50 protein-coding genes and 3 pseudogenes (2 of these 53 running past the window's edge) are annotated in these 57671 nt (G+C 59.1%); 19 read left to right on the forward strand and 34 right to left on the reverse strand.

Translation table 11 applies throughout. From position 1 onward, the window contains the following. The 3 genes and pseudogenes from ACNANG_RS16825 to ACNANG_RS16835 form a co-directional block, all read left to right on the forward strand. Nucleotides 1-76: the end of an acyltransferase gene (locus tag ACNANG_RS16825; protein ID WP_420223945.1), read on the forward strand. It extends 581 nt beyond the left edge of the window; only the last 76 of its 657 coding nucleotides appear in the window; the start codon falls outside the window, past its left edge; the stop codon is at nt 74-76. Between the two features lie 69 nt (nt 77-145). Further along, nucleotides 146-1437: pseudogene (locus ACNANG_RS16830) on the forward strand (dihydroorotase). A gap of 5 nt (nt 1438-1442) precedes the next feature. Further along, a complete protein-coding gene (locus ACNANG_RS16835; RefSeq protein WP_420227571.1) occupies nt 1443-2213 on the forward strand; it encodes a lysophospholipid acyltransferase family protein in 771 nt (256 codons plus the stop codon). 185 nt (nt 2214-2398) lie between these two features. Here ACNANG_RS16835 and ACNANG_RS16840 read toward each other — a convergent pair whose 3' ends face one another. From ACNANG_RS16840 to galU, 4 genes and pseudogenes are all read right to left on the reverse strand, one after another. Continuing rightward, a complete protein-coding gene (locus ACNANG_RS16840; RefSeq protein ID WP_420223946.1) occupies nt 2399-3811 on the reverse strand; it encodes a mannose-1-phosphate guanylyltransferase/mannose-6-phosphate isomerase in 1413 nt (470 codons plus the stop codon). Nucleotides 3812-3863: 52 nt separating this feature from the next. Then, nucleotides 3864-4684: pseudogene (locus ACNANG_RS16845) on the reverse strand (symmetrical bis(5'-nucleosyl)-tetraphosphatase). Next, nucleotides 4681-5856 carry an LPS export ABC transporter permease LptG gene (lptG, locus tag ACNANG_RS16850; RefSeq protein ID WP_420223947.1) on the reverse strand — a complete coding sequence of 392 codons (1176 nt, stop codon included), beginning with the start codon at nt 5854-5856 and terminating at the stop codon, nt 4681-4683. Before lptG ends, ACNANG_RS16845 begins: the two are co-directional and overlap by 4 nt. A 56-nt stretch (nt 5857-5912) precedes the next feature. After that, nucleotides 5913-6749: a UTP--glucose-1-phosphate uridylyltransferase GalU gene (gene galU / locus ACNANG_RS16855; RefSeq protein ID WP_420223948.1), complete on the reverse strand. Its 837-nt coding sequence runs from the start codon at nt 6747-6749 to the stop codon at nt 5913-5915. Nucleotides 6750-7669: 920 nt separating this feature from the next. Here galU and ACNANG_RS16860 point away from each other — a divergent pair. The 5 genes from ACNANG_RS16860 to ACNANG_RS16880 all read left to right on the forward strand — a co-directional run bounded on the left by ACNANG_RS16860 (nt 7670) and on the right by ACNANG_RS16880 (nt 13365). After that, a complete protein-coding gene (locus tag ACNANG_RS16860; protein ID WP_420223949.1) occupies nt 7670-9547 on the forward strand; it encodes an SLBB domain-containing protein in 1878 nt (625 codons plus the stop codon). Then, the gene (locus ACNANG_RS16865) at nt 9541-9819 is read left to right on the forward strand and encodes a hypothetical protein (protein WP_420223950.1); all 279 of its coding nucleotides are present in this window, start codon (nt 9541-9543) and stop codon (nt 9817-9819) included. Before ACNANG_RS16860 ends, ACNANG_RS16865 begins: the two co-directional genes overlap by 7 nt. A 3-nt stretch (nt 9820-9822) precedes the next feature. Then, on the forward strand, nt 9823-11019 hold the full coding sequence (locus ACNANG_RS16870) for a Wzz/FepE/Etk N-terminal domain-containing protein (protein ID WP_420223951.1): 1197 nt from the start codon (nt 9823-9825) through the stop codon (nt 11017-11019). Between the two features lie 125 nt (nt 11020-11144). Continuing rightward, nucleotides 11145-12071 (forward strand): glycosyltransferase family 4 protein, encoded by a 927-nt coding sequence (locus ACNANG_RS16875; RefSeq protein ID WP_420223952.1) that lies wholly within the window; start codon nt 11145-11147, stop codon nt 12069-12071. Between the two features lie 487 nt (nt 12072-12558). After that, nucleotides 12559-13365: a hypothetical protein gene (locus ACNANG_RS16880; RefSeq protein ID WP_420223953.1), complete on the forward strand. Its 807-nt coding sequence runs from the start codon at nt 12559-12561 to the stop codon at nt 13363-13365. Nucleotides 13366-13387: 22 nt separating this feature from the next. On the opposite strand, the gene ACNANG_RS16885 is transcribed toward ACNANG_RS16880, so the two are convergent. From ACNANG_RS16885 to wbaP, 17 genes and pseudogenes are all read right to left on the reverse strand, one after another. Further along, nucleotides 13388-14287, reverse strand: a complete 900-nt coding sequence (locus ACNANG_RS16885; protein ID WP_420223954.1) for a glycosyltransferase family 2 protein — start codon at nt 14285-14287, stop codon at nt 13388-13390. 68 nt (nt 14288-14355) lie between these two features. Continuing rightward, the gene (locus tag ACNANG_RS16890; protein ID WP_420223955.1) at nt 14356-15273 is read right to left on the reverse strand and encodes a glycosyltransferase; all 918 of its coding nucleotides are present in this window, start codon (nt 15271-15273) and stop codon (nt 14356-14358) included. After that, nucleotides 15270-16421 (reverse strand): NAD-dependent epimerase/dehydratase family protein, encoded by a 1152-nt coding sequence (locus ACNANG_RS16895; protein ID WP_420223956.1) that lies wholly within the window; start codon nt 16419-16421, stop codon nt 15270-15272. The genes ACNANG_RS16890 and ACNANG_RS16895 overlap by 4 nt, the downstream gene beginning before the upstream one ends. A gap of 49 nt (nt 16422-16470) precedes the next feature. Next, nucleotides 16471-17109: an acyltransferase gene (locus ACNANG_RS16900; protein WP_420223957.1), complete on the reverse strand. Its 639-nt coding sequence runs from the start codon at nt 17107-17109 to the stop codon at nt 16471-16473. Beyond that, a complete protein-coding gene (locus ACNANG_RS16905; RefSeq protein WP_420223958.1) occupies nt 17106-17867 on the reverse strand; it encodes a glycosyltransferase in 762 nt (253 codons plus the stop codon). Before ACNANG_RS16905 ends, ACNANG_RS16900 begins: the two co-directional genes overlap by 4 nt. A 73-nt stretch (nt 17868-17940) precedes the next feature. Next, nucleotides 17941-19164, reverse strand: a complete 1224-nt coding sequence (locus ACNANG_RS16910) for a hypothetical protein (protein ID WP_420223959.1) — start codon at nt 19162-19164, stop codon at nt 17941-17943. Between the two features lie 29 nt (nt 19165-19193). After that, entirely contained in the window at nt 19194-20102 is a 909-nt protein-coding gene (locus tag ACNANG_RS16915; protein ID WP_420223960.1) for a transketolase family protein, read from the reverse strand. Next, nucleotides 20099-20905 carry a transketolase gene (locus tag ACNANG_RS16920; protein ID WP_420223961.1) on the reverse strand — a complete coding sequence of 269 codons (807 nt, stop codon included), beginning with the start codon at nt 20903-20905 and terminating at the stop codon, nt 20099-20101. Before ACNANG_RS16920 ends, ACNANG_RS16915 begins: the two co-directional genes overlap by 4 nt. Nucleotides 20906-20970: 65 nt before the next feature. Next, nucleotides 20971-22032 (reverse strand): NAD-dependent epimerase/dehydratase family protein, encoded by a 1062-nt coding sequence (locus ACNANG_RS16925; protein ID WP_420223962.1) that lies wholly within the window; start codon nt 22030-22032, stop codon nt 20971-20973. 52 nt (nt 22033-22084) lie between these two features. Beyond that, entirely contained in the window at nt 22085-23398 is a 1314-nt protein-coding gene (gene rfbH / locus ACNANG_RS16930; RefSeq protein ID WP_420223963.1) for a lipopolysaccharide biosynthesis protein RfbH, read from the reverse strand. Nucleotides 23399-23405: 7 nt separating this feature from the next. Then, entirely contained in the window at nt 23406-24485 is a 1080-nt protein-coding gene (rfbG, locus tag ACNANG_RS16935) for a CDP-glucose 4,6-dehydratase (protein WP_420223964.1), read from the reverse strand. Next, nucleotides 24485-25255, reverse strand: a complete 771-nt coding sequence (gene rfbF, locus ACNANG_RS16940) for a glucose-1-phosphate cytidylyltransferase (protein WP_420223965.1) — start codon at nt 25253-25255, stop codon at nt 24485-24487. Before rfbF ends, rfbG begins: the two co-directional genes overlap by 1 nt. Before the next feature lie 39 nt (nt 25256-25294). Continuing rightward, nucleotides 25295-25845 (reverse strand): annotated as a pseudogene (gene rfbC, locus ACNANG_RS16945) (dTDP-4-dehydrorhamnose 3,5-epimerase). 2 nt (nt 25846-25847) lie between these two features. Next, the gene (gene rfbA, locus ACNANG_RS16950) at nt 25848-26741 is read right to left on the reverse strand and encodes a glucose-1-phosphate thymidylyltransferase RfbA (protein WP_420223966.1); all 894 of its coding nucleotides are present in this window, start codon (nt 26739-26741) and stop codon (nt 25848-25850) included. Continuing rightward, nucleotides 26738-27667: a dTDP-4-dehydrorhamnose reductase gene (gene rfbD / locus ACNANG_RS16955; protein ID WP_420223967.1), complete on the reverse strand. Its 930-nt coding sequence runs from the start codon at nt 27665-27667 to the stop codon at nt 26738-26740. Before rfbD ends, rfbA begins: the two co-directional genes overlap by 4 nt. Continuing rightward, nucleotides 27657-28748 (reverse strand): dTDP-glucose 4,6-dehydratase, encoded by a 1092-nt coding sequence (rfbB, locus tag ACNANG_RS16960; RefSeq protein ID WP_420223968.1) that lies wholly within the window; start codon nt 28746-28748, stop codon nt 27657-27659. The genes rfbD and rfbB overlap by 11 nt, the downstream gene beginning before the upstream one ends. 114 nt (nt 28749-28862) lie before the next feature. Then, nucleotides 28863-30332, reverse strand: a complete 1470-nt coding sequence (gene wbaP / locus ACNANG_RS16965; protein ID WP_420223969.1) for an undecaprenyl-phosphate galactose phosphotransferase WbaP — start codon at nt 30330-30332, stop codon at nt 28863-28865. A 494-nt stretch (nt 30333-30826) separates the two neighbouring features. Here wbaP and galE point away from each other — a divergent pair, with 494 nt between their 5' ends. From galE to ACNANG_RS16985, 4 genes are all read left to right on the forward strand, one after another. After that, a complete protein-coding gene (galE, locus tag ACNANG_RS16970) occupies nt 30827-31876 on the forward strand; it encodes a UDP-glucose 4-epimerase GalE (RefSeq protein WP_420223970.1) in 1050 nt (349 codons plus the stop codon). 155 nt (nt 31877-32031) lie between these two features. After that, entirely contained in the window at nt 32032-32277 is a 246-nt protein-coding gene (locus ACNANG_RS16975) for a hypothetical protein (protein WP_420223971.1), read from the forward strand. A gap of 226 nt (nt 32278-32503) precedes the next feature. Continuing rightward, nucleotides 32504-34546 carry a YjbH domain-containing protein gene (locus ACNANG_RS16980; protein WP_420223972.1) on the forward strand — a complete coding sequence of 681 codons (2043 nt, stop codon included), beginning with the start codon at nt 32504-32506 and terminating at the stop codon, nt 34544-34546. Nucleotides 34547-34901: 355 nt separating this feature from the next. After that, nucleotides 34902-35498, forward strand: a complete 597-nt coding sequence (locus tag ACNANG_RS16985; RefSeq protein WP_420223973.1) for a hypothetical protein — start codon at nt 34902-34904, stop codon at nt 35496-35498. A 44-nt stretch (nt 35499-35542) separates the two neighbouring features. Here the strand turns inward: ACNANG_RS16985 and ACNANG_RS16990 are convergent, their stop codons facing one another. Next, entirely contained in the window at nt 35543-35911 is a 369-nt protein-coding gene (locus ACNANG_RS16990) for a VanZ family protein (protein WP_420223974.1), read from the reverse strand. Between the two features lie 202 nt (nt 35912-36113). Here ACNANG_RS16990 and ACNANG_RS16995 point away from each other — a divergent pair, with 202 nt between their 5' ends. Together ACNANG_RS16995 and pgi are read left to right on the forward strand one after the other, a co-directional pair. Continuing rightward, the gene (locus ACNANG_RS16995; RefSeq protein WP_420223975.1) at nt 36114-37520 is read left to right on the forward strand and encodes a phosphomannomutase/phosphoglucomutase; all 1407 of its coding nucleotides are present in this window, start codon (nt 36114-36116) and stop codon (nt 37518-37520) included. A gap of 35 nt (nt 37521-37555) precedes the next feature. After that, nucleotides 37556-39145 carry a glucose-6-phosphate isomerase gene (gene pgi / locus ACNANG_RS17000; RefSeq protein WP_420223976.1) on the forward strand — a complete coding sequence of 530 codons (1590 nt, stop codon included), beginning with the start codon at nt 37556-37558 and terminating at the stop codon, nt 39143-39145. Nucleotides 39146-39226: 81 nt separating this feature from the next. Here pgi and ACNANG_RS17005 read toward each other — a convergent pair whose 3' ends face one another. Continuing rightward, nucleotides 39227-39481, reverse strand: a complete 255-nt coding sequence (locus ACNANG_RS17005; protein WP_420223977.1) for a hypothetical protein — start codon at nt 39479-39481, stop codon at nt 39227-39229. Nucleotides 39482-39945: 464 nt separating this feature from the next. Here ACNANG_RS17005 and ACNANG_RS17010 point away from each other — a divergent pair, with 464 nt between their 5' ends. From ACNANG_RS17010 to ACNANG_RS17020, 3 genes are all read left to right on the forward strand, one after another. Then, complete coding sequence (locus ACNANG_RS17010; protein ID WP_420223978.1) at nt 39946-41409, forward strand: capsule assembly Wzi family protein; 1464 nt, start codon at nt 39946-39948, stop codon at nt 41407-41409. A gap of 176 nt (nt 41410-41585) precedes the next feature. Next, nucleotides 41586-42560 carry a lipopolysaccharide heptosyltransferase I gene (gene waaC, locus ACNANG_RS17015; RefSeq protein ID WP_420227572.1) on the forward strand — a complete coding sequence of 325 codons (975 nt, stop codon included), beginning with the start codon at nt 41586-41588 and terminating at the stop codon, nt 42558-42560. Further along, on the forward strand, nt 42560-43882 hold the full coding sequence (locus ACNANG_RS17020; protein WP_420223979.1) for a 3-deoxy-D-manno-octulosonic acid transferase: 1323 nt from the start codon (nt 42560-42562) through the stop codon (nt 43880-43882). The genes waaC and ACNANG_RS17020 overlap by 1 nt, the downstream gene beginning before the upstream one ends. 15 nt (nt 43883-43897) lie before the next feature. Here ACNANG_RS17020 and ACNANG_RS17025 read toward each other — a convergent pair whose 3' ends face one another. From ACNANG_RS17025 to ACNANG_RS17055, 7 genes are all read right to left on the reverse strand, one after another. Next, complete coding sequence (locus ACNANG_RS17025) at nt 43898-44989, reverse strand: glycosyltransferase family 9 protein (protein WP_420223980.1); 1092 nt, start codon at nt 44987-44989, stop codon at nt 43898-43900. A gap of 163 nt (nt 44990-45152) precedes the next feature. Next, nucleotides 45153-46055, reverse strand: coding sequence for a glycosyl transferase (locus ACNANG_RS17030; protein ID WP_420223981.1), 903 nt, complete (start codon nt 46053-46055; stop codon nt 45153-45155). 83 nt (nt 46056-46138) lie between these two features. Continuing rightward, nucleotides 46139-47083, reverse strand: coding sequence for a hypothetical protein (locus tag ACNANG_RS17035; RefSeq protein ID WP_420223982.1), 945 nt, complete (start codon nt 47081-47083; stop codon nt 46139-46141). A gap of 68 nt (nt 47084-47151) precedes the next feature. After that, a complete protein-coding gene (locus tag ACNANG_RS17040) occupies nt 47152-48462 on the reverse strand; it encodes a TolC family outer membrane protein (protein WP_420223983.1) in 1311 nt (436 codons plus the stop codon). A gap of 12 nt (nt 48463-48474) precedes the next feature. Beyond that, nucleotides 48475-49155, reverse strand: a complete 681-nt coding sequence (locus ACNANG_RS17045; RefSeq protein WP_179584825.1) for a protein-L-isoaspartate O-methyltransferase family protein — start codon at nt 49153-49155, stop codon at nt 48475-48477. Between the two features lie 197 nt (nt 49156-49352). After that, nucleotides 49353-49652: an antibiotic biosynthesis monooxygenase family protein gene (locus tag ACNANG_RS17050; RefSeq protein ID WP_420223984.1), complete on the reverse strand. Its 300-nt coding sequence runs from the start codon at nt 49650-49652 to the stop codon at nt 49353-49355. Between the two features lie 17 nt (nt 49653-49669). Then, nucleotides 49670-50644 carry a Bug family tripartite tricarboxylate transporter substrate binding protein gene (locus ACNANG_RS17055; RefSeq protein ID WP_420223985.1) on the reverse strand — a complete coding sequence of 325 codons (975 nt, stop codon included), beginning with the start codon at nt 50642-50644 and terminating at the stop codon, nt 49670-49672. 222 nt (nt 50645-50866) lie between these two features. Between ACNANG_RS17055 and thiD the strand changes: the two genes are divergently transcribed. Continuing rightward, nucleotides 50867-51709 (forward strand): bifunctional hydroxymethylpyrimidine kinase/phosphomethylpyrimidine kinase, encoded by an 843-nt coding sequence (gene thiD / locus ACNANG_RS17060; RefSeq protein ID WP_420223986.1) that lies wholly within the window; start codon nt 50867-50869, stop codon nt 51707-51709. Between the two features lie 88 nt (nt 51710-51797). Next, a complete protein-coding gene (locus ACNANG_RS17065) occupies nt 51798-52634 on the forward strand; it encodes a fumarylacetoacetate hydrolase family protein (RefSeq protein ID WP_420223987.1) in 837 nt (278 codons plus the stop codon). A gap of 93 nt (nt 52635-52727) precedes the next feature. Here the strand turns inward: ACNANG_RS17065 and ACNANG_RS17070 are convergent, their stop codons facing one another. The 4 genes from ACNANG_RS17070 to thiC all read right to left on the reverse strand — a co-directional run. Further along, nucleotides 52728-54317, reverse strand: a complete 1590-nt coding sequence (locus ACNANG_RS17070; protein ID WP_420223988.1) for a carboxylesterase/lipase family protein — start codon at nt 54315-54317, stop codon at nt 52728-52730. Beyond that, nucleotides 54310-55449 carry a serine hydrolase domain-containing protein gene (locus ACNANG_RS17075; protein WP_420223989.1) on the reverse strand — a complete coding sequence of 380 codons (1140 nt, stop codon included), beginning with the start codon at nt 55447-55449 and terminating at the stop codon, nt 54310-54312. Before ACNANG_RS17075 ends, ACNANG_RS17070 begins: the two co-directional genes overlap by 8 nt. Nucleotides 55450-55833: 384 nt before the next feature. After that, on the reverse strand, nt 55834-56631 hold the full coding sequence (locus tag ACNANG_RS17080; protein WP_189612614.1) for a thiazole synthase: 798 nt from the start codon (nt 56629-56631) through the stop codon (nt 55834-55836). Nucleotides 56632-56853: 222 nt separating this feature from the next. Beyond that, nucleotides 56854-57671, reverse strand: the 3' end of a protein-coding gene (gene thiC / locus ACNANG_RS17085) for a phosphomethylpyrimidine synthase ThiC (protein WP_420223990.1). It continues 1111 nt past the right edge of the window; 818 of the gene's 1929 nt are visible here — the last part of the coding sequence; its start codon lies beyond the right edge, outside the window; it ends in the stop codon at nt 56854-56856.

Here is a 57671-nt window from a genome sequence, read left to right on the forward strand (position 1 = left end):
GGTGGCGGGGGTGCCGCCGATTCGCAGCCTGTCCGTGCTGCGGGATGTCTCCGCGCCTGAACGACTGGCAAGCTGATCGCCTCATCACGAAAGTCCGGGCGGCTCGCCCTGTAGAATTCCGGGGTCACAGGCAATCACTGACCCCATGAATCTGCACATCAAAAGCGGCCGCCTTATCGATCCGGCCAATGGCGTCGACGCCGTGCAAGACCTTTACATTGCCGGTGGCCGCGTGGTCAGCATTGGCGCGGCACCGGGCGGCTTCGTGCCCAACCGGGTTATCGACGCCACCGGAATGGCGGTGTTACCGGGCCTCGTCGATCTGTCCGCCCGCCTGCGCGAACCCGGCTTCGAATACCGCGCCACCCTGGAATCGGAAATGAACGCCGCGCTGGCCGGCGGCGTCACCAGCCTCGTCCTGCCGCCCGACACCGACCCCGTCCTGGACGAACCTGGGCTGGTCGAAATGCTCAAGCACCGCGCGCGCCAGCTCAACCAAGCGCATGTCTATCCGCTGGGCGCCATCACCGTCGGGCTCAAGGGCCAGGTCCTGACCGAAATGGCCGAGCTGACCGAGGCTGGCTGCGTCGCCTTCTCCCAAGCCGACGTCGCCATTACCGACACCAACGTCCTGCTGCGCGCGATGCAGTACGCCCGCACCTTCGACTACGCACTGTGGCTGCGCCCGCAAGACCCCTGGCTTGCCGCTGATGGCGTCGCCGCCAGCGGCGCCATGGCCACCCGCCTGGGCCTCAACGGCATCCCGGAACAGGCCGAAACCCTGGCCCTGCAGACCATCTTCGAACTGCAACGCGCCACCGGCGCCCGGGTCCACCTGTGCCGTCTGTCCAGCGCGGCCGGCCTGAAACTGGTCCGTGCCGCTCGCGCAGAAGGCCTGCCCGTCACCTGCGACGTCAGCGCCCACCACGTACACCTGACCGACATCGACATTGGCTACTTCGACTCCAACTGTCGCCTGGACCCGCCCCTGCGCGGACAGCGTGATCGGGACGCCATCCGTACGGGTCTCGCCGACGGCACCATCGATGCCATATGCTCCGACCACACCCCGGTCGACGACGACTACAAAATGCTGCCCTTCGCCGAAGCCGAAGCCGGGGCCACCGGCCTGGAACTGCTGCTATCCCTGGCGTTGAAATGGGCCCGCGATTGTCGCCAGCCCCTGTCGCTTGCCATCGCCCGCGTCACCAGCGAACCCGCCAAACTCCTCGGCACCCGCGCCATCGCATCCTGCGGCCAACTAGGATTGGGCTCGCAAGCCGACCTGTGCCTGGTCGACCTGGACGAAGAATGGCGGGTCAGTGCCGACACCCTGCTCAGCCAGGGCAAACACACCCCTTCCTGGGCATGGAACTGCCCGGCAAGGTCATCACCACCATCGTAGGCGGCCTGATCGCCTATCAAACGGCGCGCTAAACGTGTTGCACCTGCTGCGTTTCCTGATCCGCATCGTTGGCGTCCTTACCTGGATACTGCTGGGCTTCGTCATTCTGCTCGGCTATTACCAATGGGCCTCCATCCCGCGCCGCGACGCTCTGTACAAATGGTGGTCCACGGTCTTGCTGCGCATCTGCGGGGTTCGCATCGACGTGATTGGCGAACCCCTGGCATTCGGCAGCGGCCTGATCGTCGCCAACCACGTCAGCTGGATCGACATATTCGTTCTATGCAGCCGCCGCGCCACGATATTCGTAGCCAAACGCGAAATCCGCCAGTGGCCCATATTGGGCTGGCTGGTTGCGCTGGTCGGCACCATATTCATCGAACGCGGCAATCGCAAAGCCGTGACGAATGTCGGGATCCAAATGGGCCGGCGGTTTGAAAAGAATCAACTGGTCGGGCTGTTTCCGGAAGGGACGACCTCGGACGGCATGGACGTCTTGCCCTTCCATGCGGGGTTATTCGAACCGGCATTGCAATCAGGTGTGGCAATCCAGCCAGTCGCGTTGCGATATCGGTTGCGGGGGCAGCGCAGCAGTTTCGCTGCCTACACAGGCACGGAAAGTCTGGTGGCAAATGCGTGGCGGGTGCTGGGGGAGAGCGGCGTATCAGTAGACGTGGTGTACCTGCAGCCGATTCGCCGGTCCGATAGCGAGTCGTTCTACGGATCGCGGCATGAACTGTCGGAAAAGACGCGGCGGATGATCCGGGAGCAGGTGGTGGAGGGGGAGTTTGTGCGGCAGAGCGCGTAAGTGGCGCGCTAGCCACGCCGATCTTCTCTCATTATCGCGTCTGCCATCTGACGTAACGGGCGTACCAGGGTGGCTGACGGCAGGACCTAGCCTGCGGATGCATCCCGCATCAAGCGATAAAAAACCCGGCACTACCATAGGCATGCCGGGTTCTTTATGACGCGCGATCGAGCTGGCTGTGCGACTTACGCGCGGCCGTACCGATCCTCGAACCGGACAATATCGTCCTCACCCAGATACGCACCCGACTGCACTTCGATCAGCTCGAGCGGGATCTTGCCCGGGTTCTCCAGCGCGTGCACCACACCCACCGGGATGTAGGTCGACTGGTTTTCCGTCAGCAGGATTTCCTTGTCGCCCAGTTGCACCTTGGCCGTACCCGACACAACGATCCAGTGCTCGGCACGGTGGTGATGCATCTGCACCGACAGTTTCTGGCCCGGCTTCACGGTAATCCGCTTCACCTGATACCGGCCGCCGTTATCGATCGAATCGTACGAACCCCAGGGACGGAACACTTCCCGGTGCGCCGTCACTTCCGACCGCTTCTTGGCCTTCAGCTGGTCGACCAGCTTCTTCACGTCCTGCACACGGTCCATCGGCGCGACCATCACGGCGTCCGACGTTTCCACGATCACCATGTTGTCCAGGCCCAAGCCGGCCACCAGGCGGTGTTCCGCGTGGATATAGCTATTGGTGACATTGGCGGTAATAACGTCGCCCTTGACCGCATTGTTCGATTCATTGCGGTCCAGCGTCGCCCACACCGAGCCCCAGGCGCCCACGTCGCTCCAGCCGGCGTCCATCGGCACGACCATGGCCTTGTCCGTCTTTTCCATCACGGCGTAGTCGATCGAATCGTCGGGCGAGGCCGAGAACTGGGCGTTGTCCAGGCGGACGAAGTCCAGATCGGTCTTGGCGGCGTCGAACGCTGCACGCGCCGCGGCCAGCACGGCGGGGCAGTGCTTTTCCAGTTCGGCCAGCATGACCGATGCCTTGAACATGAACATGCCGCTGTTCCACAGGTGGCGGCCGCCGGACACGTATTCCTGCGCCGTCTCGGAATTGGGCTTTTCAACGAAAGCTTCCACGGCAATCGGCTTCATCGTCGTCGTGGGTTCGCCCACGCGGATGTAGCCATAACCCGTTTCGGCCGCCGTCGGCACGATCCCGAAGGTCACCAGCTTGCCGGCTTCGGCAGCAGGTTGACCCGCACGGATCGACGCTTCGAAAGCGGGAATGTCCTTGATGGCGTGGTCAGCGGCCAGCACCAGAAGAATAGGGTCATCACCCTTGGCCGTCGCGGCGATTGCGGCAGCGGCGATCGCTGGCGCGGTATTGCGGCCTACCGGTTCCAGCAGGATGGCCTGCGGGTTGACGTCGATCGCGCGGCACTGTTCGGCCACGATGAAGCGATGCGCCTCGTTGCTCACGATGATGGGAGCCAGAGCCCCCGTCGACAGGCCGCGCAGGCGCTCGAGCGTGCCCTGGAACAGGCTGACATCATCCAGCAACTTGATGAATTGCTTGGGATGCAGCGCGCGAGACAGAGGCCAGAGGCGCGTACCGGAACCGCCTGACAGGATTACGGGGATCATGAAGCAAAGCTCCGCAAGAATATTTTTAAGAAAAGGTCGTCAGACCTTCGGATCAACCAGGAACTCGATACTGCGGACATTGAACCTGGACGAGCTGCCGGTCATCCAGCCGCACCGCCGTCAGTTGTCCCCCCACACGCAGCCAGTGTCCAGACCAAGGACCCCGGGCTGGCGCACCAGACCCAAGGTCGACCAGTGGCCGAACACAATGGTGACCGATGCCGTCGCCCGGCCCGGCACGTCAAACCACGGCACATGGCCGGACGGCGCATCACCCGCAGCGTCCTTGGCGTCGAAGTCCATCGTGCCGTCCAGCGTGCAATAGCGCATGCGCGTCAACGCATTCACGATCACCCGCAAACGATCCGGGCCCTGCAGGCTGTCCGACCAGGCTGACGGCGCATTGCCGTACATCCTGGCCAGGAATTCCCGCCACTTCGGTCCACGCAACGCGGATTCGACTTCCGACGCCAACCTGAGCGTCTGGGCCGCGGTCCACGCCGGCAGCACACCCGCATGCACCATCAGGTGCCCGCGTTCAAAGTGCGCCAAGGGCCGCGACCGTATCCACGCCAGCAACTGGTCCGCATCCGGCGCATCCAGGATTTCCTGCGTCGTATCCGACTTGCCCGGCTTCCGGATCCCGGCCGCCACGCCCAGCAGATGCAGGTCGTGATTGCCAAGGATGCTGACGGCCCGGTTGCCCAGCGCCATGACCGTGCGCAGCGTCCTGAGCGATGCCGGACCCCGATTCACCAGGTCACCTGCAAACCAGAAACGGGCTTGCGGATCATTGGCGATCTCCGGCCGCGCCAGCAAGGCGTCCAGCGAGTCGCAGCAGCCCTGCAGATCACCGATCGCCCAGATACTCATGCCCGCGACCCCCGCAGCGCCTTCCACCGCCGCGAAATCGTGCTGCCGTACTCGACGATCAGCACCGCCGTCATGGCCAGTACCAGGGCCAACGCATTCGGACCCACCGCCGTCAGCCACGCCGGCCACTTGTTCAGCATGCCAACGTTCAATGACAGCTGATTGAGCATGAAAAACCCGACGCCCAGCAGAATTCCCAGGAACACCTTTGCGCCCACGCCGCCGCGACGCGTTTGCATGAAGCCCAACGGCGCCGCGATCGTCACCATCACCAACAACGTGAAGGGGTAAATCAGCTTACGCCACACAGCTACGATCTGGCGCTCCGCCACAAGGTGATTTGTGCTCAGGTATCCGATGTAGTCAAAGAGGTCGATGAAAGACATCCGCTCCGGTGTTAGGACCCGGGCAAACAGCAATTCGGGCGTCAACGACGTGGGTACCGTACGCGTCGCCTCCTTGGTAACCACGACCGGAGGCGTTGTCGCGCGCGATCCTTTGGCCAGTGCCGACTCAGTCTCCGGACTGATCGTGTTGACCGTCACATCCTTCAGCGCGAGTTCGCCTGTACCAAATGCGCCACTGGCAGCCGTGACAGTCGACGTCAGCTGACGGGCAGCATTGAAGTCGTACAGGGTGATGGCCAGCGCCCCGCCACCAGACTGCAGCGCGCCCACATTGATGATCCGATCGCCCTCAGGCGTTGTTTCCTTGAACCAGTAGCCGCTGCGCAACACCCCGGCATTCTTGCCAGCGCTTCCTGTCAACGACAGGGTGGCCTCGCTCAGCTTCAGTTCCGCGGCTGGGGTCAGGAATTCGGCCAGGATCAGCGCAAAGATGACCACCGGGATCGTCACGATCCACAGCATCACCAGCATCCGCATCCCGCTAATGCCAGATACCCGCAGGATCACCAGCTCGTGCCGCTGCGCCAATCCTGCAAGCGCAAGAATGGACCCGATCAACAAGCCGATCGGCAGAATGTCGTACAGGCGGGTAGGGAGGGCCAGCAGCTCGAGAAAGAGCAGGTGGTACAGCTTGAAGTCGCCGCGGCCGACCTTGTCCAGGTCGTCCACAAGCGCAAAAAACGTGAACAAGCCCACCAGTGCGACAAGCACGACGGCGGACGAGCGGTAGATCTCGGTGGCGAGGTAGCGGCGGGCGGTTTTCACTTGGACAGCGCAGGTCTAGACAAGCTGCAGTGTAAAGGAAGCGCCCGCCGTAGCCCTCACTCGAAGCCGTGGTACTTGCGGCCCAATGCCAATGTTGCTTCGAACAGACCCGCCTTGTTGCCGCAGTCGTACCGCTTGCCTTCGTAGCGGTGAGCGAACACTTTGCGCTGGGCGTTCATCAGGGCAGCAATGCCGTCCGTCAACTGGATCTCGCCGCCGGCGCCTTTACCGATCTTGCGCAGATGTTCAAAGATCTCGCCTTCCAACACGTAGCGGCCGACGACCGCCAGGGTCGAAGGCGCTTCTTCAGGCTTGGGCTTTTCCACCATGCCGAAGACTTCAGCCGTCGCGCCCTTGGCCTCGTGCGTGTCAACAATGCCGTACTTGGACGTGTCCTTGCGTTCCACATCCTGCACAGCCAGGACGCTGCCATTGTTGGCGCGTGCAACGTCGACCAGTTGCTTCGTAACCGACACGTCAGCGTCGAGCAGGTCGTCTGGCAGCAGCACGGCGAAAGGCTCGTTGCCCACCGCGGGTTCGGCGCACAGAACAGCGTGACCCAGGCCCAGCGGGGCGGGTTGGCGGATAAAGATGCAGTTCACGCCTGCCGGCAGGATGCCACGAACGATCTCGAGCAGCTCATGCTTGCCCTTGGCGGCCAGCTCGGCTTCCAGATCGGGCATCGTGTCGAAGTGGTCTTCGATCGCGCGCTTGCTCCGGCCTGTTACGAAGATCAGGTCGGTGATGCCTGCTGCAACCGCTTCTTCCACAGCGTATTGGATCAATGGCTTGTCGACGACAGGCAGCATTTCCTTTGGAATTGCCTTGGTGGCAGGCAGGAAACGGGTGCCGAGGCCGGCAACGGGAAATACGGCTTTACGGACAGGATTCATTGGAGGGACTCTAATTTGTAGGACGGTATTCTGCGACGAACTGATGCGTACGCTGCTAAGACTTGTAAGAGTGAATGTGGCGCCCGTTCATTTGGAACATCCAGATACAAGATCGCAGCAGGACCAATTAAGCGTTGATTTGCACACAGGATATCAACATTGCTGCGAAAGACCCGCCGCTCATTTGGCTAGTGATCCATCTCAACCAAGTGTTCTACGCTAAGTGAAGCGCCTAATTCAACCGTTGGCATGGCCCCAATGCCCGGGTTGAACCGCGCGAAGTAGGCAGAGGCGCTTCATCGACGGACAGCCATCGGTGGTTGCGCCCCGGAGACGCTGCTAGCAGCGGGCCGTTCCAACAGGTCGCAGCCCTCTGATAAACTCTGCGGCGGCGAGCGTGAAGACTGAGTTCCTGCGAAGCTCGGCGCTCAAAGTGCGAGTTGCCAATCGGTAGTCAGCAGTAGAACAACAATGTTGCAGGTCAGCCCAGCAATTCTGCATTAAACGCTTGAGATTGCGTAAACAAGTCGTTTTTTTGATTCGCATCCTCCGTACTCTCCGCTTCTGTAATCCGAGGCGCATTTCAGCAAATCAATGACCCACACCCTACTGATTCGTCCTCTCCGCGGCACACTTGCTGCCCTGCTCGCTGCCTTCGTAACGACAGCGTCGTATGGCCAGATGGCTATACCAGGTTTTGGTAGCACTGCTCCAGCGTCAAACTCCAGTTCATACGTATCGCCGAATTCTGTACTTGGGGGGCGCCAACGGGAGTGGGCGGGAGCGCAGCAGCACCATCCAGTGCACCGTATGGCGACAGCGCCGGGTCCAACCCTGCCCTCGGTCAAGGCTCCAGCACCTTTGGCAATCGCTTGGACGTAGGACCTAATACTCTACGACAGTTGCCTCCGACAAGTGGGATGTCGCCCGGCGATCGAAGTGGGGACGTTGGGAGTGATGAGCGCCGACTAACTAATGACAAGATTCCTCTTGCTCGTCAGCGCCAGATGAGCCAGTTTCAGCAATTCGTTCAGCAGTCAACCGGTCGCGTTTTGCCGGTCTACGGACAAGATCTTTTCGAGCTTCCCCAACTTACTTACGCTGCTAATGGTGACGGTCCCGCGCGTGAAGACTACGTTCTTGGACCAGGGGATGAATTGCAGGTTCAGGTGTGGGGGTCGGTTGATTACGACGGACGAGTAGTTATCGACAGAAATGGTCAAGTTAATATCCCACGCGTTGGCGTCGTAAGTCTTGCTGGGACGCGTATGCGCGATGTCAGCGCCGTTCTCAGAGATCATATAAGCCGCAATTTCGCAAATTTTGACCTCAATGCAAACCTCGGAAAGCTGCGGTCCATTCAGGTGTACGTGGTAGGTCAAGCGCAGCAGCCAGGCACGTACACCCTTTCCAGCCTAGGGACACTGGTGAATGCCCTATTTGCGAGCGGAGGACCCAACGTCAACGGGAGCATGCGCAACATTCAACTGAAGCGCCACGGTGCAGTCGTTACAACCTTCGATTTGTACGACTTTATTGGGAAAGGCGAGAAAGGACGGGACGTGCCACTTGCGTCCGGAGATATTATTGTTATTCCGCCGGTCGGCCCGCGAGTAGCAATCACAGGCGCCCTAGATAACGCCGCGATTTACGAGCTAAAAAGTGGCGAAGGCGCCGCAACTTCATTGCAGGATATTTTGTCGTTGAGTGGCGGAGTTCCCGCCCTAGCCACATCTCAGAAGGCATTGATCGAGCGAGTCGTTGCAGACAAGACTCCTCCAAGGCAAGTGCAGGATCTGGTGTTGGATCAATCCGGTCTGGCGTTACCCCTTCGTGACGGCGACGTCATAACCTTGTTGGGCATTAGTCCCGCATTTGGTAACGCGGTCACGCTGCAAGGAAACGTTGCGGCGCCCCTACGGTATCGCTGGTTTCCCGGCATGAAAGTACGGGATTTAATTCCAGCTCGTGAGGCACTTGTAACGACCGATTACTATCTGCGAAAAAATCTCTTAGTACAGAATACCGAGACGGTAACCAACTCATTTAGAGCTGGCAACCAACTCGACAGTCGCGTCCGAGGAATGGTGGACGAAATCAACTGGGATTACGCGGTAATTGAGCGCTTGGACAAAGAGCGACTGCGTACTCAACTTATACCTTTTAATTTGGGCCGAGCGGTAATTTCGGGAGACGAAAGTCAAAATCTTCCATTGGAAGCCGGTGACGTCGTAACCGTTTTGAGCCAAAACGACCTACGTCTGCCTGCGCAGAAAAGAACTAGGCTGGTTCGGGTAGAAGGAGAGGTGGCAGCCCCTGGCATCTACGAAGTAATGCCTGGCGAAACAATGCGTCAATTTATACAACGATTGGGCGGAGTTACGTCCGAGGCGTACGTCTTCGGCATCGAACTCGACCGTGAATCGGTTCGACTCAAACAACAACAAAACCTTGACGTTTTAATTCGACGACTCGAGTCTCAACAGCAAAGCCAAATACTTTATATTTTGGCTAATCGAACTACAGCGGACGCAGCAGCGCAAGCGGCAGTCGCCCAGCAGCAACAGGCTATAGCGCGTAATCAGCTTGAAGCCTTGCGAAAGCTGCGAAGTAATGGACGCATTGCCTTGGAGCTTAGCGCCGAGACAAATGCCATTGCGGCGCTTCCAGACCTACCACTCGAAGACGGCGATCGACTGATGGTTCCCCCGGTGCCTGGTTTTGTGTCCGCCGTCGGCGCAGTGAACAACGAGAACGTATTTATATTTAAGGGGGCCGCACGGTTGAGGACGTGCTGAAGTCTGCGGGGCTCAGGGAGGAGGCGGATCTAAAGCAATTGTTCGTGCTGCGTGCGGATGGAAGCATACTGGCGGCACGTGATACGTCAAGCATCTTTGGCGGTGGTATCCATTCGCTTCGCTTGATGCCAGGCGACACAATTATTGTGCCGGAGAAGCTGGACCGCGAGACAACCGGCAACTTCATTGCACGTCAGTTCAAAGACTGGACGCAAATCTTCTCGCAGTTGGGTTTAGGTGTGGCCGCACTTAGCGTGATCAAGGATCTGTAAATCATGTCAGGTATTGGACCGGGTGATTCTCCGTTACAACAGGGGGAGGCTTTGCATAAAACGGATGATGAGATAAGCCTGATTGGCATCTTACAAGTGCTAGCGGATAACTTAAAATCACTAGTTTTTATCCCTCTTGCAGTCGGTGTAATAGTATTACTTGGCAGTTTCGCTATTACTCCTACGTTCACCGCAACTGCTACATTCTTACCGCCGCAGCAACAGCAAAGCAGTGCTTTTGGTATGCTTCAGTCGCTGGGGGCGCTTAGTGGATTAGCGGGAGCTGCCGCAGGCATTAAGAACCCTACAGATCAGTATATAGGCTTTTTGCGGTCCAATACTGTACAAGGAGCGGTGGTTACTAGGTTTGATCTGAAGACAAGGTATGAAGTCAAATACTTGCAGAAAGCCCGAGACATATTGAAAGCCAAGAGTCGCATTTCGGCCGGAAAGGAAGGGCTAATAAATGTTGAGTTCGACGACAAGGACCCGATATTTGCAGCAGAAGTGGCCAATGGTTACGTCGAGGAACTTGGCGAGTTACTCAATCGGCTAGCTATTACCGAGGCCCAACAACGCCGGGTTTTCTTCGAGAAGCAATTAGGCACCGCCAAGGATAATCTTATACGAGCGGAGCAGTCCCTAGCTGCTAGTGGAGTGAGTGCGGCTGCCCTCAATGCGAGTCCATCTGTTGCATTGGAGGGGCCAGCTAAACTACGAGCGTTAGTAACCGCGCAGGAAGTAAAGTTGGCTTCCATGCGTGCGTACCTTACTCCTGCAGCACCAGAGTTTCGGCAGGCCCAGTTGGAACTCTCTGCGCTCAGGAATCAGCTTCTTAAAGCGGAACAGGAACAGCCTGCAGGGAAGGCTGGCAGCAATGACTACATTGCTAAGTATAGAGAATTCAAATATCAAGAAACACTGTTTGAACTGTTCGCCAAGCAGTATGAACTGGCCAGAATCGACGAAAGCCGCGAAGGTGCGACCATTCAAGTTATTGATCGCGCGTCTGCCCCAGAACTAAAGTCGAGTCCGAAAAGAGGATTTTTGGCCGTCGGGGCTACCGTCGCGGCTGGCATGATAATGCTTATCGTCGCATTTGCTCGTTATGCTCTAAACAACGTTAGCGCGCATGCCGCTGGCGCGGAACAATTACTGCGCCTGAAGGCGTCTCTCCGACAAACGTTTCGCCGTCGCTGATTTCTGAACTGACGATTACGGCCTGGAATACCAGTGACTATTTTTTTGACAATAGATGGCCCGCTGGAAGTGGCATCGGAATTGTTGCAGTTGAACTAGCAAAGCGACTAGAAAATCGTTTTAACATGGTAGACCTATCGGTTACGGGGCCCATCGGAAGTCCTTTGTCGCCAGTTCGGGTCCAATGCGCGATTTCCAGATCGTCAGCAAATAACGAAGACATATTTTGGAACCCCGGTTTTATACCTGCCATCAACACTCGGCTGAAGTCGGTAGTCACAGTCCATGATTTGACGCATCTGCGCTTTTATTCTGCTAAGCATCGACTCTATTACGATTGGGTATTGAAACATCTGTATAGACGTTGTGAGAGAATAGTGTGCGTGTCTGAATATACGAAGGCTGAGTTTTGTGCTTGGTCACGCTTCCCGCACAGTCGAGTTAACGTTGTGTACAACGGGATAAGTGAGCGTTTTTTGACTAACAAGGTAGAAGCAGACCTTGGCTTTCCGTATGTGCTATACCCTGGAAACTACCGACCTTATAAAAATCTAGATAGACTTTTTCAAGCATATTCGGGTTCGCGTCTTCCCGGGGAAGGGGTGAAATTGGTATTGACCGGCAGCGGCTCCGAAAGTCTGCTTGCGACGGCAAAACGCCTGAGAATCAGCGACCACGTAGTGTTTGCGGGCTTTGTACCAGAGGAAAGACTAGCAGAATTGTATAGGGGCAGTCTAGCAGTCGCCTTCGTGTCCTTATACGAAGGGTTCGGTCTGCCTCTTCTAGAAGCCATGGCCAGCGACGTGCCTGCTGTGACGTCGAATGTGTCTGCGATGCCAGAAATAGCAGGCGATGCCGCGATCATTGTAGATCCGTATGCCGCCGACGAGATAATTCACGGCTTACACGAAGCGGTCTTCAACTCAGAACGTCGTCACCAAATTTCAGAAAGAGCAAAGGAGCGTCTGCGTAAGTTCTCATGGGATAGCAGCGCCGTTAAGATGGCGAATATTTTCGACGATTTGTCTTGTTTAGATGTTCGAGCGATATAGTATAAATTTTGTGATGCTTTATTCACCTATGCCGTAAAGAGCAGACATAGCTAATCATGCGCGAATTTATTGTTTCGACCGCTCTATGTAGTGTGCTGATTGCATACGCATACTTGTCGGCAAGGGAAAAGAGCTGGTTTAATATATTGACGCCGCAACTGGTTCTGACGATACCCGCGATGTACCTGGCCCAACTTGTCAGACTGCAAACGGTCGACGAGTTTTTCAGTGTAGAACTGTATGCCTACATGTATGTTTGCTACGCAGTACCGGTTGTCATTTTCGCTATGACGTTGATCCATGTGAGGCTTCCGAGTTGGTTGGCCGTGCAATCCCGCCCTGCAGTCACAGTACGCTATAGCCCGTACGTTTTCCTTGGTATTGGCGTGACTCTGTTTGCACCCATACTGCTCGAATTTGGGGATCAGATTCTTAGTCCACGAGCTATATATGAGAAGACTCGTACGGGCTATGGCTTGAACTTTTTTTGTCGACCACCTTCGCCGTGCTGGGAATGGCGCTTTACATGTTCAAAGAGAACAGAAAGACGTGGGAGCTAGTCGCCGTTTTCGTCTTCTGTTGTGCTTTCGGCATGGCGCATGGCAGCAAGGGCCAGTTGTTCATTTTTATGCTTGTCCCGATGCTGTATTGGCGATATGTGGCAGGAAAGCGCGTCCCTCTTAGTCAAATGATTTTTCTAATGATGTTGTTTGGCGGGTTTATGGGCTTTCTGTTTTACTTCTTCGCCGTTGGTGTCGAACTCAGCAATTTAGTTGAAATGATTGCAGGGTACGCCGACTACACAAGCAACGGGCTTATGGTAATGGCGGATAACCGTCCCGCGTTGCTTGGGCGAATTTTTTTCGAAGACAATGTGTTTTCGAGAGTGCCCCGACTTATTTTTCCCGACAAGCCTAAAGATTTCGGTTCATTTTATTTAGCGCAGACCTATTTTCCCGCCGCTTTCGAGCTAGATCAAGGCGTACCAGCATTCGGGATTGGAGTTCAATTCGCAGATTTTAAGTGGTTGACGTTACCAGTTCTCTGCGTCGCAGCTTTTATGATGGCGCTAATAACTAAGCGCTATATATTGGCTCTTAAAAAATTCCGACATCCGAGCGATTTTATTGTTCTTTTGTTCTTGAGTGGAGTGTCATTGCTACCGCTTGGGGTTGGATTTTTTCTACCAGAGCATATCGTTATTGCGTGGTTAGTAAGCTTTTGCCTTCGATTGAGACTCGTCGGCAGCCCAACTAGTGGCGTCGGGCTGGGATCGGTGCGTTCCGTATCTTAATTGTTAGGTAAATCTACTTAGCTCAGCGTGCCCTTGTAGAGGCTTCGAATTCTGCCTTTAGGCCATCGACCAGCGCCTTATACACACGCGACCTTTGCATTTTGTCGAACTTAAAACTCTTAATACCCATCGCCCCTATCGTGTAGCAAACAGCGATCCATCTATATGGGATCGGGAGATTCTTGCGAGCAAAGAACAGTCGGTTTCGCGTAACGTAGTAAAGACTGAATAAACTCTCATTTCCCCCGGTGGAGAAGCTCACCTTGTGAAAAAGTTCAAAACGGGGGACATATAAAATTGGCGTATTGCACTTATTCATACGCCATACGAAATCGGTGTCATCGTAATAGACGAAATAGTCCTCGTCCATAAGTCCGACGTCTTGAAAAACGTCTCGCCTGAGGATCATAAAGCACGTCGGTGCATATTCAGTAAACTCGCTGACGTCATATTGACCCACATCATCCTCAAGGTCGCCTCTATGAGGCGAGCCCGAGCGGAGCTTAGATATGGAACCGCCTGCGCACCAAATTTTCCGGGTGCCGTAATAAAGCATCTTAGGTACCGCCGCGCGGGCGCCAACCAACGACATGTCGGCAATCATCCCGTTGATCATAGCCGGGTTGCTGAACTCAATGTCATTATTCGAAAGTACAACATAATCGACATTGTCTGCAAGAGCCAGTTCAATACCTTGGTTATTCCCCTTTGCGACTCCGAGGTTGCCATTATTATAAACAAGCGTGGTATCGATCCCGTGCTGCTTGGCTAAATGTCGCGACAGTTGAAATCCCTCGTCTGTCGGACTATTGTCGATAACGTATAATTTGATTGTGACATCAACTTGTTGGCTCAGGCTACTGAAAAAGCCCTCGAGCACGTCAGTGCTGTTGTATAGCACGGTCACCACACCGACTTTCATCTTAACCCGTCCTTGTTGTTTCCCAGCCGATTAATTAAACGCCTCCGGCGTCATAACTTGTTTTCGTGCTAGGCAAGCCCTGCTACGAAAAGAGCTGCCATAACGACTGACTGCGCTCTAAATCGCCGAAATAGGAATAAGTGTTTTAGTGCGAAAGCAGCTCGTTTTGCCAGCGAGTGCTCGACCGATGCCAGTTCTTCGATTTTATCGGTAGCGCCATCACTTGGTATGGTTCGCAGAAATTTTAATAGACTTACCCTATTCGACAGGAATACCTGCGAACGCAACATCTGGATTCGGAACTTGATTCCTTTTAGGCTTGTCCTTGCGCCGAATACGTTTTGATGCTGACGATAGAGTATCAGTGGCTCACGCAATATTAGCCACCGAAATCCCAGTCTTCGTGCTGTCGCATATATAAACCAATCGTGTGGAAGGCTCACAGGACCAATGATGGACACGTGATTCCTAATTTCCTGAAAGAGCCGGTTCGACACCACATAGGTACATCCCTGACCAGCGCCTGTAAAGAGGAAGTCTAAGGAGCTCTGTCGGCCAGCGTTGTTTATGTAAGCCTGCTCGCCGCGCGTGCCAAAAGTCTGAACGCTTGTTGAACAGCCGTCACTGTTCGTCGCAAGCATTGAGGATATCTGTCGAGATAGCTTTTCTGGCATCCAAACGTCGTCCTGGTCGGAAAGCGCTATGTAATCAAACTCCACCGTTCGAAAAGCCTTAATGGCGCCATAAAAGTTGTTGAATGCAGACCCGCTCGAGACTTCGTTTCTTGCTATTGTAATCCGTGCATCTTTACTCGCGAGATCTTGCAATAGCTGCCACGAATTGTCGGTTGAACGATCGTCATATGCAAATAAAGCGATCTTGACGTCTTCTTGACCGAGAATAGACTCTACTTGCTCTCTCAGGTAGCACTCTCCATTGTAAACGGCAAGCAGCACTGCGACGGTTGGCATCTTGATAACGTTCACTTATTTTTATTTTGCCCTTTGAATAGGCCTTTGTTTTTCATCTCGCGTATGCTTTCCTCATAGCGGTCCTCCTGCACCGATTGGCTATTTACCCAATGAGTGAACGCCGCTATACCTTCAGCAAATGACACCTTTGGTTCGAACGAAAGTTCTGTCTTGGCGCGCGTTAAATCTGCGAAGTTGTGACGTATATCGCCAAGTCGGTAAGCACCTGTAGTATTTACCGGCACGTCAATTCCATAAGCGTGGACAAGCGCGTTTGCAACCTCCAGAACAGTTGTCGGCTTACCAGAGCCGATACCGAACACCTTGCTCTCGTTTCCTTCGCGAAGTAGTGCCAGCGTAGTTGCTTGCACGACGTCGCTTATAAAGACGAAGTCGCGGCTCTCAAGTCCGTCTTCAAAGATGCTAATTGGATTCCGATTTTTGATGCGCGTGGAAAAAATGGAAAGAATTCCTGTATACGGGTTGCTCAGAGACTGACCAGGTCCATAAACGTTTTGATAACGAAGTGCGGTCCCTGCAATGCCGAGACTCGCGCATACAGTAAGCACCATCTGTTCTTGGTTTAGCTTCGTGATTCCGTAGATGGATGCCGGATGGAGTTTCGAGTCCTCGTCCGTGCCCACTAAAGTGAGGAGTTCACCTGTGGCAGCGTCGATATGATCGAATTGGCCGCCGGCCATTGCGGCATCGGTACGTGCAATTGGATACACGACCTCACCGTGCGGAGTAAGGTATTTACCCTCGCCATATATTGAGCGCGAGGATGCTACTACGACCCGAGATACTGAATGAGGTTCGTTTGTTAGAAGGTCGAGCAAGCATGCGGTGCCTCCGACATTTACTTCTACATAGCGTTTAATTTCGTACATGGACTGTCCCGTGCCAGTTTCAGCAGCAAGGTGGACAATGGCATCTTGACCTAAAAGGGCGTCACGCCACGCGCTAACGTCAGTAACAGAACCTTTAATAAATCTAACTTTGTCCTTAATGGCCGAGTATAGCGGCGAGTCTGCAGTCGGATTGGTTCCGTGGATCTGAGGTGATAGGCTGTCTAGCACGGTAATTTCGTGCCCCAGTGAGTGCAGATGTAATGAGAGGTTTGACCCGATGAATCCAGCGCCGCCTGTGATAAGTACTTTCATAATTCATTTCCGATTTATTGGATTATTGATTCAAAGCATGGCGCGGGTTTTAGAGCGGGCGTTGCCAGGTTTGAGTGGTGCTGTCAAATATTTTGATAAGTTTGGCTGGTACGCCAGCAATAATGCAGTTCGCGGGGAAGCTTTTAGTTACGACGCTGTTTGCCGCAACTGTGCAGTGTTCCCCGAGCACGACACCACTGCCTATATAGACATTCGCTCCTATCCATGATCTGGCTCCAATGATGACGGGTCCTTTAACGGCCAAAGGGGAGTTGATCATACCGACGCTGGGATCGTGGTACCCGTGATCGAAGTCGCAGACGAAGACGTTCGGACCGAACGCAACTTCGTCGCCAACTCTTACTTCGACTGCGCACGTGATATTACAGCTGTGGTTCATATAGATGCCGTCGCCGAGTGTTACTTGTCCATTGTATATAGTTGCGCCGTACTTCCCGACCGAATATAAGATCGCGTCGCCTTCAATACGGACGTTCCTGCCTATACGGATGTTCCGAGGCGAAATTATTTGGCGTGGATGTTTTAACCAACTTCCCGCTCCAAAAGACCCAAATTGGGCCTTATAAAAGACGATCGACTTTAAACGGGCAAACAAGCCCGCCAAAATGTAGGTCTGCTCGAAGCGCGATTTGGCTAGGAATCTAGCTAACTTTCGTAAGGAACTCATCTTTTTTTCATTTCGAATAGTATTCGGTCGCGGGTCGTATCGTTGATGCGTTCAATCTCGTCACGGTCGATACCATGGCGTAACTCGAAGGATTTCATGGAAAGCATCCAATGGTAGAAAGCACAATTGGCAGTTAGGAAAGCGCCCGCTCTACCTGCTTTCCAACCGCCATTCTTGACGAATTGAACGAACGCTAACTTAAAGGAAGAGGCTAGCAATCTTAACGGAGACCTAGATAAACCGGGGGCGGCGTGGAGATCGGTATAGCGATCCATCGTTAAGATATATGACTTAGCAACGTTCGAGATGAAGTGATGAACATAGTATTTATCAGGCAGTAATTTTATTCTGCTTGATTGCACCATTACCCGGCCAAAGCTATGAATTACGTTCCCGGAAAAGTCGATCGCGTGTGGTTTGAATATTCTGTTCATTCGGTCGGCAAATGCATCGTGGCAAAAACGGCCGTAGTAGTAGTTTTTTCTTGCGACGTTGATAATGTCGTATTTGTTTTCGAGCACGGCTTCCCGAATCGCGTCGATCGTTTCATGACCGACCAGTTCATCGGCGAACGCCCAATAGATCCATTCGGTTTGGACGGCCGCTTTCACACGCTGGACAGTCTTCTCATCTTCAACCCATCCCTCGTTCTTGTTCATCAAGATTGAGGCGCCATATCGCTTGGCGATTTCTAACGTCTCGTCGGTGCTCTCATTGTCTACAATGAGTACAGGGCCAACGTGAGCGAAGTTTTCCAAGACGCGATTTAATCGCTTCGCTTCGTTGTATGTAAAGATAACGAAAGTTATTGTGGGGCAGAGCACAAGATGCCTATCGGAATTGTTTGCGTGTCAAAAAGAGAAGGTAGGTACACACAGCCGCTTGCGATCCAACAATAGGAACGCCTACCAAGTACCAGTTTGCAAAGTCATATAAATAAACCGCATAAAACCCGCCAGCTGCAAAAAAGACCCCTAGCAGGTTTGCGCGTATGAGCACATTTGCCCGCGAGGCTATAGTGAGATACGTCGTCAGAATTCCGATGATAAAGCTAAATCCTTCGGTAGCGGCCCCTAACAGCAATATCTCCCAATGGGCTTCGAATTCAGGTTTGGTGAGAATCCTTAGGGTGAACTTACCTAGTAGCGCGAGACCAATAAGAACGCTTGCAACTAACAGAAGGCTGATAAAAACGTATCTCTTCAAGAATGCGCCGCGAGTTCTGTAGAGCTGTGGATTTAATATTTGCGCCGCGATTTGGGCCACGGCGTTCATGCCAACGGATCCAACGTTGGCAACGGTTGCATATACGCCAGCAGTAGAGGCGAATCCGAAAGTGACGTAAATAAGCCTGTACGATTGAACTTGTAGCCAGTTACAAACTGCGGAGAAAGAAATCGGGTACGCCTCTCTAACCGACTTCGAAAAACTAAAAACATCGTCCTCGAACCACTTGACATTCACAAACTTGCGGAAGAAAAATGCGATGACCAAGGTTTCGATTAGTAATGCAAGCAGTGATGTCTTAAAGAGAGTATTTGCCGACGCAGAAGTGATTTTCTCAAATATCCAAAATAAGGTGGATCGAAGACCTGTCTCAGTTATCAGAATTGCCGCGACAAAGGTCTTCCTGCCAACGTTATTTAGAAGATTTCGCGACGATGAGCAGATGTGCAACAATAGAGAGTAAAGAAATATTTCCGGAAGTTCTGACGCATTTATTTTCCCAAAATACCAGAATGGTATTCCTGCCAACAGCAGGAACGTCAAAGCTAATATTGAAGCCATACCGTTTAGGCGAACAAGTGAACTTGCCGGTATCGCTTGATCGTAGAATTTGACTAGTTTGGCTTGCTGGAAGTAATCGAGCGGAACGAAAATTAAAGCGTTGGCTACGTAGGAGAGAGCGATTAAATAGAAGTATCGACCTAACTCGTCGACGCTGAGAAAATGAGTGTAGAGCTTGATATACACCAGCTGAAGCAGGATGCTTATAAGTCGTAACACTAAAACTGGTATATTGCCGTTCATCGGCGTGGCAAGCCTCGACGTCATGCTTTAGGGGCCGGCAAGGGGTCAACTTGCTAATACAGCTTATTCTTTAGGAGTACAGCTTCAGCTATAGAAGATGCGTCGAAATTATGCTCATGGACTAAATGTTGATAGTCACCGCAAGTTTCCGAGAACCTATCATTTATCCCAAAACGTTGAAAAGCTCCGACATAGTGACCCACCAGAGTCTCCGCAACGGAACTTGCTAACCCACCGTATATCGAGTGCTCCTCAATCACTATAATATGACTGCGGCCGTTAGCTGCAGTTAAAATTTCGTCGGCGCTCAACGGTTTGACTCTGATGGCGGAATAGATCGCCGCGCCTCCAATCGCTTCACGCACTTTCCTAGCGATGCTAACGCCCGCACCGGTGGCGACTATTAGCGTCTGCTCGCCACTGTCGGTCACCTTAAGTAGGTCCCGTCCTGACCTCGGTATGCTTGTATGAATGTCGCCTAGATCTGCCTTGCCCATACGCATGTAGCAAGCGGAATTCGAGGCGAGCATTGCGCCCATGCTCGCTGTCAACTCGTGGCGGTCGGCAGGCGAGTAAATTGAAAGGTGAGGAATCGGCCGCAGCACGCTGATGTCTTCGAAGCTCTGATGGCTCGCACCCAGATGGCTGTAAACGACACCTGCGCCGTCGCCGATCAGGATGACAGGCAACTGTTCATAGCAGATATCGATCTTGATCTGCTCAACGACGCGAACAGGGACGAACGCCGCCAGGCCGTAGACGACGGGGCGGTACCCTGCCTTGGCCAGTCCAGCAGCTACGCCCACCATATTCTGTTCGGCAATGCCGCAGTTGATGTACTGGTTGGGGCAGGCTTTGCGGAAAGCGTCAAACAACGCGTAACCGTGATCACCCGTCAGAAGGAGAACTCGTGGATCCGCTTGTGCGGCAGCGACGAGCGCGTTGGAGAAGGCGTCTCTCATGCTGCGACTCCCAATTCCGCGATCGCGTCGGCGTACGTGGTCTCATTGAGACGGGTGTAGTGCCAGATATTGTCGTGTTCCATGAACGACACTCCTTTGCCCTTTACTGTGTTCGCGATCAAAGCTTTGGGACGCCCGTTCCGATCGTCACTCAACTTGCGCAAGGTCTGGTCAATGGCTGCTTCGTCGTGACCGTCGATGGTCACGGCGTCAAACCCGAACGCGGCAAATTTCGATTCGATATTGCCCAGCGCCATGACTTCATCGGTCGTGCCCATGGCTTGGAAGCCGTTGGCGTCGACGACTACGATCAGGTTGTCCAGCTTGAAGTGCGTGGCGAACAATGCGGCTTCCCAAATCGGGCCTTCATTGATTTCACCGTCGCCAACGATCGCAAAGCACTTCTGGTCTGTCTTTGAAAGCTTGGCGGCGAGCGCCAGGCCGGCGCCAACGGACAAGCCGTGGCCCAATGATCCAGACGTGACTTCGACGCCGGGAATATGGGTGTCGGCAAGACCCTTCAGCGCGCTGCCGTTCTTGAAGTAATTGTGCAGGGCGTCGTCACTCAGCCAACCTTTTTCGCCCAGACATGCATATTGCGCCATAACGCCATGGCCCTTGCTGAGCACCATGTAGTCCCTGCGCTCGTGCCTGGGGTTGTTCTCCGGGAATCGCAAGTGCGATCGATACATGACCGCAAGCAATTCAACGATGGAAAAGGCGCAGCCGATGTGAACAGTCTTGCCCGAATAGGCCATGTCCAGAATGGTCTTCCGAATGCGCTTGGGATCGAAATCAGCCATGTAGAGACTCTTGTTTAAAACCGGCAGTTAGGCCAGCTATCAATTCAGTTGCGGGCTTGCGGCGGTCAGACGGCACGAGTGCCACCTGCGCGATGCCAGGCAAGTGTTCTTTCTATCGCATCATCCAGCGGAACGCGGACGGACAAACCCAGGTCCGTCCGCGCTTTAGTGATGTCCGGTGCGTACTGTTGCGCCGGCTTGTCTGGAGATGGGCTTTGCCGGATGTGCACCGGCACGGCCGCGCCGCTTGCGTCAGCAACGCGTTTTGCCAGATCCCCCAGTGATATCGGCATGTCGGATCCGACGTTATAGGCTTCAGCTCGCTTGCCTTTCACCAGGATGGTCCAAAGCCATAACGCAAGATCTGCCGCGTACAGATATGAACGGAAAGGCGTGCCGTCTCCCTGAATCACGATGGGTTCGGACGCAAGCTTGTTCTTGATGAAGTTGCCGATCGCAAAATGCTTGTCGATCGCAAGGTACGGGCCGGCAAGCGCATATATCCGGGCGATCTTTACCGGGATGTCATAAGCGCTGTCGCATGCGATCGCCATCCACTCGGCACTCTTCTTTCCAAGCCCGTATGCCGAGGCCAACCGCGTTGGATCAGGGCCACCCGTGTAAGTCTCCGGGGTAAGACGCATGTCCGGTGGAACGCTTCCGTAGACGGCGCCAGAACTTGTCAGGAGCAGCCCCTCGCATCCTCCTCGCCGCGCCAGGTCAAGGACGCGTCGAGTGCCCGTCAGATTCACATCGAAGACGTCAAGATGCGCCGCCGGACTGGAGTCTGCGGATACGTCGGTGGCGGCGTGAACGATGTAGTCGAACGAAGGCAGCCCGTCCGCCGTGAAGGTGCGGACATCACCTTCGAGCAGGTCGATGGCCGGATGGCGGGCAAGGTGCGGTGCCTCGGAAATAAAGGCTGATGGCCTGCGCGTCAGCAAAGTCGCTTTCACGCCAAGCTCATGCACATCGTTGGCCCGGCATAGCGCTTCCAACATCCACTTGCCGACGAAGCCGGTAGCGCCGGTCAGGAAGATCGACTTGCCTCTGAGCGCGTCCCACACCCCTGCACCGTGGGTCAGGATGTGCTGGAAATCGTCTTCCGCGATGCTGCTGACAATCACTATATTTCCACGAATCAATGCTGCCGGGCGCGAAGCCCGGCATGTGCCACTATCAGAAGTTCACGCCCAGGAACGTCTCGATCTTCTCGACCGTGTAGTCGAGCATCTCACGCGACAGACCAGGGTAAAGGCCGATCCAGAACGTCTGGTTCATGATGCGATCGGTGTTCGTCAGCTCGCCGGAAACACGGAAATTACGACCGAGCATGTAAGGCTGGCGAGTCAGGTTGCCCGCGAACAGCAAACGAGTACCGATCTTGTTCTGATCCAGATAGGTCGTCAGATCCAGGCGGGTGACACCAGCGTCTTCCTTGACGGTGATCGGATAGCCGAACCACGACGGGTCGGCCTTCTCCGTGGCTTCCGGCAGGATCAGGAAATCTTCGCAGCTCTTGAGCTTTTCGGTCAGATAAGCAAAGTTGTCTTTGCGCGCTTGCACAAAACCCTCAAGACGATCCATCTGCGCAAGTGCGCACGCAGCTTGCATGTCGGAAATCTTCAGGTTGTAGCCAAGATGCGAGTAGGTGTATTTGTGATCGTAGCCTTCAGGCAGGTTGCCCAGCTTCCAGCAGAAGCGCTTGTTGCAGGTATTGTCCTTGCCTGGCGGGCAGTAGCAGTCACGGCCCCAGTCACGGAAAGATTCCGCGATCATCTTCAGTTCGTAGTCGTTCGTGAAGACAGCGCCGCCTTCGCCCATCGTGATGTGGTGGGCGGGGTAGAAGCTGAGCGTGGCGATGTCGCCAAAGGTGCCGACGACCTTGCCGTTGTAGGTGGTACCCAGTGCGTCACAGCAGTCTTCGATCAGCCACAGATTGTGCTTCTTGCACAGTGCGACAACCGTATCGAGGTCGAACGTATTGCCCAGCGTATGGGCGATCATGACCGCCTTGGTCTTGGACGTGATGGCCGCTTCGATCAACGATGCATCAGCGTTGTAGGTACCCATCTTGACATCGACGAACACGGGCACGGCGCCGAACTGCAGGATCGGGTTGACGGTGGTCGGGAAGCCCGCGGCAACGCTGATGACTTCATCACCCGGCTTGACGGCGCGGTCGCCCAGCTTGTGGGACGTCAGGGTCGAGAACGCGACCAGGTTGGCCGACGAACCCGAGTTGACCGTCATGACATGATTGACGCCCAGAAACTTGGCCAGACGGGCTTCGAACATGTCGTTGAAGCGGCCGGTGGTGAGCCATCCATCCAGGGACGCGTCGACCATCAGTTGCAGTTCGGGCGCGCCAATGACCTTGCCCGACGGGGGCACAACGGACACGCCCGGTACGAATTCTTTCGCGGCGGTGGACAAGGCACCATATTGGCCGACGAGCTGGATGATTTGCTCGCGAATCTGTTCTTTGCTCATGGTGCTCTCATGCCTTCAAAAGGGATGTTTGATACGAATCGATTTGTGTAAGGGTCAGCGCGCGCATATCGGCGCCTTGCTGCGCGGCCTTGAACCATTCGACGATCTTGTCGATCGTCGTGGGCAGGGTCCACTGTGGACGCCACCCCAACTGGCTTCTGGCCTTCGAGCAGTCCAACTTCAGGAAGGTCGCTTCGTGAGGCTGCGGGTTCTTGTCCAGTTCCCAGCTTGCGCCGGCGCCCCAGGTGGACGTCAGGCGCTCGACGATCCATTGGACGGGCTGGGTGTCCGAATCTTCGGGGCCGAAGTTCCAGCCGTCGGCGAAGGCGATGCCTTCGTTGTAAAGGCGTTCTGCCAGCGTCAGATAACCGCTGAGCGGCTCCAGTACATGTTGCCACGGACGGATGGCGTGGGGGCTGCGGATGTGCACCGATTGCCCGGACGCAATCGCCCGCATCATGTCAGGGATCAGTCGGTCCTGAGCCCAGTCGCCGCCGCCGATGACATTGCCCGCGCGTCCGCTTCCCACGGCGACACCGTGGCGTGCGTAGTCGTCCGGATTGAAGAACGAGTTGCGATAGGCGCTGGTGACGAGTTCGGAACATCCCTTGCTGTTGCTGTAGGGATCGTATCCGCCCATCGGCTCGTTTTCACGATAGCCCCAGAGCCATTCCTTGTTCTCGTAGCATTTGTCGCTGGTGACGATCACAACGGACTTCACGCCCTCGGTCTGACGGACCGCTTCGAGCAAGTGCACCGTGCCCATCACGTTCGTCGCGTAGGTCTCGACGGGATTCACATAGGAGTAGCGGACCAGGGCCTGGGCCGCCATGTGAATGACGATCTCGGGCTGAGCAGCCTTGATCGCTGCCTGCATCGCTGCCAGGTCGCGAATGTCGCCGATCTGCGAATTCATGCCTTCCGCTACGTTCGCGCGTTGGAAGAGATTCGGCTCGGAATCGGGGGGCAGCGAAAAGCCCGTGACGTCGGCGCCCAGGGATTGCAGCCAAAGCGACAGCCAGCTTCCCTTGAACCCCGTATGGCCGGTCATGAAGACCCGTTTGCCTTTCCAGAATGTCGGATTCATTACCACTTCTTCCAGGGCGCTTTGCCGGATTGCCAGAGTTCTTCGAGGTAGACCTTGTCACGCAGGGTGTCCATGGGCTGCCAGAATCCATCATGCGCGTACGCGGCCAGTTCGCCTTGGGCTGCCAGGGCTTCAAGTGGCTCGCGCTCCCAGACGCAGTCGTCGCCAGTGATCAGGTCCAGCACCTTGGGAGACAGGACGAAGAAGCCGCCGTTGATCAGGCCGCCGTCGCCCTTGGGCTTTTCAGTAAAGGATTTGACCTTGTCACCACGGATATCCAACGCGCCGAATCGGCCAGGAGGGTAGGTGGCGGTCAAAGTGGCCTTGGTGCCCGATTTCTTGTGGAAGTCGACCAATTCGCCAATATCCACGTCCGCAACGCCATCGCCATAGGTGAAGCAGAACGCATCTTCGTCTTTGACGTAATCCTTGACACGGCCCAGGCGGCCGCCCGTCATGGAATTCTCGCCAGTGTCGACCAGCGTGACTTTCCAGGATTCGGCGAAGCGCTGGTGCACTTCCATCTGGTTCGTCGACATGTCGAACGTGACGTCCGACATGTGAAGGAAGTAATTGGCGAAGTATTCCTTGATCACGTAACCCTTGTAGCCGCAGCAGATCACGAAATCGTTGATCCCGTAGTGGGAGTAGATTTTCATGATGTGCCAAAGGATGGGCTTGCCGCCCACTTCGACCATCGGCTTGGGTTTGACAGAGGTTTCTTCGCTGATGCGGGTGCCGAGACCACCGGCAAGAATGACAGCTTTCATCGTTCAGTTCTCAAGTTATCTGTGGTTGGCCGATGGCCATCATTCAAAACAGTCAGCTTCGCTCAGGGGCTTGCCGCTGGCGTCTTTAGCCGCAAGCGAAGGGTCACCCGAAAGTGGCCACTGAATCCCCACCGAAGCGTCGGACCAGAGCAGGGAGCGCTCGAATTCGGGGTACCAGTAGTCGGTTGTCTTGTACAAGAACTGTGCGCTCTCGGACACGACGACGAATCCATGGGCGAACCCTTCGGGCACCCACAGTTGCCGATTGTTTTCGGCGCTCAGCGTGACGCCGACCCACTTGCCGAAGTTTGGCGAGCTTTTGCGCAGGTCCACCGCGACGTCGAAGACTTCGCCCTCAACCACGCGCACCAGCTTCCCCTGCGGGTGCTGAATCTGGTAGTGCAAGCCACGCAAAACATTGCGTGACGACTTGGAATGGTTGTCCTGAACGAATTCTTTTTCAGGCCAGTGCACTTCTCGAAGTCGCGCGCGTTGAAGCTTTCGTAGAAGAATCCGCGGGAATCGCCGAAAACCTTTGGCTCCAGGATCAGGACTTCGGGAAGTTCGGTGGCAGTGACGGTGTAGGGCATGATCAGCTGGCGATAAGTTTTTGAAGGTACTGTCCGTAGCCATTCTTGGCCAAGGGCTTTGCAAGCTTTGCGACGTCATCGGCGCCGATCCAACCGTTGCGGAAGGAAATTTCCTCCGGGCAGGCAACCATCAGGCCCTGCCGCTTTTGCAGCGTCGCGATAAAGCTGCTTGCCTCAAGCAAGGAGTCGTGCGTGCCGGTATCAAGCCAGGCAAAGCCCCGGCCCATGATCTCGACGTTCAGCGACTTGTTCTCAAGATAGCGCTTGTTCACATCGGTTATTTCGTACTCGCCGCGTGGCGATGGCGCAATGTCGGCGGCAATATCGCACACCGTGTTGTCGTAGAAGTAGAGACCTGTCACCGCATAGTTGCTGCGTGGCTTGACCGGCTTTTCTTCAATGCTCAGCGCCCTGAATTCATCATTGAATTCGACAACGCCGTAGCGTTCCGGATCGTGAACGTGATAAGCAAAAACGGTGGCGCCATCGGTACGCGCGTTGGCGCTTTCCAACTGTTTGACGAGATCATGGCCATAGAAAATGTTGTCGCCCAGGATCAGCGACGAAGGCGCGTTGCCCACGAAATCCCGACCCAGCACGAATGCCTGGGCAAGACCATCCGGTGACGGCTGCACCTGGTACTGGATATTCAGCCCCCATTGCGCGCCGTCGCCCAGCAGGTCGGAGAACCGCGGGGTATCTTGCGGCGTCGAGATGATCAGGATGTCGCGAATGCCCGACAGCATGAGCGTCGCCAATGGGTAATAGATCATTGGCTTGTCATAGATCGGCATCAGCTGCTTGGACACCGCCTGCGTGATCGGGTACAGGCGCGTGCCGGAACCGCCCGCCAGGATGATGCCCTTGCGGGTGGGAGACGTTGCTGCCTTGATCATTGTTTCAGCTCTGCGAGAAGTTTGACGGTGCTTTCGACGTGCACGGTCCAGTCAGGAAGGCGAATGCCGAAGGTCGACTCGAGCTTGTCGCACGACAATCGGGAGTTATGTGGCCGCTTGGCCGGCGTCGGATAGTCGGACGTCGGGATCGGATGGACACGCTCGGGCGATGCCTTGAGTTCCAGCCCGGCGGCAATGCCTTCGGCAATCACCTTGCTTGCGTAGGCGTGCCATGTGGTTTCACCTTTGGCCGTCAGGTTATAGAGGCCGAAGGGGAACGTGCCCGACGCCGTGCCTGCGGCACGTGCTGCAAGGTACCGCGCAATGATGTGCGCGCTGACGTCGGCAATCAGTGCCGCGCTGGTCGGCACGCCATGCTGGTCGGCGATGACGTTGAGGCTGTCGCGGGCGCCCGCCAGCTTCAGCATCGTCTTCGCGAAATTGCCGCCATGCGCACCGAAGACCCATGTCGTGCGGAAGATCAGATGTTCGCGATGTTCGGCTGCGATTGCCTGTTCACCCGCCAGCTTGCTGGCACCATACACATTGACCGGGCTGGTGGCGTCGTCTTCCGTATAGGCACTTGTCTTCGACCCGTCGAACACGTAATCGGTCGAATAGTGCACCAGCAATGCGCCGATCTTTGCAGCCGATCGCGCAAGTGCTTCGACCGCCTTGGCGTTGACGAGGTGGGCCTGGTCCTGATCGCTTTCTGCTTTGTCCACCGCGGTGTAGGCAGCCGCGTTGACGATCACGGTCGGCCTAAGGGTCGCCACAAGCTGGTCGACCGCCGCGGCATCTGTCAGATCGCACGTTGACCGGTCGACCCCGGTGACCTGGCCCAACGGTTGCAGCGCGCGCATGAGCTCGAACCCGAGCTGGCCCTTCTGGCCGATGACGAGCAGGGTAGGGGACTCAAGCGCCATATTGCTTTTCCACCCACTTGCGATAGTCGCCGCTGACGACGTTGGTCAACCAGGCCTGATTGGCCAGGTACCACTCGATCGTCTTGCGCATGCCGGTCTCGAACGTTTCTGCCGGGCGCCAGCCCAACTCGCGTTCCAGCTTGGTGGCGTCGATGGCATACCGGCGGTCGTGCCCGGGCCGGTCTTTGACGAACGTGATCTGTTCCGCGTATGAGACCTTGTCTACGCGTGGCTTGAGTTCGTCCAGCAACGAGCAGATCGTGCCAACGACTTCCAGGTTGGTTTTCTCGTTCCAGCCGCCCACGTTATAGGTTTCGCCAAGCCGGCCGGACTGGATCACGCGATGGATCGCGCTCGCGTGATCGGCAACGAACAACCAATCACGCACATTCTGGCCGTCTCCGTAGATAGGCAGTGGCTTTTGTCCCAGGGCATTCAAAATGACCAACGGAATGAGCTTCTCGGGGAAGTGATAGAAGCCGTAGTTGTTCGAGCAGTTGGTCGTCGTGACTGGCAGTCCATAGGTATGGAAATACGCCCGGACCAGATGGTCGCTGGCTGCCTTGCTGGCCGAATAAGGTGAATTCGGAGCAAACGGGGTTTCTTCGGTAAAGGCCGGGTCATCCAGTTCCAGCGTGCCATACACCTCGTCGGTCGAGATGTGATGAAAGCGGCGCGTTTGCTGCAGGACGTCCTTGTCCAGCTTCTGTTCGGTCTGCCAGAACTGCCGGCAGGCCTCCAGCAGGCAGTAGGTGCCTTCGATGTTGGTTCGCACGAACTCGCCGGGTGCGGTAATCGACCGGTCGACATGACTCTCGGCCGCGAAGTGAACCACGGTGTCAATGGCGTGCTCACGAAGCAGGCGATCCACTAATGTGCGATCGCAGATATCGCCCTGCACCAGAATATGCCGATCTTCGCCCTCCATCCCCTTGAGGTTGTCGGGGTTGCCTGCGTAAGTCAGCAGATCAAGGTTGACAACCTTGACGTCTTTGGCAGCGCCAAGGAGGTAGCGCACGAAATTGGAACCGATGAATCCGGCACCGCCAGTGACGAGAATGTTTTTGGGCTGATAGCTCATTGCGTGGATATGGATGGACCGTTCGGGTTATGCGACACACCGACGCAGCCGCGTCCATGTGTTTGTTTGGAAATAGGCGGATTCGTCAGAATCAGCCGGTGATGACGTCAGGCCCTAATAGGCTCCGTCCCGCTGGAGCACCACCCCAGCCGTCTTGAACAGGATGGCGACGTCATAGAACAGCGACCAATTCTTGACATACCACGCGTCCAGATAGACACGTGTCGCATAGTCGATGTTGTTGCGTCCGCTGATCTGCCAAAGGCCGGTCATGCCCGGTTTGACCATCATGTAATAGTCTGCGTCGTCGGCATACCGCGCCAGTTCGGCTTCCACGATCGGACGTGGCCCGACCAGGCTCATTTCGCCCTTCAACACATTCCAGAGTTGGGGCAACTCGTCCAGGCTCGTGCGACGCAGAAATCCGCCGATCTTGGTAATGCGAGGATCATTCTTGAGCTTGAAGTCAAGGTTCCATTCTTCGCGCGCCGCAGCGTCATTGGCCAGGAGATTGCGGAGCACCTCTTCCGAATTCAGCACCATGGAGCGAAGCTTCAGACAGCTGAATTTCTTCCCGTTCTGGCCGATGCGTGTATGGCCGTAGAACGCATTGCCGCCGTCTTCCCGTACCTTGTAAGCGAAGTAAGCCAACACAGGAGACAGGATGAGAAGCAACAGCGAGGAAAAAATGATGTCGAACGATCGTTTGATGACGCGCGAAGCAGTGCGCTTCAGGTTGGTGTTCAGACGCAGCATCAGCACTTCGTGGCTGAAGAAATGAGACATTTCAGCGCCATAGAGAGGCACGCCGCGCATGGCTGGAATGACGGAAATGTCTCGTATTCCGTGGCGGGTCAGATCGCGAATCCAACGGTCGCGCAGATGATGTTCGTGATGTTCGAGCGCGATGACGACTTTCACGTCGGCCAGCAAGTTGAAACTGCTGGCGTTGAAGCCGTTCAGAATGGGAACGCTGGTCAGTGTTTGCGAACCCAACGATTCGGCGGGCGATACGTACGCAATGACATCCAAGCCCATCAAAGGTTGGCTACGCAAGGCAAGGCACGCTTCCCTGGCATTTTCACCGGTACCCACGATCAGCGTTGGTTTCTTCCAATATCCCGCGCCAGTAAGGACGGTCTTGATCGCCCAGCGCCCCAACGGCACGCACATCATCGCACTGACCCAAGTCGTGAACCACCAGACCCGTGAAAACTGCCAGCCAATAAGGGCAATGAAAGCCAATTCCAGAAATGCAACGAGAACGAGCGTGGACAATACCTCGTGCAATTCGCTCCAGAAAGGTTTTCGGTAGGCATAATGCCGTGCGCTTCCCCAAAACCAGAGCACGGCAGAAATAACAAATGCCGAATGGGTCAACAGCGAAGAAAAGATATTGCTGCTGTTAATGCCGATCCAGGCGGAGGTAAAACCAGCAGACGTGGCTCCCGCCAGCGCCAGAGCACCGAAACAAAAGGCTGCCAAGAAGCTCACCAAATCAGTCAGGCACAAAGCGTACTTGTTAATCCATCGCGCGTTGAGGCGCGAGCCGCTTTGCAAGGGACTGAATAGTTCTGCTTTCATAATGAGGTCTCAAACCATCGACGCACGCTGACGCCTATTAAATTCACAACGATCTCATCCGCGTATCGCCGGGTAGTCGGAGCAGCAATGTGTCGCGGGCCATCGCAGCTCAGGCGCAACTGCACTGCTGCCAGTCGCTGAGAACGTGTCAAGCGCTCTCGCAATGACCCATAAGCAATAAAAGCGCTCACCCAAGGAGCGCCCATCTGCAACAACGGATTTTAGCCTAGAACGTAATTCGTATGGTCTGCGGGCTCGAGACAGTGTTTGCAACATAGTGAAACCGCTTGAGCGATCGAGTTGACAGGCAGACGCAAGGATGGCATCGGGAAAGTACCATCATCCCTTGGCAGTATAGGTCGCATCCCGGTGCCGGCCGGGCAGGTCATTCCGACTGCTTGCGCGGTGCTCTACCTGGATGTAGGCCTTAGTACGTGTGGTGTTTAGGCTGCGAAGCATCGAATATCATCGAGCCTAATTCGGGACGGATCAAAATGCAGAAGAAGTTGTTGGTGACGGGTGGTGCGGGGTATATCGGCAGCCATACCTTGGTGGAATTGATTGCAGCGGGGTATGCCCCGATTGTCTTGGACAACCTTTCCAATAGTGATGTGGAAGTGCTTCGCAGGGTCAAACTGCTGACGGGTGTGGATGTGCCGTTTGTCGAAGCAGATATCCGCGATCAGGAAGCAGTCAAGGCGGTATTTGATAACGCTGTCAACGACGGCGAACCAATAGCCGCCGTGATTCACTTTGCAGCGTTGAAAGCGGTGGGTGAGTCTGTTCAGGACCCCTTGCGCTACTACGACAACAATGTGGGCGGAACACGCACACTGTTGTCGGCCATGTTGGCTGCAGGTGTCCATTCAATCATTTTCAGCTCATCTGCAACGGTTTATGGTGACCCGCAGTTCCTTCCCTATACGGAACAGCATCCCCAAAAGCCAACGAACCCGTACGGCTGGACCAAATTCATGGTCGAACAGATGCTGGCTGATGTGTGTGCGTCGAATCCCGCATTTTCAGCAGTCACCTTGCGTTATTTCAATCCGATTGGCGCGCATCCGAGTGGACAGCTGGGCGAAGACCCCAAGGGCATACCGAATAATCTGTTCCCTTTCCTGACGCAGGTCGCCGTCGGCAAACTCGAGCGTCTGCGGGTGTTTGGCAATGACTATGAAACGGTCGATGGAACGGGTGTTCGCGATTACCTGCACGTGGTGGATCTGGCAGTCGGCCATGTGAAGGCGGTCAGGGTAGCTGTTGAACAGACAGGCTTTCTTCCGGTCAACCTGGGCACCGGGCAAGGAACCAGCGTGCTGCAGATGGTGAAGGCATTCGAAGCAGCCTCTGGAAAGCAGATTCCAGTGGCGATGATGGATCGGCGAGCGGGGGATCTGCCACAGTTCTGGGCTGACGCATCCGAAGCGGAGCGCTTGCTAGGCTGGACAGCGGAGCGTTCGCTTGACGACATGTGCCGTGACGGCTGGAATTGGCAGCGCCAGAACCCTGACGGGTATAGCGTAGGGGGAGATGTTGCATAGCGGTCTCTGATACAAATTTTTTGGAGGCTTAGCCCGTCTGGCTTACACGCCATGTTTACGCTTGAGGGGTTCCCCGGTATGATCAACACTCGGATTTCCGTGTATGCGCGTCGCTATCCGGCGGGGTGCTTCTCAACAAATAGGGGGATTTACCCATGAAACTGACTCAGATCGCTGCATTCGCGGCTGCTGCTCTGTTCAGCGTTGCTGCTGTTGCTCAGCAACCTGCTGCTCCTGCTCCTGCTGCTGGCGGCTCTGCTGCTGGTATCGGCGCGGGTGGTATCGCTGGCGTGTCCGGCGCTGCTGTTGCTGGTGGCGTGCTCGCCGTTGGCATCGCTATCGCTGCTGTTGCTTCGGGTTCGAGCGACACGACGACCAGCCATCACCACGGCGGTCGTTAATCTGCGGCAACGTGGACTGCGCGGCAGCTAGCTTCTGCGCGACAGGCGGCTTCGGCCGCCTTTTCTTTGCCTGTTATCTTTTTGGTGGTTTTGGTTGGGTAATTCAACTTTGGCTATACGACGCTCGGGATACCTCGCGTGCCTGTTGGCGCTCATGCCGTGTTCTTCATGGGCTCAAGCCGCTCAGAATGGACTTACCGGTCTAATCAACACTCCGTCCGCGCGCATGCAGGACGATGGCGTGTTCCGGATCGGTGTTACCCATGCGTCGCCGTACACCGCAGGCTTTTTCAGTCTGCAGGCAATGCCTTGGCTAGAAACGACGGCTCGGTATACGCAGATCGCCGGAGTCGACGGCTTGCTGGGACCTGACTACGGCAGCTTCAAGGATAAATCGGTAGGCGCTAAGGTTCGCCTACTGGAAGAAGGAGCCTTTGGGGTCAGTTGGCTACCGCAGGTGGCAATAGGGATGGATGATCGGGGCACCGGTACAAGCATCTTTGCTAGCGAATTCGTGGTTGCCAACAAAAAATTTGGCTTGAACGGCGTAGGCGTTTTTGATGTTAGTGCCGGCTATGGACGTAAACGCCTGGACGGCGCTTTTGGTGGTGTTCGTTTTACGCCGCAAGTCCTTCCTAACTGGCGGTTGGTCGTTGAGCGAGACGCCACGAACTTCGCTCGCGACTATGGCTCCGTCGAATCAGGCGTAAATACGCGCCCAGTTGGGAAATGGAACGCCGCCGTCGAGTACACCAAAGGCCCCTTCACCCTGCAACTCGGCTCCCAATACGGCAAGCCGTCCGTCGCCGCCTACTTCTCCATCCCGTTCCAGGCTCGCGAATTCATCCCCAAGATCAATGAAGTCGGCCCACTGGCCAAGGGCGCCTGGTACAGCGACTCCCCGCGCCCTACGGCTGCCCAGTGGGACGAAGACCGCGGCTATCGCCAGGGCATGCTGGCGACGCTGCACGATGAAGGCTTCCGCAACGTAAAGCTGGCGTACCGCAACGGCACGATGCATCTGTCGCTAACCAGCGAGCGCTTCCGCTATCAGTCTCGCGGCATCGGCCGAGCAGCGCGTATCGCGCTGGCCTATGCGCCGCTCGAGACGAAGGCGATGGAGATCACCTGGGAGAACCAGGATCTGGCTGGCGTCACTTATCGATTCGGCAATGCAGAGGTGCTGCAGCGTTACTTCGCAGGCCTGACCACGCGCGAGGCGCTGGCCGCCCACGTCGACATTCGCTATGCAGCGCCGCCAAAAACGGCGGCCCAGGCGTCCGATATCGACGAGGTGCTGGACGCGGTCGCCTATGAGCGCCCCAAGGCCAACTTTGCCTTCAATCGGGACGGCAACCTGTTCAACTTCCGCCGGGAATCGTACGACCAGAGCCGGTTCCAGATCAGTCCCTATTTTTCTACGTATCTGAACGACCCCAGTGGCGCGTTCAAGTACGACGTTGGCCTGGACTTCTCGGCACGCTTGCGCATCGCGCAGGGGTGGTGGGCGGATGGATCAGTCCGTACCGTGCTGTCGGAAAACGTGTCTGACGTGGTCCAGGAATCCAATTCCGACCTGCCACATGTGCGAAGCGATGCCGCCAAATACAAGCGCGCGTCCAAGATCAAGCTGGACCGTGCGTTGCTCCACCGCTACTGGCAGCCTGCCGAGCGGATTTACACCCGCGCATCCGCCGGTATCTATGAAGAAATGTTTGGTGGTGCGGGCGTGCAGGCCCTGTGGGTGGCGCCGGGATCGCGCTGGGCGGTCGACGGATCGTTCGACATGCTCAAGCAGCGTGATTACAAGGGCACGGGATTTCTGGACTACAGGACCAACACGTATCTGATGTCGGTGCACCATCGGGTGCCGTGGCTGGATGGCGTGACCGTTACCGCGCGGGCGGGTCGTTTCCTTGCCGGGGACGAGGGCGTGCGGGGCGAGGTCAAGCGCACGTTCAAGTCAGGGATGGAAGTGGGCGTCTGGTACACGGTGACGAACGGGAATGACATTCAAAGCCCGGGGTCGCCCGAGTCGCCTTACCGCGACAAGGGTGTGTTCATGCGCATTCCGTTGGCCACGATGTTGGCAACGGATACGGGTGCTGCGGCGAACTTCAGCTTGCAGCCGTGGACGCGTGACGTGGGCGCGATGGTACGGTCGCCTGGCGATCTGTATGACCAGTTCGAGCGCGGCATGCTGCAGAACGCGACGGAAGGCGATGGCCTGCGCAGCTTCAGCGACCTGATCGGGGAGGATGCGCCATGACGGTCGTTCTTTTCTCGATTCGGGCGGCTGGGACCGCGGCGGCGACGTTGTTGACCGGCGCAATGGCGACTGCACAGGTGATTCCTTTGCCTGACGCGGCGCCGCCGGCACCGGGTGCTGCTCGCGCCGCGGTCCCTGCCGCAACGCGGGGCGCCGCTGGAACCCAGGCACCCGTCGGCACCCGGGCGCCAGCTGGAGTGCAGGGCCCGGGCGCAAGGCAGGTCACGACCGGAGGGCCTTCGCCGGCAGAGCCTGCCGCATCATCAACCGACCAGCCCGTATGGCCCTCTTCACCCGTCGTGCCAGTATCCCCCTACCACCCGCTGCCCCCAGCTGCAAGGTCTGGGACGCCGAATTGCAAGCCTCCTACCAGGGCGGCTGCAAGGACGGCTACGCCGAAGGCCACGGCGTGGCCCGTGGCGTGTCGGGTGCCTATTACAACGGCACCTTCAAGGGCGGCAGCAAGGAAGGGCAGGGCCGCAAGGTCTACGCCAATGGCGACGAGTACAACGGCGGTTGGGTGTTCGATGCCCGGGAAGGTTCCGGTACGTACATCTTCGGTGAGGCATCCCCCTGGCGCGGCGACCGGTCGGAAGGCCTGTGGGTCGCGGACAGGCGGCACGGCAAGGGCGTATACATCTTTGCGCCCGACAACATCCGCATGGAAACCAACTTTTTTGGCGGAGTGCCGATTGATCCGGCGCCACCGGCCATGGTTCAGCGTCAGCGGGCGATGAAGGTCTTGCTGCCGGTGATCGGCGTGCCGGGTACCAGGGTGTGTTCCATTACCACGCAGGGTGCAACGTCCACCCGGATCGCGCGGGGCGTGGTCGTGAACGTGGTGGATGACCGGCTGCAAGTGAACATCACCACGCCCGAAACGCTGCGGGTGAGCGTGTCAAAGATGAATCCGCGGTGGGACAACATTACGGAGTGGATGCCCTGCAAGTAGCGCGGGGCGCATCGCGCCCTGCCTGCGTGGCTGTCGGCCTATGCCTAGCCGGGCTGATACGCCCGCCGCGACTCCATCAGTCGCAGCACGCCCACGGCGATCAGCGCCGCGGCAATGTCGCAGAACCAGTCGGACCAGCTTGGGGTCCGGTACGTGAACATGGACTGCACACCCTCGTCGAGCGCGCCCATGATGCCGATCGCCAATACGGCGATCCGGCTGCGGAATCGATTGCTGGGTGATTGCCCCAAGTACAGCAGCCCGGCCAGGATGCCGTAGGCCACCATGTGCAGCACTTTGTCCGGAATGATCGATGACAGTTCGTTCGCCTGATTGGGGATCGAACCAATGCCGATCATCAATGCGAAGAACGCAAACGCGGCCAGAAAATAGATTTTTCGCAAATGCTTCATACCTCCTTTATTGCCCATCCGTAGAACCTCGGTCAACCCAGTCGGGCATCTGGACGAGGCGGATCAACTGCGGTTCCGCTTAGTATGGGACTTTACGGAGTAACCCTGAGTTCCTGGTAACCGGGCGTTACTCCCTGCGTGCCGATTGCCATGGCTATCGTGGATAATCGCCGTCTAACTTACACATACTCAGGGGAAATTTGTGGGGGCTAACGCTGCTGATGGATCGATCGATATTGCCGCTTCGGCGTTCAAGGCCTATGACATTCGCGGGGTCGTTCCGTCACCCTTGAGTCCTGAATTTGCTCGTCGCCTTGGCGCGTCGCTGGCCAATGCCGCGCACCAGGCCGGTGTGAATGCGGTCGTCGTTGGCCGTGATGGCCGCTTGAGCGGCCCGGGTCTTTCCGACGCGCTTCAGGAAGGGTTGCTGTCGGGCGGCGTGGATGTGATCGACGTGGGCATGGTGCCGACGCCGCTGGTGTACTTTGCCGCGAACACGACCCAGACGGGTACGGGCGTTGCCATTACGGGCAGCCACAATCCGCCTGAGTACAACGGCTTCAAGATGATGATGGCGGGTGTCACGCTGTATGGCGATGCCATTACGGGCCTGCGTCCGCACATGCTGGAGAACATGCCACAAACGGCGCATGCCCGCGGTACGCGTACCGAAGTGGACGTCGTGCCGGAATATCTGGAACGCATCGTCAGCGACGTGAAGCTGGCGCGCCCCATGAAGATTGCCGTGGACTGCGGCAATGGCGTGGCCGGCCCGGCTGCTGTGCGACTGTTCCGTGCACTGGGTTGCGAAGTGACCGAGCTGTTCTGCGATGTGGATGGCAATTTCCCGAACCACCATCCGGACCCTGCCGACCCGCACAATCTGGAAGACCTGATTCGCTGTCTGGAAGAGACGGACTGCGAACTGGGCCTGGCATTCGACGGCGACGGCGATCGCCTGGGCGTGGTGACGAAGGGTGGCGAGATCATCTGGCCGGATCGTCAGTTGATCCTGTACGCACGCGACGTGCTGTCGCGCAATCCGGGCGCTGAAATCATTTACGACGTGAAGTGCAGCCGTTACGTGGCTGAAGAGGTTCGCGCCGCGGGCGGCAAGCCGCTGATGTGGAAGACCGGCCATTCGCTGGTCAAGGCCAAGCTGAAGGAAACTGGGGCGCCGCTGGCGGGCGAGATGAGCGGGCACATCTTCTTCAAGGACCGTTGGTTCGGGTTTGACGACGGCCTGTACACGGGCGCGCGGCTGCTCGAGATCCTCTCGAAGAGCCCTAACGCATCGGCCGTGCTCGAGGCCCTGCCTTGCGCCACGTCGACGCCTGAACTGAAGCTGGAAACGGCCGAAGGCGAGCAGTTCAATGTGGTAAAGCGACTGAACGAACAAGGCAAGTTTGCTGGTGCGCGGGAGGTGATCACGATTGACGGCGTGCGAGTGGAGTACAAGGACGGCTTTGCGCTGGCCCGTCCGTCGAACACGACGCCCGTGGTGGTGATCCGTTTTGAAGCCGACGATGACGCTGCCATGGCGCGTATCCAGGCTGACTTCCGCTCGCAGCTGCTGCGCGTGGCGCCCGATGCCGTGCTGCCTTTCTGAGGTCTCGAAGGATGTCGGGATCGAATGAGGCAGGAATGACCGGCGCAACGGCCGCCTTGTGGCGCGCGGACACTGCGCCCGCGCCATTGGCGGACACGCAGGCGTGGCGGCAATTCGTCGTGTCGGCGCAGCATGCGGACCTGACCGCAAGCACATTGCGCATCGTGCAGGCGCCGCACGTCGCGGTGGACCTGAGCGCGCAAGCGCAGTCGCCCGCGTTGATGGCGGCGGGCGAAGCCTTGCTGGCGGAGCGGGGCTTGGATGCTGCGCGGGCATGCCTGCTGGAAGGCGGCATGGCCAATTGCACGGAAGCGCGGCCTGCCTGGCATACCGCCTTGCGCAGCCCGGATGCATCGTTGCGCGTGGCGGGCCAGGTTGCGACCGAGCGCGAGCGTGTGCGCAGCTTCGTGCGGCGTGCCGATGCGGAAGGGCGCTACAGGCATGTCGTGAACATCGGCATTGGCGGCAGTGACTGGGGTCCGCGTCTGGTCGTCAGTGCACTGGGCAATGCCGGCACGCGGCGCGACATGCGCTTCGTGTCGAACATCGATGGCCATGCGATCGAAGCGGGCCTGCTCGGTCTGGATCCGCTGCACACGCTGTTCATCGTATCGTCCAAATCGTTCAACACGATCGAGACGCTGCGCAATGCCGAACGCGCGATCGAATGGTTGCGCGCCGGCGGTGTGCAGGACGTGAATGCGCACATGGTGGCGGTGACGTCGAATGTGGCGGGTGCGGCCAGGCTGGGCATCAGCGACGAGCACGTCTTCAAGCTGTGGGACTGGGCGGGTGGCCGGTATTCCGTATGGTCGTCCATCGGTTTGCCGATCGCATTGGCGCTAGGCGTTGAAACGCTGGATGGCCTGTTGCAGGGCGCTGCCGAGATGGACGCGCACTTTGCCAGCGCGCCGATCAGCGAGAACGCGCCCGTGCAGCTTGCCTTGACGGCGCTGGTGAACCGCAATGTGTTCGGTTATCCATCGTTGAACATCGCCGCGTATGACGCGCGCCTGACGAATCTTGCGCCCTATCTGCAGCAGCTGGATATGGAGTCGCTGGGCAAGTCAGTGGACGTGTACGGCCGGCCCGTCAGCGTGCCGACCGGTTCGCTGGTGTGGGGCGTGTCGGGTACCGATGCGCAGCACACGTTCTTCCAATGGCTGCACCAGGGCACGGACCCGACGCCAGTTGACTTCGTGGTGTGCCGCGAAGCTGACCACACGTTTGCCGAGCACCACCGTTTGCTGTTGGCCAACTGTCTGGCGCAGCGCGAAGCGCTGCTGCGTGGCAAGTCCTTCGATACGCTGCTGCCTGAGGTGTCGAAGACCGAGCCGGATCCGGAACGGTCGGCCTGGCTGGCGCGTCACAAGGTACATCCGGGCGGTCGCCCGTCAAGCTTGCTGGTGTTGCCGCGTCTTAACGCGCAAAGCCTGGGGGCCTTGCTGGCCCTGTATGAACACAAGGTGTTCGTGCAAGGAATCGTGTGGGGTATCAACCCGTTCGATCAGTGGGGCGTGGAATACGGCAAGGTATTGGCCACGGGGATTGCTGAAGAGTTGAACGGCGGAGTATCCATGCCGCATGATGTGTCAACGGCGCACTGGGTAGACGCGTGGAAGTAGTGGCTTCCCAAAGTCCATAAGCAAAAAAGGCATCCACCAAGGATGCCTTTTCACCATCAGCAGCGGGCAGTCGTGTGGCGCTTACGGCCGCCAGTACGTAACGTCGAAACCACAGCGGTATTCGAGCCCCGCGTTCTGACAAGAACACTGCGTTTGCGAAGCCTGGCTCCAGCCTTGCTGCATCCACACGCGGCCGTCGCGTTCCGCATTGTTGGCGGCAATGGTGCAAGCCCCTGCGGGGTAAGCGCTGACAGCGGTGTAGGTTTTGGTGAGAGTTGTCGCTGCCGACACGCTGAATGCCGTAAGCATGCCGGCAAGAATCCAAAGTCTTTTCATATGTTGCTCCATCCGCTTCTGGTTTGATCAGGCGGCTTAGATGTCGGCGCTTGAACGCCTGTCGTCGTGCGACGCGTGATTTCTGATTGTCGGCATTATGACGTTATTAGGACATTAGGTGTTCGTCGTAGTTCACCATACAAAATTGCAACAATTCGACTTGCCATCGACGCTCTTATCCTTGAGCCATAACCGGCGCCGCGTCGCGCTGTGCTCGGTGTTGTTATCCCATCCCTGCAGCAATCGGTTGCATTCTTTTTCTAAGCCAAACGGTCTAATACCACCAGCTTGGGTCTCAAATGGTGCTAGTTTCTCGCGTCCATGGCCCAGGCCGACGTCGAAGAAGCGCTCCGTTCATGTTCAAACAACTCTCGTCCCCGCTCAACCGCTTGGCCCGGCCGGCACGACAACCCCTCAAGCAAGCTTTGCTCCTGCCGCTCGCCATGTGTTCGGCGATTGGGGCGATGGCTATTCCTGCGCTTGCGTTGGCGCAAACCGCCGTCATGGTCGAGGCCGGCAATCAGTCCCTGCGGGACGACATTCAATGGCTGATCGATCGCGGGATCATCGATCTGACGACGTCGACGTGGCCCATGCCCCTGTCGGCGCTCGAATCCGCATTGGCGTCACGGCGTGTGGCGAACCTGTCGCGCGGTGACCAGCATGCAATGGCTGCGGTGGAAGCGTATGTGGCCCAGCAACGGCGATCCTTCGTGGGCGTGACGGCCGGCCTGAATACCGACCGTGTCCCGCAATTGGGCTTCGATGCGACGACACGGGCTCGCGCAGGGGTGGGGGCGTATGGCCAGGCCAGCACGGACGGGTTCGCAGGCAAGGTGCAGGTGAACGGGCTGGCGGACACGATCACCAACCGTCAATCCAACGTCAACCTGGAAGGCAGTTATGCGGCCGCGGCAGCCCTGGGCCAGGTGCTGTATGTCGGCCAGCTGGCGCACTTCTGGGGTCCGGGGCAGGACGGCAGCCTGAACTGGGGTAACGCGGCGACGGCCATTCCAGGCATCGGCCTGCAACGCGGCGCCCAGACGGCGTTCGAAAGCCAATGGCTGTCGTGGATCGGCCCTTGGGGCTACGACTTGTTCGTGGGCCAGATGCAGCACAACACCGCCGTGCCGCAGGCCAAGGTGCTGAACATGCGTGCGTTCGCCCGCCCGGTGCGCGGACTGGAAATCGGGCTGTCGCGTTTCATCCAGTTCGGCGGCAAGGGCCGTCCGAATGGGCTGGGGGCGGTGTGGGATGCCGTCACGGGCGACTCCAACATCGACGATCCCAACCAGATCGGCACCGACCCCAGCAATGAATTGTCAGGCATCGATGCACGCTATACGTTCTCGCTGGCAGGCAACCCCCTGACGATCTACACGCAACTGACGGGCGAAGACGAGGCGGGCGGCCTGCCATCGCGCTATCTGGGCCAGATCGGCGCGCAGTTCAAACACATGGTCGGCACGACCCGCATGCAGTGGTATGCCGAAGCGGCCGACACCACCGCGCGGCGGCTGTTCGGCTTGCAGGACGGCCTGCGCGGCTATGCCTATAACCACGGCAGCTATACCAATGGCCTGTATCACGACCAGCTGCCGATCGGTCATTCCATTGGTGGCGACGGCCAATTGCTGTCGGGCGGCGTCACGATCGTGCCGGACGACTACCGCTACTTCTCGCGCTACAGCGCCAAGATCCTGCATGCGCAAGTCAACCGTTCCAGTCTGCCCATCAACCAGGCGTTCGACCGGTCCGACAAGTTCTACGGTGGCGAATTCGCCTACAGCTGGATGTTGAAACCCGCTACGTTCAAGGCTGGCGTGACCGTACTTCGCAGCGTGCACGGCAATGCCAACGACGCATTCAGCCTGATGCTGTCGATGAACATCCCGTTGGGCGGCGGCTCGACGTTGCCAGCGCGTTGAGTGGGCGATCGCGTCAGATAAGGCGCGGTTTCCCGCAGATTTGATCGGGGCGCAGCGGACTGTCGTCAGTCCCCGGGCGCAGTCACGAGAGCATAGCGGCTACAATCCGGCTTTCCGCTTTTGTGCTTTTGCCGGCTTTTCCCGTGCCTCGCATCCTTCTCGTCAAAACGTCTTCCATGGGCGACATCGTGCACGCGCTGCCCGCCGTGTCGGATATCGCTCGCCATTTTCCGGGCGCAGTCATTGACTGGGTGGCCGAAGAGTCGTTCACGGCCTTACCCGCGCTGCATCCGCAGGTGTCCGACGTGATCCCGGTGGCGCTGCGGCGCTGGCGCAAGAACTGGTTTGCGGCGGAAACGCGGGAAGAGCGCGCGGCCTTCTGGCATCGTGTCGGCATGCATCGGTATGACTGTGTGATCGACCTGCAGGGCCTGGTCAAGTCGGCCCTGCTGGCCCGGCATGTGAATGGCCCGCTGCATGGCTGTGACTTCCGGTCGGCCCGCGAACCCCTGGCGGCGCTGTTCTATCGTTATCGTCACCGCGTGGTGTTCCAGCAATCCGCCGTCACGCGCATGCGTCTGCTGGCGGCGCAGTCTTTGGGCTATGCGCTGGAAGGCCCACCCGAATTCGGTTTGAAGGTCGGACGCCGGCCCGGCATGCCCCCGCGCTACGCCGCGATCATGCCGTCTGCCAGCCGCGAAACCAAACTGTGGCCCGAGGAATACTGGAAGGCTGTGCTGCTGCGCCTGGAAGTGGCGGGCTACGCGCCGTATCTGTTTGCCGGCAATGAAACGGAGATGGAACGCGCGCAGCGCCTGGCCGACGCGGTCCCGCGCGCCCGTGCCTTGCCACGCATGGGCTTGCGGGAAGCGGCCGAGGTACTGGCCGGCGCGTCCGTATTTGTGGGCCTGGACAGCGGCCTGACCCACCTTGCCGGTGGCCTGGGCCGGCCAACCATCGGCATCTACTGCGACTACGACCCGGCCCTGGCGCCAGTGACCGGATCCGGCTTCATTGCCTGCCTGGGTGGCCCCGGCACGCCGCCCACACGCGAAGAGGTCCTGGCCGCGGTCGGCCGTGCCTTGCCCGCCGAAGCCACGCACCCACGGCCTGTTGTTGCGATCAACGACGACACGGAGCCTGACGCGTGATGGCTGCTGCACTATGGCGAGCCGTCTACTCGACCTTGTGGCGGCTGCTGACTCCCTTCATCTGGGTGAAGATCTGGCGGCGCGCCAAGCGCGAGCCGCTATATGGCGTATTTCCGGCTGAACGCTTTGGTTTCTACCGCAAGGCCATGCCCAAGCCGGCAAATGACGACTTTCGTGCGGCCCCGGTGTGGGTGCACGCGGTCAGCCTGGGCGAGACGCGCGCGGCGCAACCGCTGATCGACGCCTTGCTGGAACGCGGCCTGCCGGTACTGCTGACCAACATGACCGCCACCGGACGCACCGAGGCCTCTCGCCTGTTTGCCACGGCGATCGCGCAGGGCCGCCTGCGGCAGGTCTGGCTGCCCTACGATCTGCCCGGCGCGGTACGCCGCTTCTTCCGCTATTTCACGCCGCGCTGCGGGTTGCTGATCGAGACCGAGGTCTGGCCGAACCTGATCCGTGCCGGCAAACACTACGCCGTGCCGATGGCACTGGTCAGCGCGCGCATGTCGGAAGCGTCGCTGCGCAAGAACCTGCGTCTGGCCAGTCTGGCCACGCAGACCTTCGGCAGCCTGGACCGCGTGCTGGCGCAGACGCAAGAAGATGCGGACCGCCTGGTACAGCTGGGCGCCCGATCGCCCAAGGTGGTGGGCAACCTGAAGTTCGACCTGCGTCTGCCGCCGGATCAGCTGGATGCCGGCCTGGCCTGGAATCCCGGGCTGGCGCGTCCGGTCATCGCCATCGCCAGTACCCGCGAAGGCGAGGAGGGAGACTTCCTGAAAGCCATCGCCGCCATGCCCCGCACGCGGGACGGCGTCGAGCCATTGGTGGTCTTGATCCCACGGCATCCGCAACGCTTCAACGAAGTGGCCGCCATGGTGGCCGGGACTGGCCTGCGCATGAAGCGGCGGTCGGCGATCGAAGGCTTGCCCGCGCCGCGCGATGTGAGCAGCGACGTGCAGGTCCTGTTAGGCGACAGCCTGGGCGAAATGCCGTTCTATTACGCGGCGGCCGACGTCACGATCGTTGCCGGCAGCTTTGCGCCGTTGGGCGGGCAGAACCTGATCGAAGCGAGCGCCTGTGGCGTGCCCGTGATCGTGGGCCCGCACACCTTCAACTTCGCGCAGGCTTCCGACAACGCGATCGAAGCCGGGGCGGCCCTGCGGGCCAGCGATGCCGCGGACGCGTGGCGGCTGGCGTTGCAGCTGCTCGAGCAACCAGAAGACCGCATGCGCATGCGGGAAGCGGCCGCGCGCTTCAGCGCCACGCATACGGGGGCGACGCGCCGGGTCATGCTCGAGATTTCGGGTTGGTTGATGTAGGAGTGGGGCCGCGCTTCAACTGCCGACCGTAGTGCTGCGCTGGACCACGTTGGCGCTCGTGCCGCAGGGTTGCGGTGGCAGGATGGGCGCTGTCGTCGACGCCGCCATTCGTGGCCGCAAAGCGAGCAGGTTCGTCCACTGGCGGCCCAGCATGCGCGCATAGCCATGACTCAGTTCCTGCGCCGGACCGAATGCGCGAGGCGTGCTCGCCACATGCTTGCGTAGGCGTTCGACCGCGGTAGCGACACGCGATACCGGCAGCAAATGCTTCCAGAACGCCTCACGCAACATCCGGCCAGGCATCAGCGGAATGGGCGTCAGGGTCACGCTGGGCGACCAGCCTGGCGCCCAGCGCCGCGCAATACGCGGCCGCATCGCCAGCGACACGACGGGTACGCCAACATTGGACGCCAGGTGCGCAATACCCGAATCGTTGCCAACGAAGATACCGGCCGACACCAGCCACGCGGCCAGGTCGGCCAGCGACGCGTGCGACACCAGCCGATAGCCGCAGGACTCGACCCACTGCCAACCCGGGCGTTCGGTTGGCGCAACCACGAAACAGGGCTCGTAGCCTTGGGCTTCCAGTTGCCGCGCCAGGCGCAAAAAGCGCTGGGGCAGCCATTGCTTGTGCAGGGCGCTTGCGGTCGGGTGGATCACGGCGCGGCGGCGTGCCACGCGGGTGTCCACCGTCGCCGGAAGCTGAATGCCGTTAAGGCGCGACAGTTCGGTCAGCCCGAACATCTTCTGGCAAACGTCCAGCTGGATATCCAGCATGGGCTTGATCTGCCGATATACCGGCCACTCATCCATAACCCATGCACGCGGATGCCAGTTGCGGACGTCACCGACGACATCGGCGGCATAAGCGTGAATGACGGTGTCGTAGCCATCCAGGCTGTCGCGCAGGGTAGGGGCCTGCAGCGCGGGCTGGATGTCGAAACGCGGAAACCAATCCTTGAGCACGCTCAAATGATTGCTGAAGACAGTAACCTGGACGCCGTGGGCAACGAGATTGCGCACGATGACCATGGCGATCAGCGTGTCGCCAAGTCGTGCCGACATGACGAACGCAACGCGTCGTCCTTTCTCGATGATGTATGACATGGGGCGTCCCTCGCGTGCGCGAGGCCACGTACGCCAGGGGCCGCGCTGAGCAGCCCGGAAGTGAGCCCTCTCTTCAATATATATATCACGCGTTACAGCACAGTTCCCTGACTGTGGTAACACGCCGACACGGTTGTGACCGATGAGCGCGCAAACTGACGCGTCAGGAGGCGTCGGCGGACGCACCTGTTGTTTTACGCCCGAACCCCAGCCTCGCCCAAAAGGATGGCTTGCGCGTCCGCTTGTTGCCTTGGTAGCTGCGCTGTGATGCCTTGATCATGCGGCCGAAGGGTTCATCGGCCCTGTATAACGCGAGGTTATAGCCCGCGCGCAGCGCCTCGTCGTAGTACTGATCGAACAGGGCTTTCAGGTCGCTGCGGGGGTGGGGAAGGATGGCGCCGTCGAACCAGTGTTCCTGCCCTTGCGCGGCCAGGCGGGGCAGGGCATAGCTGTGGGAAAACTGCGTGCCCATGTCCGAGTAATGCAGGATGCGGATCGCATCGATGGGCTTCTTTTCGCCGTCCACATTGTTGTAGTCGGAATGCATGGGCTGGATCAGTTCGGCGTGGTCCTGGAAGTGGCGCATCAGGCGCTGGTGCGCGCCGGCATCGGTGCGAAGATCATCGAGGTCGGGCAGGTGCGCCCTGGCTGCGGCGTTGTCCCATACCGACACACAAAAGCGCCAGGACGTTTTGCGGCCCTTACCGCTCAGGACCTTGCCGGGCTCGAAGGGCATGCGCCACAGTTCGGCCATGTCGCACAACACCAGCATGTCGGCGTCCATGTAGATGGCGCGGCCCTGGTAGTTGCAGGCAGCGGGCACGGCCCAGCGAAAGCCCGAGAAAGGCGTCGCCCAGGTGTCGGTGCGCCAGCCCTTGTGCTGTTCCGGGTCGGAATACCAGAGGCTGGATGGATCTTTGGACAGGCGCATCCATTCGATGTCGACAGGCATCGAGGCGTGCTTCTTGATGCTGTATTCCAGCACCATCATCTGTTCAAGATCGCAGTCGTTGGGGTCGCACCCTACGAAGATGCGGATGCGGTCCTGGGAAGTGCGGTGGTTCATCCTGCTGTCGTCCCTGCTGAGAGCGCCTGCCATGCTGCGGCTGGGGTGGCTGCAACGATGCCGCGCGCGGTCCTGCCAGCGGGCTACGTATTTCCCGCAGGCGTGTTTCCGACAAGCATACGCCAGTCGCGCTTTTCGATGCGATCGGCCACCAACGCGCTGTGGGGCGACAGGTTGACGACACGCACGCCGTCATTCGCCAGCAGATCGGCTGCCGCCGTGAAGGCAGGCAGGATGTGATGCGGCAGGTATTGGTCCAGCGTGGTGGGCAGGGTGTCAGCCGACGTTTCGTAGAAGCGCGGCACCTTGGCTGCGTCCCGCAGGTCAACGCCGTGCAGCACGATCTCGGTATGCCCGAGCCACGCCATGATCTGCAGGGCGCTGTAGGCCACGGTGCCGGCATCGAACAGCCCTTGGCGGATGTCGTGCGCAAACCCCAGAACACGTTCTTCGTTGAACAGGGTCAAGGCGCCTGCGGGGGCGTCGGCCATGACAGCCTGGACGCTGCGCAGGGGCAGCCTGGCGCGGTATTGCGGGTTCTCGATCAGGAAAATGCGGCAGCGAATGTCGTCTGCCGGCATCTGCTGCAGCACATGCCACAAGGACAGCGGCGTCGTGAACAACAGCAGGTCTTGCGTGACAATGCGGCGAACCAGGTGTGGTCGCGCGCGTACGAAGCCCGTGTCGTTGAAGCAGTAGGTGTCGAACGTGATGGGGTGGGTGTCGGTCAGGGCGATGGCGCCGTTCACGCCCATGACGTCTGTCAGTGCAAGCTGTGCGTAGTCGATGTCCTTGACCGAGGGGCCGCTGGCGATGATGTGGCCCGTGCCGCCGCGGCCACCGCGCGTGAGCACGTGATTCATCAACGGGAAGTCGCGGCCGCGATAGGAAAAGCTGTCGATTTCACCCGCTGCGTTGCGGCCGACGCGCACATGGGGCCACAAGCGCTCGTTGTGCCGGTTCAGGCGCGAGTGGGTGTGCCGGTAGAGCAGCTTGAGCAGGCTGTTCGAGAAGCGGTGTGACGACATGGGGGTGGGGGCAGTGTGCGGCAGGGCGGCGGCAATGGCGCGTTACGGCGGCGCGCCGTGGCTGCGTGCTACCGCAGCAGCCGATTCACGGACTCGACGTCGTCACCCGTCAGCACACCGGCCGCGGCTTTCAACTGCAGTCCGGACAGCAAAGCGTTGTAGCGGGCGGCGGCCAGGTCGCGTTCGGTCGAATACAGCTGTTGCTGCGCGTTCAGCACGTCGATGTTGATCCGCACGCCCACTTCGTAGCCGGTCTTGTTGGCTTCGAGCGAACTGCGGCTGGAGGTTTGCGCGGCTTCCAGTGCACGGATCTGCGCCAGGCCGGAATTGACGCCCTGGAAGGCCACGCGGGCGTTCTGCACGGCAACGCGGCGCTGGACTTCCAGGTCGTTGCGAGAGCGTTCCAGCAATGCCACCGCCTCGGCCACCCGGGATTGCACGCCAAAGCCGGCAAACAGCGGCACCTGGACCTGCACGCCCACCGACCGCGTGGTGTAGGGGTTGTCGATCACGACGTTGCCGACCAGGCCTTCGGCGCGCTGCACGGTGCCCACCAGGTCCACCGTGGGATAGTGGCCCGCACGGGCGATTTCAATGGCGCGATCGGCCACCTCGGTGTTGATGCCGGCCTGGATCACCGCCCAGTTGTTGCTGCGGCTGCGTTCGACCCAGTCGTTCATGCGGGCCGGAATGGGCCCCGGAATCTGCACGCCGGGCGGCAGTTGGGCGAGCTGACCGGTGCGGTCCCCCACGATCTGCTGCAGGGCGCTGATGCGCACTTCCAGGTCGGCTTCGGCCTGGATGCCTTGCGCTTCGGCCAGGTCGTAGCGCGCCTGCGCTTCGTAGGTGTCGGTAATGGTGGCGGTGCCGATCTCGAAATTGCGCTTGGCGGATTCGAGCTGTTCGGCAATCGCGGCTTTCTGGGCGCCGATGAAAGTCAGGTTGTCTTGCGCGGCCAGTACGTTGAAGTACGCCTGCGCAAGCCGGACGATCAGGTCCTGCCGGCCCAGTTCGAGCTGGATCTCGCTGATCTCGACCAGCAGTTTGGATTGTTCGTAGTTCTGCCAGGACGCCCAGCGGAACAGCGGCTGGACCAGTTGCACCGCGTAGGTGGTATTGGACAGCCGGGTGTTCGGGATGCGGGTCGTGCTGGTTTCGGTGCGGTTACCCGTGCCATTGATGGCAGGGAAGAGGCCGGCACGCGCCTGGGGCAGCTTTTCCAGGCCGGCCAGGTACGCCGACCGGACCGACGCGAAGGTAGCGTCGTTGGCCAGCGCGGCCTGGTAGGCCTGGAGCAGGTCGATGGCCGATGCAGCAGGGGCAAACACGCAGGCGTAGATGACCGCGCCCAGCGATACAGCTCGCGACATCGCGCGCATGAACAGCTCCGTTCAGAACTTGAACTTGGATACGGGGGCGGCGCGCAGGGGCTTCACGACCGTTTCGAACAGCGAGACGGTCTCGAAACTCGCGGCCGTGGTACGGGTGATGATGCGCGCGGTCATGGCAGGCGCCTGGCCGACGATCAGCACCAGGCGGCCACCGACGCGCAACTGGTACTTCAGGCCGTCGGGCACGTCATGGAGCGATCCAGTGACCAGGATCGCGTCGTATTCGGTGGAACCCCAACCATTGCTGCCGTCGCCGACTTCGACGGTGACGTTGGTGATGCCGGCGCGTTTAAGGTTGGCCTTGGCGAAATCGGCCAGGCGCGGCTGGATTTCGACGGTGGTGACACTGTGGGCCAGATGGGCGATCAGCGCCGCCTGGTAGCCCGAGCCGGTGCCGATTTCCAGCACGCTGTCGGTCGGCTTCAGGTTCAATTCCTGCAGCAGGCGGGCTTCGATCTTGGGCGGCAGCATGAATTCGCCGGTGTCGCCCGATTCGAGGCGCAACGGGATTTCGGTGTCGACGAAGGCGAGCGAGCGCAGGGCAGGCGGAACGAATTCTTCGCGTTTGACGGTGGAGAGCAGGGCCAGCACTCCCTGGTCAAGAACATCCCAAGGGCGGATCTGCTGTTCCACCATGTTGAAACGGGCGTGCTCGACGTCCGGAAGGGTAGCAACGGTCATGGCTGTAGTAACTTTTCAGAAGTTGAAGCGGACGCAATTCAGGGTAAACCCCGCGGCATTTTACTCGCTGCCCACGGTCCCGCCGAGCGCCTGCGGCACCTTACCAAAAATCGATGGCGAAGTGGTCATCTATGTGACGGGAATGTCCGGCTGCAGAAACCGGCGCGCCTGACGTTGCGTGCGCGCCACCGGCGGGGTCAGAACCCGGTCAGCGCCACCGTCGTGTGCTGGACCCGCGGCGGGCTCGCGAAGTAGGGGCCGACTTCGGCACGCCAGGTCTGGAAGTCGGCAGACTCGCGAAAGTGCACCATGTGGTCGTCAACCGTGTCCCACGTCACCACCAGAAAGTAGTGGTCAGGATGTTCCACGGACCGCTGCAGCTGCATGCCCTGGCAGCCCTTGGCGCGCTGGAACAGCGGGGCGCAGCGCTGCACGCCTGCTTCGAAGTCGGCGTGGGTGCCGGGACGGATGTCGATCTGGGCGATTTCGTAGACCATGGGAATTCCTGGAAGCGTCAATGTTCGGGCTTGATGCCGGCGTCGTGCATCATCTTGCCGTAGGCCGCGTACTGGGCGCGCGTGGCGCGGGCCAGGTAGTCGGGCGTCGAGCCGCCGGGTTTCAGGCCAAGGGCTTCGAGCTTGCCGCGCACCTCGGGATCCTGCAAGGCTTTGATGATCTCGGCATGCAGGCGCGCGCGGATGTCGGCGGGCGTGCCGGCCGGCACCATCATCGCGAACCACGAACTGAACTCGAAGCCGCGCAGGCCCGATTCCGAAATGGTGGGGGTGTCGGGGTACTGCGCCATGCGGCCCGGCGTGGCAACACCCAGCAGCTTGAGCTTGCCGGAACGGATCATCGGCGCGACGGTGGCAATGCCCTGGAAGCCGACCTGCACGTCGCCGCCGGCCACGCCCAGGGCGGCCTGCGTGGCGCCCTTGTAGGTCACGTGTTCGATCTGGATGTGGGCGTCGGCCGCGAACAGCGCCATGGCCACATGCTGCGGACTGCCGATCCCGCCGGTGCCGTAGTAGATGCGCTTGGGGTTGGCCTTCGCGACCTTGATGAAATCGGCCGCGGTGTCGAAAGGCGCGTTGGGCGCCGTGACCAGGCCCCATTCGATCGTCGCCACCAGGGATATGGGTTCGAAGTCCTTCATGATGTCCCAGTTCAGGGACGCCTGAAGGTGGGGCACCATGGTCATGAGGCCGTCGTGGAAGGCGCCGATGGTGTAGCCATCGGGAGGCGACTTGGCGACACGTTCAGCGCCAATGACACCCGCCGCGCCGGGCAGGTTTTCGATGATGATCGCCTGTCCCATATTGGTCGACATCTTTTGCGCCATGATGCGGGCGGCGTTATCGACGGAACTGGCCACCGCAAGGGGCACGACCATACGGATCGGCCGGTTCGGGTAATCCGGCTCGGCACGTGCGCTCAAGGCGGCGCAAGCCAACAGCAAACCCGTCATCAGCGGGGTCCAGCAACGCATGGGTACTCCTGTCCGTGCACGGCAGAGCGCCGCACCGGAGCATGGTACGCATGGTTGGAAGCGGGGCCGCCCCAAACCGGTGCCTGCCGGGCTAGGGAATGCCCCTAGACCCGCGGGCTTTGTACAATGCGGATCGGGTCGCCGGCCTTGCGCCATCCCCATCCTGGTTCCATCGTTCCCCCTTTTTTCCTTGGCCGCGGCTCGCGCGGCAGGCAGGACCTCATGTCATCGACCGATCGTGTCATCCCCAAGACCCTGACCATTGCAGGCGTCGACCCGTCCGGCGGCGCCGGCGTGCTGGCCGACGTCAAGGCCATGAGCGCGCTGGGCGCCTACGCCTGCGGGGTCATCGCCGCCTTGACGGCGCAGAGCACGACAGGCGTGACGGGAGTGTTGCCGATCGAGCCGGCCTTCGTGGCGCAGCAGATCGACACGCTGTTTGCCGACGTGAAGATCGACGCGGTCAAGATCGGCATGCTTGGCCGCAGCAATGTGATCGAGACCGTGGCCGACCGCCTGCGTCACTGGAATCCTGCGCACATCGTGCTGGACCCGGTCATGATCGCCAAGAGCGGCGATGCCTTGCTGGAAAAATCGGCCATTGGCGCCATGCGCGAAGCGCTGATTCCTGGCGTGACCATGCTGACGCCCAACTTGCCCGAAGCCGGCGTGCTGCTGGACCAACGCCCCGTCGAGACGGTCAAGGAAATGCGCCGCGTGGCCGAGCGCCTGCGGGAGGCGATGAATCACAACGGACACCGCTGGGTCTTCCTGAAGGGTGGCCACCTGCCCGGCAACATGGCCATCGACCTGCTGCATGACGGCGACCAGATGATCGAGATGGCGTCGCCCCGCATCGAAACGAAGAACACGCACGGTACGGGCTGCACGCTGTCGGCGGCGCTCGCGGCCTTGCTGCCGCAGACGAACGATGTACCCGACGCCGCCCGCCGCGCCAAGGCCTACCTGACCGAAGCGATCCGCCAGGCCGACATCCTGCACGTGGGGGAGGGGCACGGACCGGTGCATCACTTCCATGCCATGTGGAAGCCCGCCGAACGCTGACCCTTTATAGACGCGGGCTGGCGCTTGTCCGGCTTGCGTCCGCGTGATCCACACCACTCGCCACCCCACAAAAACTTCAGGAGAAACCATGCGCAGCGTCTGTTTCCGTCAAGGCAACGAAATCAGGTTCGGTCTTCGACAGGGCGATCAAGTTGACGAGATCAACGATCCGTCCATTGCTTCGGTCGGCGATTTGTTGAGCGCGCTCATGGAAGGGCGGCGCCCGTCGACCGGGGCCGTGCATGTCTTTGAAGAGCTGGACCTGCTGCCCCCCGTGCCGCGGCCCGGCAAGATCCTGTGCATCGGCTTGAACTATGTCGACCATGCGAAGGAGAGCGGCCACGCGGTGCCCGACTACCCGGCCGTGTTCATGCGTGGCCCGTCGTCATTGACCGGCCACAACCACCCGCTGCTGCGCCCGGTGTGCTCGGACCGCTTCGACTACGAAGCCGAGCTGGCGATCGTGATCGGCCGCAGCGTGCATGCCATCAGCGAGCAGGACGCGCTGAATTATGTGGCGGGTTATGCCTGCTTCAACGACGGGTCGCTGCGCGACTATCAGATGAAGTCGGGCCAATGGACCATGGGCAAGAATTTCGACCAGACGGGCGGCTTTGGTCCGGACCTGGTGACGCCGGATGAATTGCCCGAGGGCGCCGCGGGCCTGCGCGTGGTGACACGCCTGAACGGCCAGGTGCTGCAGGACGGGAACACGTCCAACATGATTTTCAGCGTGGCCAAGATCTTCGAGATCCTGTCGGAAGTGATGACGCTGGAACCCGGCGATGTGATCATTACAGGCACGCCGGCGGGTGTCGGCTTCGCACGCACCCCGCCGATTTTCATGCAGGCGGGGGATGTGTGCGAAATCGAGATCGAGCAGATCGGAACGCTGCGCAACGCTATCGTGGATGCAGCGTTTTAATGGAAGTCGACTGATCGGGTCTGCAGCCAGAACGACAATGGCCGCCAGGTTGAACTGGCGGCCATTGTTTTTGGCGCAGCGGTTGCGGGACGATTAACGCGGATTCAACGCCGCATCGACTTTCCCGATGAAGTCCAGTTCCTTGGTGCGCGGTGCGTTGGTCACGCTCAATGGCGTGTCCAGCACGTACACCGGTTCGGTCGCCACGTCGTAGCGCGGCCAGTTGGTGATGGTGCCGCCGTTGGGATTGCCGGTCTTCACGAAGCGGATCCACGCGTCTTTCATCGTGTTGGACAGCGTGCGATCGTCCTGGTTGTAAGGCGCGGCGTTCAGCACGGCATCACCCCGCACGTAGGCCAGTTCCGCGCCATGCAGGGGGTCTTCCCCCGTGCCACCGGCGCGGCGCTTGAACCAGTAGCGATACACCGGCACCCCTGCCGTGGTCATGGCGCGAGCGATGCCGCGCGTTCCAAACACGAACTGGTTGTCGCTGAAGCTGTCGGCCACGGCGCGGGGAACGGCGGCATCGGTGGCGGCCGGATACACCGTCAAGGCCTCGGCGCCGAAGTTGGCAAAGATCGTTGGGTCACGCAGATAAGCCGCATACTGGGCCAGCCTCTTGACCGGGTAGTTCAGCGTGAACGACGTGCCTTCGTCGGTGTTGTAGCCAACCAGGGTCGGCACGGCCTTGAAGGTGCCGCGCTCGAAGGTGGGCCGTTCTTCCGCGGGCAGTACGACCTTGTCGAGTGTGGGGCCGATCACCCGCGGCTCGGCCAGGGCCCGAATGGCAGTGCCCGAACCGGTATTGCGGATGACCGGCAATTGATCGGCGGGCAAGGCGCGCAAGGCGTCGATGCTGGCGCCGACGGCCAGGCCATCCTGCTCGGCCTGGGGCAGCGTCTTCCAGTGCCGGAAAGCGCCGGGGCTGTCGAGAATGACCTGGTCATACAGGCCCGCGGCTTTCGGGCTGACCATCAGCGCGGTAATGGCGCTGGCGCCCGATGACTGTCCCCACACCGTGATCTTGCTGGGGTCGCCGCCGAAGTTCTGGATGTTGTCGCGCACCCACTTCAACGATGCGGCAATGTCCAGCAGGCCATAGTTGCCGGACGTCTTGTCGGGCGACTCGCTGCTCAAGGCAGGATGCGCCATGAAGCCCAGGGTGCTTACCCGGTAGTTCATCGACACCACCACGACGCCTGCTTGCGTCAGTGCGTCGGCATCGATGTTGCCGTTGCCGCCATGGAAGCTGCCGCCGTACACCCACACCAGCACCGGGCGTTTTTCGTTGGCTTGCAGCGCGGCCTGGGTGGTCCAGACGTTCAGGGTCAGGCAGTCTTCGCTCTGCAGCGTCGTGCCGCCTTGAATGCAGGCGGGGCCAAAGGCCGTCGCGTTGCGCGCCGTGGTCCAGGCGGGCGCGGGTTGAGGCGCTTTCCAACGCAGGTTGCCGACGGGGGGCGCGGCGTACGGGATGCCCTTGAAAGTCGTGATGTCGCCGACGGTGCCGGTGACCGGGCCGGACGCCGTGCGCACGGTCGAGATCGGCGCCTGGGGGGTGGGGGTGTCATCGGAATCGCTGCCGCCGCATGCGGTGACCAGCAGGGTGACGGCGATGGCGGAGCCGGCGGCGGCCAGGCGTTTGCTGCCGGTGCGCACCGGCGTCATTGAGGTGGAATCAGACATGATCTTTGAGCACTCCGTCGACAAGCTTCAGGAAATCGGTGCTGGACACGCCGGCCTTGTTGACCGGGGTATCGCCCAGATTGCGCGCCACCGCGAATTCGTCGCTAACGGAACGGCGGTGCACGATGACGGTGTTGATCGCCGGCAGCACCAGAATGAACTGGCCATAGTTGCCATTCGCAAGGAAGGCGTTGCGCCAGTCGGCGCCGGTGCGCGTGGCGGTGGGGATCCACCACAGATAGCCATAGCCGTTATCCGCTTCGCCGGCAATGTCGCTGCGTGGCACGAGCAGCTGCGTGCTTTGCGCGACCCAGTCCGCGGGCACCAGTTGTTTGTCGTTCCAGCGGCCGCCGTTGGCCATCAGCACACCCAGACGCGCCATGTCGCGGCCCGACAGGAAGAAGTGATAGGCCAGATAACGCGAGACGTTGGTCTTGAAGCCCAGCATGCGCTGCCGGCTGGCGTCGTAGTCTTCGAAGCCGAGCGGGTCGGCCAGATCAGTCTTGAAGGCGTCAAAGATCGTGCGGCCGGTCAGCTTTTCGAAGATGAAGCCGACGACGTTGAAGTCCCAGTTGTTGTAGATGAACTTGGTGCCGGGTGTGACGGTGCCGCGTTCCGGAATGCCGGCCGCGCTGCCGGGGCTGCCGGCCGGGTGGTAGACGCCTGACCGCGCGGTCAGCAGGTCGCGGACCTTGGCGGTCTTTTCGATCGGGAGCAGGCCGGCGTTGTCATCGATGCCCAGCGACCCCAGGGTCGCGTCGAGGTTGATCGTGCCATTGGCCACGTACTTGCCATAGAGCATCGACACGATGCTTTTGCGTGCGGACGCGAGATAGGCCACGTCGTCGATATTGCCGTACGAATAGGCGATCTTGCCGTTTCGGACGATCATGGCCGATGTGGTTTCGAGCGGGTACAGCGCGGTCTCGAATGCCTTGACGGATGCGGATGAGAAGCCCGCGTCTTCGGGCTTGGCATAACGTTCCCACGTGGTGCCGGGAAGATTGCTGGGCGCAGTGGCGGCTTCGGCATCGCTGCCCCCACAGCCGGCCAGCGGCAAGGTCATTCCCAACGGTACAGCCATAGTGAGCGCGCGCAGGACTGCGCGCCGTTGCTGATGAACGGATTCCAAGGTCCCCTCCTGTCGTGTGTCCGACGTGTTTTGGTGTCGTGCGCGCATGCGGTAGTGCATGCGCGGCCGCATCGTTCAGGGGCGGTGCGCCCGCTGCATGGATGCATCAAGGCAGGAAGATACGCCTGGGAAACTGTTCCATCCATTGCATATCAAGGATCGTTTGATGCACCCTGTGCATCAATACCCAGAACGGCTGATTTGTTGACCCTGTCAACCAGACGGTTGTTTTACGCAACTATTTGATTTGAAAGCGCAAATTTGCTCGGCGGCGGACGTGACAAGGCCGGCGTGACGCCGGCCTTCTGGTCCATTGAAACACGATGGACGGGGGATCGTAACGGACAGCGGGTCCCTGCGTGACCACCGCGGGGACCCAGGTCCTTACGCCGACTTCAACGGCGCGATCATGCCGCCCGTTGGGGAACTGGGCGCCGCGCTGTACAGCTTCTTGGGCATCCGCCCCGCCAGAAACGCTTCCCGTCCGGCCTCGACACCCTTTTTCATGGCGGACGCCATCAGCACCGGGTCTTGCGCCACGGCAATCGCGGTGTTCATCAGCACGGCGTCGCAGCCCAGCTCCATGGCAATCGCCGCATCCGATGCCGTGCCCACGCCCGCATCCACGATCACCGGGACGCGCGCCTGGTCAATGATCAGCTTCAGGTTCCAGGGGTTCAGAATCCCCATGCCCGACCCGATCAACGACGCCAGCGGCATGACGGCCACGACACCGATGTCTTCCAGCATGCGCGCCTGGATGGGATCGTCCGTGCAATAGACCATGACCTTGAACCCGTCCTTGACCAGCGTTTCGGCCGCCTTCAGGGTCTCAGGCATGTTCGGAAACAGCGTATGGCTGTCACCCAGCACTTCCAGCTTGACCAGGTCGTGCCCGTCCAGCAGTTCCCGCGCCAGGCGCAGCGTGCGGACGGCGTCTTCGGCGTTGTAGCAACCCGCCGTGTTGGGCAGCAGGGTGAATTCACTTGGCGGCAGGTATTCCAGCAGGCTGGGTTCGCCCGCGTTCTGTCCGATATTGGTCCGGCGAATCGCCACCGTAATGATCTGCGCGCCACTGGCCTGAATCGCCGCGCGCGTCTGCGCGAAATCCTTGTACTTGCCTGTTCCGACCAACAACCGCGAGCTATACGACTTGCCCGCAATAACCAGCGCATCTGACATAAGAAATCCCGAATGAATGATTGAACGGTCGCAGCCCGAAAGGCTGCGCCCAAAAAATTGGCGGCGAGTGATGCCCCGGCGTGGCCTGCGTGATGCGCCCGGAGGCAGCTTGCTGTCGGCTTGCCATCAGCTCGTCATCAGCTGGCCATCATGCTTCCCTGGGGCCAGTGTACAACCCGCCAAAAACGTTATCCCGACAACCCGGTTCAAACATGAACATGCTCAAACCGCGCGATACACCTCTGCGCCCTGGCGAAGGAACTCCACCGATTTTTCCCGCATGCCCCGCGTCACGGCGTCGGCTTCCGACGCGCCGATATCCGCCGCGTAGGCCCGCACTTCCTGCGTGATCTTCATCGAGCAGAAATGCGGTCCGCACATCGAGCAGAAGTGCGCCGCCTTCATGGACTGCTTCGGCAGCGTCTCGTCGTGGAAGTCCTTGGCCGTTTCCGGGTCCAGCCCCAGGTTGAATTGGTCTTCCCACCGGAATTCGAACCGCGCCTTGGACAAGGCGTTGTCCCGGATCTGTGCGCCCGGATGCCCCTTGGCCAGGTCCGCCGCGTGCGCCGCGATCTTGTAGGTGATGATGCCGTCCTTCACGTCCTTCTTGTTCGGCAGCCCCAGGTGTTCCTTGGGCGTCACGTAGCACAGCATTGCCGTGCCGTACCACCCGATCATGGCCGCGCCGATGCCCGAGGTGATGTGGTCGTAGCCCGGCGCAATATCCGTCGTAAGTGGCCCGAGCGTGTAGAACGGCGCTTCGTCACACTGCTCCAGCTGCAGGTCCATGTTCTCCTTGATCAGGTGCATCGGCACATGCCCCGGCCCTTCGATCATCACCTGCACGTCGTGCTTCCACGCCACCTTGGTCAGCTCGCCCAGGGTCTTCAGCTCCGCCAGCTGCGCCGCGTCGTTCGCGTCATAGATCGAACCTGGACGCAAGCCATCGCCCAACGAAAAGCTGACGTCATAGCGCTTCATGATGTCGCAGATGTCTTCGAAATGCGTGTACAGGAAACTTTCGCGGTGATGCGCCAGGC

The organism is Pigmentiphaga litoralis (assembly GCF_048632615.1).
Taxonomy (GTDB): Bacteria; Pseudomonadota; Gammaproteobacteria; order Burkholderiales; family Burkholderiaceae_B; genus Pigmentiphaga; species Pigmentiphaga litoralis_B.

Coding starts and splice junctions, on each gene's coding strand:
- wbaP (WP_420223969.1), bottom strand. CDS start 30,332: ATGAAAGCAGAACTATTCAGTCCCTTGCAAAGCGGCTCGCGCCTCAAC.
- rfbG (WP_420223964.1), bottom strand. CDS start 24,485: ATGAATCCGACATTCTGGAAAGGCAAACGGGTCTTCATGACCGGCCAT.
- rfbF (WP_420223965.1), bottom strand. CDS start 25,255: ATGAAAGCTGTCATTCTTGCCGGTGGTCTCGGCACCCGCATCAGCGAA.
- rfbH (WP_420223963.1), bottom strand. CDS start 23,398: ATGAGCAAAGAACAGATTCGCGAGCAAATCATCCAGCTCGTCGGCCAA.
- ACNANG_RS16885 (WP_420223954.1), bottom strand. CDS start 14,287: ATGAAAGTCGGTGTGGTGACCGTGCTATACAACAGCACTGACGTGCTC.
- ACNANG_RS17030 (WP_420223981.1), bottom strand. CDS start 46,055: ATGAACCACCGCACTTCCCAGGACCGCATCCGCATCTTCGTAGGGTGC.
- rfbB (WP_420223968.1), bottom strand. CDS start 28,748: ATGAGCTATCAGCCCAAAAACATTCTCGTCACTGGCGGTGCCGGATTC.
- ACNANG_RS16860 (WP_420223949.1), top strand. CDS start 7,670: ATGTCGCCCGGCGATCGAAGTGGGGACGTTGGGAGTGATGAGCGCCGA.
- ACNANG_RS17045 (WP_179584825.1), bottom strand. CDS start 49,155: ATGACCGTTGCTACCCTTCCGGACGTCGAGCACGCCCGTTTCAACATG.
- ACNANG_RS17020 (WP_420223979.1), top strand. CDS start 42,560: ATGGCTGCTGCACTATGGCGAGCCGTCTACTCGACCTTGTGGCGGCTG.
- ACNANG_RS16980 (WP_420223972.1), top strand. CDS start 32,504: ATGCAGGACGATGGCGTGTTCCGGATCGGTGTTACCCATGCGTCGCCG.
- ACNANG_RS17055 (WP_420223985.1), bottom strand. CDS start 50,644: ATGCGTTGCTGGACCCCGCTGATGACGGGTTTGCTGTTGGCTTGCGCC.
- rfbD (WP_420223967.1), bottom strand. CDS start 27,667: ATGGCGCTTGAGTCCCCTACCCTGCTCGTCATCGGCCAGAAGGGCCAG.
- ACNANG_RS16870 (WP_420223951.1), top strand. CDS start 9,823: ATGTCAGGTATTGGACCGGGTGATTCTCCGTTACAACAGGGGGAGGCT.
- rfbA (WP_420223966.1), bottom strand. CDS start 26,741: ATGATCAAGGCAGCAACGTCTCCCACCCGCAAGGGCATCATCCTGGCG.
- ACNANG_RS16990 (WP_420223974.1), bottom strand. CDS start 35,911: ATGAAGCATTTGCGAAAAATCTATTTTCTGGCCGCGTTTGCGTTCTTC.
- galE (WP_420223970.1), top strand. CDS start 30,827: ATGCAGAAGAAGTTGTTGGTGACGGGTGGTGCGGGGTATATCGGCAGC.
- ACNANG_RS17070 (WP_420223988.1), bottom strand. CDS start 54,317: ATGTCTGATTCCACCTCAATGACGCCGGTGCGCACCGGCAGCAAACGC.
- ACNANG_RS16915 (WP_420223960.1), bottom strand. CDS start 20,102: ATGAGAGACGCCTTCTCCAACGCGCTCGTCGCTGCCGCACAAGCGGAT.
- ACNANG_RS16840 (WP_420223946.1), bottom strand. CDS start 3,811: ATGATCCCCGTAATCCTGTCAGGCGGTTCCGGTACGCGCCTCTGGCCT.
- ACNANG_RS16910 (WP_420223959.1), bottom strand. CDS start 19,164: ATGACGTCGAGGCTTGCCACGCCGATGAACGGCAATATACCAGTTTTA.
- ACNANG_RS17050 (WP_420223984.1), bottom strand. CDS start 49,652: ATGGTCTACGAAATCGCCCAGATCGACATCCGTCCCGGCACCCACGCC.
- ACNANG_RS17035 (WP_420223982.1), bottom strand. CDS start 47,083: ATGTCGTCACACCGCTTCTCGAACAGCCTGCTCAAGCTGCTCTACCGG.
- waaC (WP_420227572.1), top strand. CDS start 41,586: ATGGGCGACATCGTGCACGCGCTGCCCGCCGTGTCGGATATCGCTCGC.
- ACNANG_RS17025 (WP_420223980.1), bottom strand. CDS start 44,989: ATGTCATACATCATCGAGAAAGGACGACGCGTTGCGTTCGTCATGTCG.
- ACNANG_RS17010 (WP_420223978.1), top strand. CDS start 39,946: ATGGCTATTCCTGCGCTTGCGTTGGCGCAAACCGCCGTCATGGTCGAG.
- ACNANG_RS16895 (WP_420223956.1), bottom strand. CDS start 16,421: ATGAAAGTACTTATCACAGGCGGCGCTGGATTCATCGGGTCAAACCTC.
- ACNANG_RS17040 (WP_420223983.1), bottom strand. CDS start 48,462: ATGCGCGCGATGTCGCGAGCTGTATCGCTGGGCGCGGTCATCTACGCC.
- galU (WP_420223948.1), bottom strand. CDS start 6,749: ATGAATCCTGTCCGTAAAGCCGTATTTCCCGTTGCCGGCCTCGGCACC.
- ACNANG_RS16875 (WP_420223952.1), top strand. CDS start 11,145: ATGGTAGACCTATCGGTTACGGGGCCCATCGGAAGTCCTTTGTCGCCA.
- ACNANG_RS17080 (WP_189612614.1), bottom strand. CDS start 56,631: ATGTCAGATGCGCTGGTTATTGCGGGCAAGTCGTATAGCTCGCGGTTG.
- pgi (WP_420223976.1), top strand. CDS start 37,556: ATGACCGGCGCAACGGCCGCCTTGTGGCGCGCGGACACTGCGCCCGCG.
- thiD (WP_420223986.1), top strand. CDS start 50,867: ATGTCATCGACCGATCGTGTCATCCCCAAGACCCTGACCATTGCAGGC.
- ACNANG_RS16900 (WP_420223957.1), bottom strand. CDS start 17,109: ATGAGTTCCTTACGAAAGTTAGCTAGATTCCTAGCCAAATCGCGCTTC.
- ACNANG_RS16920 (WP_420223961.1), bottom strand. CDS start 20,905: ATGGCTGATTTCGATCCCAAGCGCATTCGGAAGACCATTCTGGACATG.
- ACNANG_RS16975 (WP_420223971.1), top strand. CDS start 32,032: ATGAAACTGACTCAGATCGCTGCATTCGCGGCTGCTGCTCTGTTCAGC.
- ACNANG_RS17065 (WP_420223987.1), top strand. CDS start 51,798: ATGCGCAGCGTCTGTTTCCGTCAAGGCAACGAAATCAGGTTCGGTCTT.
- ACNANG_RS17005 (WP_420223977.1), bottom strand. CDS start 39,481: ATGAAAAGACTTTGGATTCTTGCCGGCATGCTTACGGCATTCAGCGTG.